Below are 57,050 nucleotides of genomic sequence, written 5' to 3'. Positions count from 1 at the left end.
TACTGGCGGGTATGACCGCACATAGTGCGGGACGGCGACCCGGGAGGAAAGGGTTTCCCCGGGTAACTCACGGGGTGCGCGGAGAAAAAGCCGAGGGGCCCGGTTCCCACCGGAACCGGGCCCCTCGGCAGGTACGAGGGAGGGCGGCCGTCACTGCTCGACCGTCAGCCCCTTGCGGAGCCTCACCAGGGTGCGGGCCAGCAGCCGGGAGACGTGCATCTGCGAGATGCCGAGCTCCTCACCGATCTCCGACTGGGTCATGCCCGCGACGAACCGCAGGGAGAGGATCGTGCGGTCCCGGGACGGGAGTTCGGCGATCAGCGGCTTCAACGACTCGATGTACTCGATGCCTTCGAGCCCGTGGTCCTCGTAGCCGATGCGGTCGGCGAGCGCGCCCTCGGAATCGTCCTCCTCCGGCTGGGCGTCCAGTGAGGAGGCGGTGTACGCGTTCGACGCCGCCATGCCCTCGACGACCTCGTCCTTGGTCAGACCCAGGCGCTCGGCGAGTTCGGCCACCGTCGGGGAGCGGTCGAGCTTCTGGGCGAGTTCGTCGCCCGCCTTCGCCAGGTCGAGCCGGAGTTCCTGGAGTCTGCGCGGCACCCGCACGGACCAGGAGGTGTCCCGGAAGAAGCGCTTGATCTCACCCACGATGGTAGGCATCGCGAAAGTGGGGAACTCGACTCCACGGCTGAGCTCGAAGCGGTCGATCGCCTTGATCAGGCCGATGGTGCCGACCTGGATGATGTCCTCCATGGGCTCGCTGCGGGAGCGGAAGCGGGAGGCGGCGAACTTGACCAGCGCGAGGTTGAGTTCGACGAGCGTGTTGCGGACGTACGAGTACTCGGGGGTGCCTTCCTCCAGCGACTCCAGGCGCTGGAAGAGGGTCTTGGACAGGGCCCGTGCGTCCACCGGCCCCACCTCGTCGTACGGAGGTATCTCCGGCAGGCCGGCGAGTAGGTCGTCCTGCTCGATGGGATCCAGATGTTCCGGGGGGGAAGCCGACGTCGCTTCGTGGGTATGCGATGCGTCGAGCCGGGGTGACATGATGTCCTCCATCGTTCTCGGCATATGGCTGCCGATGCCAATGCGTGCACTGCGGTGTGCGGCGCCTCCAAAGCCGGCCGTGTTGGTTTTCGTGTCTCTACTAGCCCTACCCGGTTTCCTGAGGTCCTCGCAAGTGCGTTCTGTTGGCAAATGTCCGTTTGCGGGTAGATGTTCGGGTGTCGAAGGGCGCGCGGAAGGCGTAATGTTCGAGGGCGTCATTCAGCACCCAGGACGTCGGGAGTGAGACACGGCATGGACCGCGGGACAGTCGGCAGCGCACAGTCTGGCCGACTTCTGGTGGAGGTGCGGGAAGAGGGCTCCAGTGCCGTCGTGACCCCCGTAGGTGAGTTGGATCACCACACCGCCGATTTGTTGCGTGAGCCCCTCGAGGAGTGCCTCGGGAAGGGCTTCAGCAGGCTGGTCGTCGACTGTGCGCGGCTGGATTTCTGTGACTCGACAGGGCTCAATGTGCTCCTCGGCGCCCGCCTGAAGGCGGAGGCCGCCGGGGGCGGCGTCCATCTCGCGGCGATGCAGCCGGTGGTGGCCAGGGTGTTCGAGATCACCGGGGCGGAGGCGGTCTTCACCGTCCACGACAGCCTCGAATCCGCACTGAGCGACGAGGCCGGCTGACGGTGATGGCGGCCCCCTGCGCCGCATCCGCCGTCCCTTGTGGAACGCCACTCTCCGGACGTCACGCGATTCGTACCGAATACAGGGGTGTTTCGCCGGTCCGCTCGGGCAGGAGACACCCGGGACATGTCGCTGTCATGGCGGCGTGGGTAGTCGAGCGGACCTCTGTAGTGACTGTCTTCTTCCAACCTGAACTGGTGAATCGGTGAGGTGAAGCGCTGATGAGCACCACCCGGCCCTTCTCGCCGGGCGACCGCGGCCCCGAGCCCAGCGGCGCTTCCGGGGTGTCCGACGGGGAGGCGTCCGTGCCGTCCGTGCCGTCCGAACCGGTGACGGGCCGGCAGGTCCGCAGCCTCAGCCTCGTCGGGGAGAGCGGAGTCGTGCCGCTCGCGCGTGACTTCACCCGGCAGGCGTTGTACGCGTGGGGCTGGCTGCCGGCCGCCACCGCCGATCAGCGGGCCGCGGCGGAGGACGTGCTGCTGGTCGTCTCCGAGCTGGTCACCAACGCCTGCCTGCACGCCGAGGGGCCGGAGCAGCTCCGGGTCACCTGCGACAACAAGGTGATCCGGCTGGAGGTCTCCGACCGGGGCGCCGGTCAGCCCGCGCCCCGCACCCCGCACCGCGCGAGCCGCCCCGGCGGCCACGGCATGTTCATCGTGCAGCGGCTCTGCCTGGACTGGGGGGTCGTACGGGCCCCCGGAGTCACCGGCAAGACGGTCTGGGCGGAGCTCGGCGCCCCCGCCTAGGGGTTACCCCGGGTCATCCCCTGGCCATCGCCTCCACTCGACCCTCCTTCCCTGTGCGCCGGATCGCCACAACTCCGGCGCGCATCGTGTCTTCCCTCCTCCGGGCCCCGGGCGTACCTTGACGGCCGATCTGATGTGCCGTCAGGAATCGAGAGGGAGCGGAAACCGTGTCGTACCGGAAACGAAGCGCCGCACTCGCGTCCGTCGCGGCCCTGGCCGGCTCGGCGGTGCTGATGGCCGCCCCCGCCGCCCGGGCCGAGGTCGTCGACGTCAACTACCAGTGCAAGACACCGATCGGTGACAAGAACGCCGTCTCGCCCATCGACATCAAGAGCGCCGGGAGCGGCGGCGGTTACACGATCACCATGTCGTGGCAGAAGGGTGTCTCCTCCAGCCCCGTCGAGCTGGGCAAGGGGGCGATGAACCCCAGCGCCACCATCGAACTCGGCGGCGCCGACAGCGGCACCATGACGGTGACGGGCCCGGCGAACCAGGAGGCCGTTCCCGCCAACACCCCCATCAAGATCAGCGACCTGACCGGCACCTATACGCCGAAGAAGTCCGGCGAGGTCACCTTCACCCCGGGGGTGCTCACCATCAAGGCGCTCGGCACGACGACCACGTGCACCCCGTCGAACGGCCCCGGCCCCGCGCTGAAGCTCGACGTGAAGGCGGCCGGCGGCGGCGACACCGGCTCGCCCTCCAGCGGCTCCGGCGCCGAACTCCCGCAGACCGGCCCCGAGGACTCGGCCGTCGCCCTCGGCACCCTCGGCGGCACCGTGCTCCTCGCGGGCGCTGCGGGCGCGCTGTGGCTGACGCGGCGCGAGCGGACGGTACGGCGCTGAATCCCCCGTACCACCGCGGGAGCCGTCCATGCCGCCGGCCGGTGCGGTCGGCACGGGTGCGGACGTCGAGTCGACGGGAGAGGTGACGTGAACGGCAAGGTGCGGATCGCGGCGCTGCTCGTTCTGCTGCTGCTCGCGCTGTCGGCGGCGCCCGCCCCGGCCGCCGATCCGCCCACCGTGCGACTCTCCGCCCCTCAGGCGGGCACCGGAGGTTCGGTCACCGTCACCGGTGAGGGCTGGCGGCCCAGGGCCCTGCTGATGATCCTGATCTGCGGGCAGTCGGTGCCCTCGACGGGCGTGACCGGGGGCACCGACTCCTGTGCCAACGCGGACGGCCGGGCCGTGACGACCGACGCCGAAGGCCGGTTCAGCCGGAGACTGCCGGTGGCCGAGCCCCCGGTGCCGTGCCCGTGCGTGGTGCACGTCGCCACGGTGCAGGGCGCGCCCGCCGAAGCCGACGCCGCCTTCCAAGTGGCCGGGCACGCGGTCGAACCGCTGCCCGCGGACGCGTCCGGCGGACGTCTCGCCGTCCTCACCGACACCCGCCTCGACGGCTCGAGCTCCCTGCTGACCTGGTTCGGCGCCCCGCCCTCCCGCACGCTCGTGTTCACGGTCGGCAATGTCGGCACCTCGGCCGTGCGGGATCCGGTCTTCCGGGTCGGCACCTCGCACGGGGTGTTCGCCCCGGAGTGGCAGGAACAGCAGTGGCGCGGCACGATCCGCCCCGGCGGCAAGGCGCGCGTCGAACTGCCCGTCGAACTGGCCGCCGGAGCGCACGGCGGCTACACCGTCTCGCTGACGTACGGCGGCAAGGTCATGGCCGAACAGCCCTGGGACGTGGGCCGCCCCTGGGGTGTGACCCTGTTCTGGGTCCTGGTCTGCCTGGTCGTACCGGCCGCGCTGTTCCGCGCGGGCCTGGCCGCCGTCGACCGGGTACGGCCCCGCCCGGACCGCCGCCGCCGCGGACTGCGCCTGCCAGGGCTGAAACCCCGTCCGCAGGCCAGGCACGCGATGTCCTCGACCCCGCAGTGGTTCACCCCGGACGCCGCTCCCAGGACAGCCGGTCGGCTCTCCGCACCGCACGACGAGGGCCCCACGAGTCCCCGTACCTGAAGGGCGCAAAGCAGCGGGGCCGCCGTGACCCGCGCCGGGTCACGGCGGCCCCGAGGCCGCGGGCAACGTCAGTGCACGCCGCCCATGAGCTCCTTGACCCGCTTGCGGTACATCCACACCGCCACACCGGCGACCACCGCGAGGGTCGCCTCCAGGGCGACGACGCCCGTCTTGTTCAGGTCGACCCCGCCGATGGACAGCAGCCCCGTGGTGGCGTCACCGGCGGTGACCGCGAGGAACCAGACGCCCATCATCTGCGAGGCGTACTTCGCGGGGGCCATCTTCGTCGTCACCGACAGACCCACCGGGGACACCATCAGCTCACCCACGGTCTGCACGAAGTAGATCGCCACCAGCCACATCGCGGCCGCCTTGTGACCGCCCTCGGCGATCGACAGCGGGGCGAGGAACAGGAAGAAGGACACGCCGACCAGGACCAGGCCCGAGGCGAACTTCACGACCGTGCTGGGCTCCTTGCCGCGCCGGTTCAGCGCCAGCCAGAACCAGGCGAAGACCGGCGCCAGGGCCATGATCAGGACCGGGTTGACCGACTGGTACCAGGAGACCGGGAACTCCCAGCCGAGGACGCTGTTGTCGGCCGAGGAGTCGGCGAAGATCGACAGGGTCGAGCCGCCCTGGTCGTAGATCATCCAGAAGACGGCCGCGGCGACGAAGAACCAGATGTACGCGGACATCGACTTCTGCTCGGTGCGGTCCAGGTCCTTGTCGCGCTTTATGCGGACCAGGACCATCGTCGGGATGATCACGCCGAGCAGGGTCAGCGGGACCAGGATCCAGTTCAGCGTGTAGCTGCCGGAGAAGCCGACGACGGCGTAGAAGACCACGGCGATACCGGCCCAGACGGCGGCCTTGCGCAGGGTGGTGGACTTCTCCGCGGCGGACAGCGGCGTCGGGACGACGCTGGAGCGCTCCGCCAGGTGGCGGCTGCCGATCAGGAACTGGGCGAGGCCGAGCCCCATGCCGAGCGCGGCGAGCGCGAAGCCCAGGTGCCAGTCCACGCTCTCGCCGATGGTGCCGATGATCAGCGGCGCGGCGAAGGCACCCAGGTTGATGCCCATGTAGAAGACGGTGAAGCCACCGTCGCGGCGCGGGTCGTCCGGGCCGTCGTAGAGGTGGCCGACCATCGTGGAGATGTTGGCCTTCAGCAGACCCGAGCCGATGGCGACCAGGCCGAGACCGGCGAAGAAGGTGCCCGAGGAGGGCAGGGCCAGCGTGAGGTGGCCCAGCATGATCACCGCACCGGCGACCGCGACGGTCTTGCGCGGGCCCCAGACCCGGTCGCCGAACCAGCCGCCGGGCATGGCGAGCAGGTACACGAGCGACACGTACACGGAGTAGATCGCGGTGGCGGTGGCCGCGTCGAGGTGGAGACCACCCGGCGCCACGAGGTACAGCGGGAGCAGAGCCCTCATGCCGTAGTAGGAGAACCGCTCCCACATCTCGGTCATGAAGAGAGTGGCCAGTCCGCGGGGGTGGCCGAAGAAGGTCTTCTCGGAACCGGGGGTGCCCGGAGTGACCGAGTCCTTCGTCAGGCTGGACGCCATGGTCGTTCCTTGCTGGTCGGGACGCGCGGGCGGAGCGTTGCGCGCCCGGTGGGGGGCGGCCGGCACCGGCGCGGCCGGGCCGTCCACCCCACGCCCAGGGGAGTTCGCTCCGGGTCACGGAGCGGGGGACACCGACCACCGGGATCCACGCCCCGTCCTCGGGGCCCGGCCACAGGTCATTCCTTCCGGGCCGGCGGAAACCGGCCCGCACACGGAAGAGACCTCCAGCGTCACTTGCTCGCCGAAGGCCCCGCGATGCTACAGGCGTTCAATCACCATACGTCAGGACAGTGCCGGAAATGGAAGGACTTGAGACGCGGATCACAGGTGTCGGGGGAACCGCGTGCACCCTTTCGAAGGTCATCATCAGGATGGCACCTCAGACCTACTGGTCCATACCAAGGTAAGAGCCGGGTAGGCGGGAGGTGAGAATCACTCCTGACCGTCACGCCCCGGCTCTTGTCATGGGCGGACTACCATCTGCTCATGACCCGTGTACTGCTCGCCGAGGACGATGCGTCCATCTCGGAGCCGCTGGCCCGCGCACTGCGCCGGGAAGGGTACGAGGTCGAGGTGCGTGAGGACGGACCCACGGCGCTCGACGCCGGGCTGCAGGGCGGTGTCGACCTGGTCGTGCTGGACCTCGGGCTGCCCGGCATGGACGGCCTGGAGGTGGCGCGCCGGCTGCGGGCCGAGGGCCACAGCGTCCCGATTCTCATCCTCACCGCGCGCGCCGACGAGGTGGACACCGTCGTCGGGCTCGACGCGGGCGCCGACGACTACGTCACCAAGCCCTTCCGCCTCGCCGAGCTGCTCGCCCGGGTCCGGGCGCTGCTGCGCCGCGGCGCGGCGGAGCCGCAGCAGCCGCCGGCCACCCACGGCGTGCGGATCGACGTCGAGTCGCACCGCGCCTGGATGGGCGAGGAGGAGCTCCAGCTCACCGCCAAGGAGTTCGACCTGCTGCGGGTGCTGGTCCGGGACGCGGGCCGGGTGGTCACGCGGGACCAGCTGATGCGCGAGGTCTGGGACACCACGTGGTGGTCGTCCACCAAGACGCTCGACATGCACATCTCCTGGCTGCGCAAGAAGCTCGGCGACGACGCGGCGAACCCCCGCTACATCGCGACCGTGCGGGGTGTGGGCTTCCGCTTCGAGAAGAGCTGAGCCCTTTCGGGAAGGGCTGAGCCCTTTCGGGAAGAGCTGAGCCCCGAGTGGAGACCGTGAGTAGACAGTGAGTAGGTAGTACGGGTCCATGCGCCGCCGTCTGATCCAGTCCACGCTCGCCGTGGTGCTCGTGGTGATCGCCGTGTTCGGGGTCTCCCTCGTCATCGTGGAGACCCGCACCATCAGCAGCACCGCCCAGGAGCGGGTGGACTCCGAGGCGGTGCGGCTCGCGTCCATCGTGGACAGCAGGCTCCTCGCCACCGGCGCGGTCACCGCGGACATGCTGCGCGACCAGGTGCCCAAGGACCGGTACGCCGTCATCCGGGTGCCCGGCGAGCGGCCCATCACGATCGGCACCAAGCCCACCGGCGACCTCATCAGCGCCTCCCGCGTCGGCGAGGAGGGCGAGACGGTCACCGTCGCAGAGCCCCGCTCGGCCGTCACCCGCGAGGTCGGGCGGACGCTGCTGATCATCGGCGCGGTGGCGCTGCTGGCGGTCATCGCCGCGGTGCTGCTCGCGCTGCGCCAGGCAAACCGCCTCGCGTCCCCGCTGACCGACCTCGCCGAGACCGCGGAGCGTCTCGGCTCCGGCGACCCGCGGCCCCGGCACAAGCGCTACGGCGTCCAGGAGCTGGACCGGGTGGCGGACGTGCTGGACGCGAGCGCCGAGCGGATCGCCCGCATGCTGACGGCGGAACGCCGGCTCGCCGCGGACGCCTCCCACCAGCTGCGCACGCCCCTGACGGCCCTGTCGATGCGGCTGGAGGAGATCACCCTCACCGACGACCCGGAGACGGTGAAGGAGGAGGCGATGATCGCGCTCACCCAGGTGGAACGCCTGACGGACGTGGTCGAGCGGCTGCTGACGAACTCCCGCGACCCCCGCACCGGCTCCGCCGTCACCTTCGACCTCGACGAGGTCATCCAGCAGCAGCTGGCGGAGTGGCGTCCGGCGTACCGCAGCGCGGGCCGGGCGATCGTGAGCTCGGGCAAGCAGCACCTGCACGCTGTCGGCACGCCGGGGGCGGTGGCCCAGGTGCTGGCGGCCCTGATCGAGAACTCGCTGATGCACGGGGGCGGCACGGTGGCCCTGCGCACCCGCGTCACCGGCAACCAGGCCGTCATCGAGGTGACGGACGAGGGCTCCGGCGTCCCCGCGGACCTGGGCGCCCGTATCTTCGAGCGGGCGATCAGCGGCCGTAACTCCACGGGCATCGGGCTGGCGGTGGCCAGGGACCTGGCGGAGGCCGACGGCGGCCGGCTGGAGATGCTGCAGGCGTCCCCGCCGGTGTTCGGCCTGTTCCTGTCGCGGACCCCGACCAAGCCGACGGGGAACGCGACCCCCACGGTCCGCTAGGGCGTCACGGGCGCCGGCCCGCGGCCTGCGGGGCGCGGCCCTGCCGGGGGCCGGGCGGCGGGGTCGGCGCCGCCGGATCCAGGAACGATTCCGCGCCCGCCGCCTCCCGGGCCGGCAGCGCGCGGAACACCCAGGTGCGGTAGGACCAGAAGCGGAAGAGCGTCGCGATGCCGATGCCGACGAACTTGAAGATGTTGCTCTGCAGCGGGCTGTCCCAGTGGAAGCCGTAGGTGGCCACGAACAGGATGCCGTTCTCGATGACCAGGCCCACCCCGCTGAACAGCAGGAACAGGGTCATTTCCCGGGTGCGGCCGGTCTTGTCGCGGTCACGGTAGGTGAAGTGGCGGAAGCCCACGTAGTTGAAGGCGATGGCCACCACCGTCGCGATGACACTGGCCCGCACGACCGGCAGGTCCGTCAGGTGCCGCACGAGGTTGAAGACACCGAGGTTGACGAGCAGCCCCGCGCCGCCCACGGCGCCGAACTTCACGGCCTCGTGCACATAGCGTCGTACCAGCTCGGAGGAACCACGTCCCATGGAGTGAAAGCCCCCGTCGGTCGGTTTCGTCAACCAAGCCATGCTAACCACCCCTCCGCGCGAGCGCCCGCGGACCGGCATGCAGGAGCGGAATCAGGCCGCCCCGCGGTGGCCGATACCCTAGGGGTGTGACGTTCCCGGTAGTCGGCATGGTCGGCGGGGGCCAGCTCGCGCGTATGACACACGAAGCAGGCATCCCGCTCGGCATCAGGTTCAAGCTCCTCAGTGACACCCCTCAGGATTCCGCGGCCCAGGTGGTGAGCGAAGTCGTCCTCGGCGACTACCGCGACCTGGACACGCTGCGTGACTTCGCGCGCGGGTGCGATGTGATCACCTTCGATCACGAACATGTACCCACCGAGCACCTCAGGGCTCTGGAGGCGGACGGCATTCCCGTGCGCCCGGGCCCCGACGCGCTGGTGCACGCCCAGGACAAGGGGGTGATGCGCGCGAAGCTGGACGCGATCGGCGTGCCGTGTCCGCGGCACCGCATCGTCGCCGACCCCCAGGACGTGGCGGCCTTCGCGGCGGAGGGCGCAGGCTTCCCGGTCGTCCTCAAGACCGTCCGCGGCGGCTACGACGGCAAGGGCGTGTGGGTGGTCGACAGCGTGGCGGAGGCCGGGGCCCCCTTCAAGGCCGGCGTCCCCGTGCTCGCCGAGGAGAAGGTGGACTTCGTCCGCGAGCTCGCCGCCAACGTCGTACGGTCGCCGCACGGCCAGGCCGTCGCCTACCCGGTGGTGGAGTCGCGGCAGGTTGGCGGCGTCTGCGACACCGTCATCGCGCCCGCCCCCGACCTCGACGCGACCCTCGCGCTCCAGGCCGAGGAGATGGCCCTGAGCATCGCCAAGGAGCTCGGCGTCGTCGGCCACCTCGCGGTCGAGCTGTTCCAGACCCGCGACGGCCGCATCCTCGTCAACGAACTCGCGATGCGCCCGCACAACTCCGGCCACTGGTCGATGGACGGCGCGATCACGTCCCAGTTCGCCAACCACGTCCGCGCGGTCCTCGACCTGCCCCTCGGCGACCCGCGCCCGCGGGCCCCCTGGACGGTGATGGTCAACGTCCTCGGCGGCGACTACCCGGACATGTACTCCGCGTATCTGCACTGCATGGCCCGCGACCCCCAGCTGAAGATCCACATGTACGGCAAGGACGTGAAGCCCGGCCGCAAGGTCGGACACGTCAACACTTACGGCGACGACCTGGACGACGTGCTGGAGCGCGCCCGTCACGCTGCCGGCTATCTGAGAGGCACGATCACCGAATGAGCCCGGTTGTAGGCATCGTCATGGGGTCGGACAGCGACTGGCCGGTCATGGAGGCCGCCGCGCAGGCGCTCGCCGAGTTCGAGATCGCGTACGAGGTCGACGTCGTTTCCGCCCACCGCATGCCGCGCGAGATGGTCGCGTACGGCGAGCAGGCCGCCGACCGCGGCCTGAAGGTGATCATCGCCGGGGCGGGCGGCGCCGCCCATCTGCCCGGCATGCTCGCCTCGGTGACCCCGCTGCCGGTGATCGGCGTGCCGGTGCCGCTGAAGTACCTGGACGGCATGGACAGCCTGCTGTCCATCGTGCAGATGCCGGCCGGGGTTCCCGTCGCCACCGTCTCGGTCGCCGGTGCCCGCAACGCCGGGCTGCTCGCCGCCCGGATCCTCGCCGCCCACGACGAGGAACTGCTCGGCCGGATGCGGGAGTTCCAGCAGGAGCTGAACGACCAGGCCACCGAGAAGGGCAGGCGCCTGCGCACCAAGGTCGAGGGGTCCAACGGCTTCGGCTTCGGGAAGTGACGGCGATGGGCTCCCTGGCGGCGGCCCGGGAACTGCTGCGCGAGTTCCCGGTGGTGGACGGGCACAACGACCTGCCCTGGGCGCTGCGCGAGCAGGTCCGCTACGACCTCGACGCCCGGGACATCGCCGCCGACCAGAGCGGCCGTCTCCACACCGACCTCGGCCGCCTGCGCGCGGGCGGGGTCGGGGCGCAGTACTGGTCGGTGTACGTCCGCTCGGACCTGCCGGACCCGGTCACCGCGACGCTGGAGCAGATCGACTGCGTACGGCGGCTGATCGACCGGTACCCGTCCGACCTGCGGGCCGCGCTGACCGCCGCCGATCTGGACGCGGCGCGGCGGGAGGGCCGGATCGCCTCGCTGATGGGCGCGGAGGGCGGGCACTCCATCGCCAACTCCCTCGGCACCCTGCGCGGCCTGTACGCGCTCGGCGTGCGCTATCTGACGCTCACCCACAACGACAACGTGGACTGGGCGGACTCCGCGACCGACGAGCCGGGCGTCGGCGGCCTGTCCGCCTTCGGCCGCGAGGTCGTACGGGAGATGAACCGCGCGGGCATGCTGGTCGACCTCTCCCACGTGGCCGCCACGACGATGCGGGACGCGCTGGACGCCACCGCGGCGCCGGTGATCTTCTCGCACTCCTCGGCGCGGGCGGTGTGCGACCACCCCCGCAACATCCCGGACGACGTCCTGGAGCGGCTGCCCGCCAACGGCGGGGTGGCCATGGTCACGTTCGTGCCGAAGTTCGTGCTGCAGGCGGCGGTCGACTGGACGGCCGCGGCGGACGAGAACCTGCGCGAGCACGGCTTCCACCACCTCTCCGGCACCGCCGAGGCGATGCGGGTGCACCGCGCCTTCGAGGAGCGTCATCCGCGGCCCGTCGCCACGGTCGCGACGGTGGCGGACCACCTCGACCACATGCGCGAGGTCGCGGGCATCGACCACCTCGGCATCGGCGGCGACTACGACGGCACGGCCTTCACCCCGGACGGCCTGGGCGATGTCTCCGGCTACCCGAACCTGATCGCCGAGCTCATGGACCGCGGCTGGTCCACCGCCGACCTGGCCAAGCTGACCTGGCAGAACTCCGTACGGGTGCTGGGCGCGGCCGAGGACGTGGCGCGTGAGCTGCAGGCCACGCGCGCGCCCTCTCACGCCACCATCGAGGCGCTGGACTCCTGATCGCCGAGGGCGGGGTAGTCGGTGTAGCCGGTCGCCCCGCCGACGTACATCAGATAGCGGTCCCGGATCTCGTTCAGCGGCGCCCCGAGCCGCAGCCGGGTCACCAGGTCCGGGTTGGCGAGGAAGGGACGCCCGAGCGCGACGAGGTCGGCTCCGGCGTCCAGCAGCCGATGGGCGGCGGCGTCCACGGCCTCCGTGGTGAGTTCCGTCAGCACCGGGTTGGCGATGAGGGTGCCCGGCCAGGAGGCGCGGATCCGCCGGAAGAGGGGTGCGCCGGGGTCGGCGTGCACCAGGTGCAGATACGCGAGGCCGAGGGGGCGCAGCGCCGCGACGAGCGCCGGGTAGAGCCGCTCGGTGTCGCCCTCCTCGATGCCGTTGACGGTGAGACCGGGGGAGAGGCGCACGCCCACCCGCTCCGGGCCGATGGCGGCCGCCACCGCCTCGACGACCTCCACCGTGAACCGGGTGCGGTCCTCGCCGTAGGCGTCCGTGCGGCGGTTGGTGTTGGCGGCGAGGAACTGGTGCAGCAGATAGCCGTTGGCGGAGTGCACCTCGACGCCCTCGAAGCCGGCGTCGACCGCCCGGCGCGCGGCGGCCGCGAAGTCGGCGACCGTGGCGCGGATGTCGTCCGCGGTCATCTCCCTCGGGACGACGGCCGGCCGGTGCCCGTCCGGGGTGAAGACCGTGTCCGGGAGCGGGACGGGGGAGGGCGCGAGCGGGGTGTGGCCGCTGTTCACGGGGTGGCCGATCCGGCCGCCGTGCTGGATCTGGAGGAACATCCGCCCGCCGGCCTCCCGCACGGCGTCGGTGACCCGCCGCCAGCCCGCCACGTGCTCGGGGGTGTGGATCGCGGCGATGTCCGGGTACGTCCGTCCGACCGCGTTCGGTGTCGCGGCCTCGGCGACGATCAGGCCGGCGCCGGCGCGCTGGGCGTAGTACTCGGCCATCAGGTCGGTCGGGGTGCCGTCGGCGGCGGCCCGGTTGCGGGTCATCGGCGCCATCACCAGACGGTTGGCGAGGGGGAGCCGGCCAAGGGCTGTGGGTTCCAGGAGGTTCGTCATGCCCGTACCGTAGAACCTGACATCCGTGTCAGATTCAAGGCGAGGTGAGCATGCGGATCGGTGAACTGGCCCGGCGCACCGGGGTGAGCGAACGGTCGTTGCGCTACTACGAGACCCAGGGGCTGCTGCGGGCCGACCGCACGCCCGGCGGGCACCGCGACTATCCGGAGGCGGCCGTCGACCGGGTCATCCGGATCCAGGAGCTGTTCGCGGCCGGACTGCACAGCAGCCGGATCGCCCAGCTGCTGCCCTGCATGCGGGACACCGACGGCGGCCCCTCGGCCGTGGCCACGCCCAAACTGGTCCACGACCTCACCGAGGAACGGGACCGGATCGACCGGATGATCGCCGACCTGCTGCGCTCCCGGGAGACGCTGGACGAGGTGATCGAGGCGGCGCAGGGGGGTTGAACGGGGGGAGCCGGGGCACCTGGCGCTGCCGGGTCCGGGCCGGGGACGCCTGCGGTGGCCGGTGGCGGGTGGCGGGTCCGGCCCGGGGTGGTCGCCGGGGTCGCTGGACCGGGGGACCCCCGAACGCCCCGTCCACCAGGAAGGGGCCGGTGGCCCGTGCGACGGTGGCCGTACAGCGATCGCCTCGCACGTACGGAGCCCGCCATGGCCGATCTCCAGGACGACCTGCACACCGCCGCCGAGGCAGGCGCGCTCGACGATCTGCCCCTGGCCGACCCCTTCCCTGACGGGCCCGACGGGCCGCCCCTCCCGCTCGCCGACGATCCGGACGCCGGGCCCCTGGAGCGCGCCCACGTCCTGCTCGCCGCGCACCCCGTCGCCGACGGCTACAGCGGCCTGCCCTGGGCGCTGCGCCATCTGCCCTGGTACGACCTGGAGGTCGGCGAGAGCGCCGTCGACACCGATGTGCCGCGGCTGCGGCAGGGCCATGTCGCGGCGCTGTTCTGCTCGCTGCACCTCCCGGAGGGGCTTGCCGCGGACCGGGCGGTCGCCGCGACCCTGGAGCAGCTCGACCTGGTGCGCACGGTGATCGCCGGCCACCCCGAAGGGCTGCGGCTCGCCCGCACCGCCGGCCAGGTCATCGACGCCCGCAACTGCGGGCGCGCCGCGGTGCTGCTCGGCCCCGCCACGGCCGCCGCGCTCGACGACTCCCTGGCCATCCTGCGCGTACTGCACAGCCTGGGGCTGCGCGTGCTCACGCTGACCGGGACCTCCTGGGCCAGCGAGGCCGGGCTGACGCGCTTCGGCGAGGAGGTGATCCGCGAGATGAACCGGCTCGGCGTCCTCGCCGACCTCTCCGGCGCCTCCGAGGAGACCATCCAGCGGGTGCTGGCCTCCTCCAAGGCACCGGTGCTGTGCACCCGCTCCGCCGCCCGCTCCCTGCGTCCGCACCCGGCCAACCTCCCCGACGACCTGCTCACGGAGCTGGGTGCCGCGAAGGGGCTGTGCATGGTGCCGCTGACCGCCGAGCAGACCGGCCCCTCGGTCCGGGACGTCGCCGACCACCTCGACCACGTCCGCGCGGTCGCGGGCCCGCAGTGCGTGGGCCTGTCCGGCACCTACGACGCCGGCACCGCCCACCCGCAGGACCTCGCCGACACCTCCTGCTACCCGCACCTCGTCGCCGAGCTGCTCCGCAGGGGCTGGACGGAAACCGACCTGGCCCTGCTGACCTGGGGCAATGTCCAGCGCGTCCTGCGCACCGCCGAATCCGCCGCCCGCGCGGCCCAGCAGCGCCGCGAGCCGTCGACGGCCCAGATCGCGGACCTGGACGCCTAGCTACTCCCCCGCCGGGATCCGGCACAGGCAGAACGGATGCCCGGCCGGGTCGGCGTACACCCGGAAGTCCTTCTTCTCGAAGTCCTCCCGGTCCAGCACCCGCGCGCCCAGCGCCAGCACCTTCTCCTCGGCCGCGTCGACCTCCTCCCAGGTGCTGCCCGCGTCGAAGTCGACATGGAACTGCTGGGAGTTCTCGTCGGCCCGCGGCCACTGCGGCGGGGTGTGGCCGAGCGCCCGCTGGAAGGCGAGCCGGGGCCCGCCCGGGACCTGGAGGACGACCCAGTCGTCGTCCTCCGCCTGAGGCGTGCCGCCGCCGATCCCGGCATAGAAGTCCGCGAGCGTGTGCGGGTCGGGACAGTCGATGACGACGGAACGGAAACGTGCCACGGGTGTCACGGGATGCCCTCCTTCATCGGCGGACGCGCAGACGTCATCCGGCGCAGAGGCAGAACGGGTGCCCCGCCGGATCCGCGTAAACCCGGAAGGTCCGGCTGCGGTCCTCCGCGTCCAGCGGCTTGGCGCCGAGCTCGAGGACGCCCTTCTCGGCGGTGTCCAGGTCCGCCACCTTGAGGTCGAGATGGAACTGCTGGGAGTTCAGGTCGGCGCGCGGCCACTGCGGCGCCACGAAGCCGGGGGCGGCCTGGAAGGCGAGCTGCTGCCCGCCGGGCAGCTTGAGGTCCACCCACTCGCCCTGGTCCTCGATGGTGCCGCCGAGGACACCGGCGTAGAACTCGGCCAGGGCGTGCGGGTCGGGACAGTCCAGGACGACGACGTCCAGGGTGGCGAGAGCCATGACTTCCTCCGCGATCTCGTGGTTCTGGCGTGGTTACTGGCAAAGGCGCGTATGCGGTAACGCCGTTACTGCATGCTGCCCCATTGGAGGTAACGTCGCAACCATGAATACGCGTTCGCCCGCACCCGGCGGTCTGGAGCTGGTCCAGTCCCTGGTCAACACGCTGGATCTGGAGTCGGGCGCCGACGCGCTGGACACGCCGGAGGGCCGGGCGCGCCTGGGGCTGAGCGAGGACGAGGTACCGGCCGCCCGCGAGCTGCGCGAGTCGCTGCGGGCGGTCCTCCTGGCCCACGCCGGCCACCCCCCGCACCGCGAGGTGACCCCCCTGACGGACCTGCTCTCCCGGGCCCCGCTCCGGCTCACGGTGGACGCCGGCGACGGCTCGGCCACCCTCACGCCCCCGGACGCCCGCTCCCTGGTCTCCCGCGTCGCCGCGGCCGTCGCGGAGTCCCTGGTGGCGGGCACGTGGGCCCGCCTGAAGGCCTGCGAGGCCACCGACTGCCACTGGGCGTACTACGACCGCAGCCCCGCGGGACGCGGCCGCTGGTGCTCGATGCAGGTGTGCGGGGCCCGGGCGAAGATGCGCCGGTACCGCGCCAAGTAGCGTGACAGCAGGGCCGGTTGAGCACTCCAGGGGCCCCGCGCCCCGAGGTGCGGCAGAATGCGGGCAGACGCCGTTTCGGCCGACTGAGCCTCGGCCGAAGCGGCGTCGCCTCGCTCCGGCGGCTGCTTTCCCCCGGCCGCGAGGTGACGGCCGCCCAGGAGCGGGCGGAGGGCGCCCGGCCCGCGCAGCCCGGCACACCGCCTAGGCGGTCGGGCGGCCCATCGCCCGGTAGGTCCACCCGGCCGCCCGCCACACCGTCGGGTCGAGGGCGTTGCGGCCGTCCAGGATGACCCGGGCCGCCGCGACCTCGCCCAGCGCCGCCGGGTCCAGCTCGCGGAACTCGCGCCACTCCGTCAGATGCAGGACGACGTCCGCGCCGCGCACCGCCTCCACCGCGGAGTCGGCGTAGCCGAGGGTCGGGAAGATGCTGCGGGCGTTGGTCATGCCCTTGGGGTCGTAGACCGTGACCTGGCCGCCCTGGAGGTGGATCTGCCCCGCCACGTTCAGCGCGGGCGAGTCCCGTACGTCGTCCGAGTCCGGCTTGAAGGTCGCGCCGAGCACCGCGACCCGCTTGCCGAGGAAGGACCCGCCGCCCAGCACCTGACGGGTCAGGTCCACCATCTGGCCGCGCTGCCGCATGTTGATCGAGTCGATCTCGCGCAGGAACGTCAGCGCCTGGTCGGCGCCCAGCTCACCGGCGCGCGCCATGAACGCCCGGATGTCCTTCGGCAGACAGCCGCCGCCGAAGCCGATCCCGGCCCGCAGGAACTTCTTCCCGATCCGGTCGTCGTGCCCGATGGCCTCGGCCAGCTTGGCGACATCGCCGCCCGACGCCTCGCACATCTCCGCCATCGCGTTGATGAAGGAGATCTTCGTGGCGAGGAAGGAGTTCGCCGAGGTCTTCACCAGCTCGGCCGTCGGGAAGTCGGTGACGACGAAGGGGGAGCCGTCGGCGACCGGCGTGGCGTACACCTCGCGCAGCAGCTTCTCGGCGCGCTCGCTGCGCACGCCGACCACGATCCGGTCCGGGTGCAGGGTGTCGTTGACGGCGAAGCCCTCGCGCAGGAACTCCGGGTTCCAGGCCAGCTCCGCGTCGGGACCGGCCGGCGCGTGCTCGGCGAGGTAGGCGGCGAGCCGGTCCGCGGAACCGACCGGCACGGTCGACTTGCCGACGACCAGCGCCGTGCCCTTGAGGTGCGGGGCGAGCGAGGCGAAGGCGGCGTCGACGTAACTCATGTCGCACGCGTACTCGCCGTGCCGCTGCGGAGTGTTCACACAGACGAAGTGCACATCGCCGAACGCGCCGACCTCGGCCCAGTCCATGGTGAAGCGCAGCCGCCCGCTGGAGCCCTCGATGCCGGCCACGTGCTTGCGCAGCAGCTCCTGTAGGCCCGGCTCGAACATCGGCACCTCGCCGCGCTTGAGCTTCTCGATCTTCTCGGGCACGACATCGAGACCCAGGACCTCGAAACCGAGCTCGGCCATGGCTGCGGCGTGGGTGGCGCCCAGGTAGCCGGTGCCGATCACGGTGATCTTGAGGGCCATGGGGACTCCCTTTGACTGTACGGCGGCGGTGCGCGCCCGAGCATAGTCGGGGCATGGGAGCTCTCCCCACCGGGCACTTTTCCCGCTGTCGCCAAGCTCACGTATCACCCGCGTGGGCGGACCCCTAAAATTTGAGTTACTTAACGGTAATTAGCGCCAGCATCACAGCGTCTTTGGAGCGTGGAGACTTTGGCCGGATCGGCTGACTTCGACCTGTACCGCCCGTCCGAGGAGCACGACATGCTCCGCGACGCCATCCGTTCCCTGGCCGAGGCGAAGATCGCGCCGTACGCCACCGCGGTGGACGAGGAATCCCGCTTCCCGCAGGAGGCCCACGACGCGCTCGTCGCGAACGACCTGCACGCCGTGCACGTGCCCGAGGAGTACGGCGGCGCCGGCGCCGACGCGCTCGCCACGGTCATCGTGATCGAGGAGGTGGCCCGCGTCTGCGCGTCCTCCTCCCTGATCCCGGCCGTGAACAAGCTGGGCTCGCTCCCGGTGATCCTCTCCGGCTCCGAGGACCTGAAGAAGAAGTACATGGCGCCGCTCGCCAAGGGCGAGGGCATGTTCTCGTACTGCCTGTCCGAGCCGGACGCCGGTTCCGACGCGGCGGGCATGAAGACCAAGGCGGTCCGCGACGGCGACAGCTGGGTCCTCAACGGCGTCAAGCGCTGGATCACCAACGCCGGCGTCTCCGAGTACTACACGGTGATGGCCGTCACCGACCCGACGAAGCGCTCCAAGGGCATCTCCGCCTTCGTGGTGGAGAAGGGCGACGAGGGCGTCTCCTTCGGCGCCCCGGAGAAGAAGCTCGGCATCAAGGGCTCCCCGACCCGCGAGGTCTACCTCGACAACGTCCGCATCCCCGCCGACCGCATGATCGGCGAGGAGGGCACCGGCTTCGCGACCGCGATGAAGACCCTGGACCACACCCGCATCACCATCGCCGCGCAGGCCCTCGGCATCGCCCAGGGCGCCCTGGACTACGCCAAGGGGTACGTCCAGGAGCGCAAGCAGTTCGGCAAGCCGATCGCCGACTTCCAGGGCATCCAGTTCATGCTCGCCGACATGGCCATGAAGATCTCGGCCGCGCGCGCCCTGACCTACCAGGCCGCCGCCGCCTCCGAGCGCGGCGACGCCGACCTCACCTACCTGGGCGCGGCCGCCAAGTGCTTCGCCTCGGACGTGGCGATGGAGGTCAGCACCGACGCCGTTCAGCTCCTCGGCGGCTACGGCTACACCCGGGACTACCCGGTCGAGCGCATGATGCGCGACGCCAAGATCACCCAGATCTACGAAGGCACCAACCAGGTCCAGCGCATCGTCATGGCGCGCAACCTGCCGTAGCCCCGAGACGCTCGGCCCCCGGTGCGCGCAAGCCGCCGGGGGCCTCGCTGTGTCCTGGGCCCGGGGAGGCGGGCATCCGCCGGTTCCTGGACATCGGCACCGGCCTGCCCACCGCCGACGACACCCACGAGGTGGCCCGGTCGTCGACCCGTCCTGCCGGGTCGTCCACGTGGACAACGACCCGCTCGTCCCGACCCACGCGCACGCCCTGCTCACCAGCGCGCCGGAGGGCGCCACGAACTACATCGAGGCCGCCGCCATCGTCCGCCGTCTCCTCGCCGCCGTCCCCGCCGGCAGCCACCTGAGTATGGGAACGGCCAGGGCTCGGCCCCGATGACCCTCACGCACTTCGCGGGCGTGGGCCGCAAGGCCAGAGGAAAGAGAGCGGAAAAAGAGCGGTCCCGCCGGGCTCGTCGGCGCGGCGGGACCGGTGTGCCCGGGTCTCAGTTCCCGGAGACGGTGACCTTCTCGTCGTTGTTCAGCTGCTCCACCAGGGTCTTCACCTTCGCCTTGTCCCAGACGAGGTTGCCGCCCGAGGAGCCGGAGATCGGCATGTTCATCGACTTGCCCTCGCCGCCGGTGACGCCCTTCATCGCCCAGAACATCGAGGCCAGGTCGAACAGGCCCATGTCCTTGTCGACGATCAGGGTGTCCAGGCCGGCACTCATCGTCGGGTACAGCTTGAAGGGGTTCAGCACCGTGCCCGGGGTCGCCGCCTGGTTGGCGAGGGCCGCGAGGAACTTCTGCTGGTTCTTGGTGCGGTCCAGGTCGGAGCCGGCCAGCGCGTACCGGGTGCGGACGAAGGCGAGCGCCTCCTCGCCGTTCAGGGTCTGCTTGCCCTCCTCCAGGTCGGCCCCGGACTTGGAGTCCTTGATGCCGCCCTTGGGGATCTCCATCTCCACGCCGCCGACCGCGTCCACGATGTTGGCGAAGCCCGCGAAGCCGATCTCGACGTAGTGGTCGATGTGCAGGCCGGTGTTGAACTCCACCGTCCGCACCAGCAGCTCGGGGCCGTCCTCCGCGTAGGCGGCGTTCAGCTTCACGTGCCGCCCCTTGCCGGGGTAGGTCTTGCCGGACTCCGAGCCCACGAAGGTGGGGATCTCCACGTCCGAGTCGCGCGGCAGCGAGATCAGCGTCGGGCCGTTGCCGCCGGTGTGCAGGATCATCATCGAGTCCGTGCGCTTGCCCTCGGCGGACCCGGTGTGCAGCTTCTTCTTCTCCTCGGCGGACATGCCCGCGCGGCTGTCGGAGCCGACGATCAGGTAGTTCGTGCCCTCGCCCGCCTCCGGCCGGTCGATGACCTTGGACAGGTCGACCCCGCGGTTGAGCTTGGAGTCGGCCCAGAAGTAGGTGCCGACGGTGGTGACCACGAGCACCGTGACGACGGTGATCGCGGTCCACTTGATCCGGCGCCGCCAGTCCGGCGCGGGCCGGGGCTCGCGCATGCCGCCACCGCCCCCGCCGCCGGGGGGCGAGCCGTAGACCTGTCCGGTGTTGTAGCCGCTGTCGTAGCCGTCATGGCCCTGGCCGTCGACGTACGACGGCTGGGGCGGCACGCCGTACGGCGGAGCCGCCTGACCGCCGGACGGTGCCGCCGAGCCGCGGCGGACCTGCCGCATGACGCGCGCGCCATCCGGCCGTGCACTCGCACTGCCGTGTCCGTAGCCGCGGCTGCCGCGGTTCTCGTCGGACCATCCCTCGGGCCAGTTGTTCATGCGCCCCAGTGTGCAGGGAACGGCTGTGTGTCTTACAAGGGTCGGTGGAAAATAGGGGCCTGGCTGTTGCGAACCCAACACAAAGTCCGCGTTCTGCCGCTCGGCATAGGGTGGAGGCCATGACAGACCAGGTCTCCACCGCGGAATCGGACACTCCGGATATCCCGGGCAAGCCGACGTCCGCGTCGCGCACCACGCTCAGCCACATCATGACCCACAGCGACACCAACCTGCTCGGCACCGTGCACGGCGGGGTGATCATGAAGCTGGTCGACGACGCCGCGGGCGCCGTGGCCGGCCGGCACAGCGGGGGGCCCGCGGTCACGGCGTCCATGGACGAGATGGCTTTCCTGGAGCCGGTCCGGGTGGGCGACCTGGTGCATGTGAAGGCCCAGGTCAACTGGACGGGCAAGACGTCCATGGAAGTGGGCGTACGGGTCCTGGCGGAACGCTGGAACGAATCGGCCCCGGCCACCCAGGTCGGCTCGGCGTACCTGGTCTTCGCGGCGGTGGACGCCGACGGCAAGCCGCGCCGGGTTCCCCCGGTGCTCCCGGAGTCGGAGCGGGACAAGCGCCGCTACCAGGAGGCCCAGATCCGCCGGACCCACCGCCTGGCCCGCCGCCGGGCGATCATGGACCTCCGCGAGAAGCGCGCGGCCGAGGGCATCGAGGACTGACGTCGCCGCCCCGCGGCGGCGGGAAGGTCACTTGCAGACCACCTCGTCGCCGCGGACCACCCCGGACTCGCCCTGCGCCGGGTTCACCGCGCGCACCTTGCGCACCCGCTCGAAGTCCGTCCCGGCGATCACCTTCAGCGTCGGTCCGAGCCCCTTCACCGCCCGCAGCCGGCTCCCGGGCAGGGCCGCCGCCAGCGACTTCGCCGAGCGGTCCCAGCCGGGGTCGTAGGCCACCACCGTCCGCTTCACCGTCCGCTGCGCCGCGTTCAGCGGCGCCCGGCTGGTCCGGAACCCCGTCGCCGCCAGCGCCGCGTCCACCCGCTTGCCCAGCCCCTCCGTCGCCGTCCCGTTCTCCACCTGCACCCGGATCTGCTGCGGCGCCACATCCACCGTCACCGCCTCGTTCCGGTGCCGGTGCACGGTGAGCGGCTTGTCCTCGCGCAGGGCCGCGAACAGCCGGGACGACTTCGCGGGGTCCCACTTCAGCGTCGATCCGACGCCTTCCACGACGTGTCCCATCTGCCCGATCGGCACGGTGGTGAACTCCGACGACGAGGGCGAGAAGTTCCGCATCGCCCGGCCGAGCGCCAGCAGCTCATCGGTCCCGAAGCCCTTGTCGGCGCGCACCGACCCGAGCACGGCCCGGGTCACGTCCCGGAACTTGATCGGGTTCAGCAGAAGCCCCGACGACGTCGCCCGCTCCACCAGCGCCGCCAGGAACCGCTGCTGCCGCTGCATCCGCCCGAGGTCCGACGCCCCGTCGACATGGCGGGCGCGGACGTACTGCAGCGCTTCCCCGCCGTTGAGCGCGTGGGTGCCGGCCGGCAGGTCCAGCCCGGTGTAGGAGTCCTTCAGCGGTTCGGCCGTGCACACCTTCACCCCGCCGAGCACGTCCACCGTCTTCATGAAGCTGGTGAAGTCGACCTCCAGGTAGTGGTCGATCTTCACCCGGGTCATCGCCTCGACCGTCCGGACGGTCAGCTGCGGCCCGCCCTCCGCGTACGCGGCGTTCAGCTTCATCGGATGCCCGCGGTGCCGCTCCCCGGTCGTCCCGTCGACATGCGCCGGCGTCATCGCGTACGAATCCCGCGGCAGGCTCACCACACTCGCCCGCTCCCGGTCCGCCGAGATGTGCACGATCATGATCGTGTCGGTGCAGTGGCAGGGCGCCCCGCCGAGCCGGAACTCGCGCCGCTCCGCCGCCGAGATCCGGTCCCGCCCGTCCGTGCCGACCAGCAGCACGTTCATCCCGTGCCCGGCCCGCGGCCGGTTCTTCATGTCCTTGAAGGCGTCCACCCGCGCGATGTCCGCGTCCAGGCCGGTCAGCACCGCGTGCCCGATCCCGGCGGACGCCAGTACCACCACGGACAGCGTGGTCACCGCCCGCATGGCCCAGCGCGGCTTCCCGCGCGGGGCGGACGGCCGCGACGGGCGGCGCCGGGGAGGACGGGGAGATCGGGATGCGGGGGATGCGGGCACGGCGACACCTCCGCGAAGGCCGTACTGAGGGGACGTGGGATCCGTGAGCACCGTAGGCCCATACGATCTGTGGCCCGGTGCACCGCCCCGGGCGGGGCGCACCGGTGTCCCCCGTTCGCGGTAACGTGAGGCCCCTATGAACGCCATTCCCGACGTGCAGCTCCCCGCCGTGTCCGTCATCATGCCCGTCCTCAACGAGGAGCGGCATCTGCGCGGAGCCGTCCAAGCGATCCTCGCCCAGGAGTACGCCGGCGAGATGGAGGTCGTGATCGCCCTCGGTCCGTCCACGGACCGCACGGACGAGATCGCCGCCCAGCTCGTCCGGGAGGACCCCCGCGTCCACACCGTCCCGAACCCGACCGGCCGCACGCCCGCCGCCCTCAACGCCGCGATCAAGGCCTCCCGCCACCCGATCGTCGTCCGCGTCGACGGCCACGGCATGCTCTCGCCGGGCTACATCGAGACCGCCGTGCGGCTCCTGGCGGAGACCGGCGCGCAGAACGTCGGCGGCATCATGCACGCCGAGGGCGAGAACGACTGGGAGCACGCCGTCGCCGCCGCGATGACCTCGAAGATAGGGGTCGGCAACGCGGTCTTCCACACGGGCGGCCAGGCCGGCGAGGCCGAGACCGTCTACCTCGGCGTCTTCCGCCGCGAGGCCCTGGAGCAGCAGGGCGGCTACAACGAGGAGTTCATCCGCGCCCAGGACTGGGAGCTGAACTTCCGCATCCGCGAGGCCGGCGGGCTGATCTGGTTCTCGCCCGAGCTGAAGGTCTCCTACCGCCCGCGGCCGAGCGTGAAGGCGCTCGCCAAGCAGTACAAGGACTACGGCCGCTGGCGGCACGTCGTCGCCCGCTACCACGAGGGCTCCATCAACCTGCGCTACCTCGCCCCGCCGGCCGCGGTGTGCGCCATCGTGGCCGGGCTGGTGGTGGGCGCCGCGCTGCACCCGCTCGGGTTCGTGATCCCCGGCGGCTATCTCGCGGCGATCGTCCTGGGGTCGATCCCGGCGGGCAAGGGGCTGCCGCTGAAGGCGCGGCTGCAGATCCCGGTGGCCCTCGCCACCATGCACATGTCCTGGGGCTGGGGCTTCCTCACCAGCCCGCGCTCCCTGGCCCGCAAGGTCATCGCCTCCCGGCGCCCCGCCGTGCTCAGCCCCACCGGCTGACCACGGCAGTCACCTGAACCCGGCCTAGAACGAGAAGGCCGGGTTCACGTGCATGCAGGCCCCTTCGTCGGCGGCGTTGAGGGCCTTGTCGGCATCGGGCATCCGGTCGTCCTTCTTCGGCGCCTTGTACGCCGTGCCCTCGCGCCAGTCCGCGCCGACGACGAGCGTCACCCCGGTGACCGCCGTGGACCGCTTCACCGCGCTCAGCGGGATGCCCAGGGACTTGGCGACCCGCTGGGCGTCGCCCTCCAGCTCGGCGCTCGGGTAGCGGACGATCGTCCGGTCCTCGCCGAGGATCGTCGAGCGGTCGGCGACCGCCTGCGTGAAGCCCTCCTCCTGGAGCAGCCCGGTCACCGTGCTCGCGCGCCCCTGGGCGGCGCCCAGCGCGTCGGTGCTGGTGCCGTTCTGGACCTGCACGGAGATCTCGCCGTCGGGCGCCGCCGGGTCGTCCGAGAGCTTCTCCTCGGCCGCCTTCTTCCTGCCCTTGCCGTCCAGGGAGATGTCCTCGCGCACCAGCCGGAACAACTGCTCGGCGTCCTCGGTGGGCTCCACGTGCACGCCCACGTACCGGTTCGGCATGGTGGTCATGGTGATGCGCTTCGGGTCCACCTTCCGCAGCTCGTTGCTGAGGTCGAAGAGCTTCTTCACGTCGTCGAGGCCGGGGTCGACGGTGAGGGCGTCGGTGGCCTCCTCGGCCAGCCTGCGCAGCTTCAGCGGGCTGCTGAGGGTGGCGTTCTCGCGCAGCTGCCGGACCATCGAGCTCATGTACATGTGCTGGGCCTTGGCCCGGGCGAGGTCGCTGCCGTCCTCGAACCCGTACCGGGTGCGCAGCCACTGCAGGGCCTGCTCGCCCTTGACCGGGTGGGTGCCCTCCGCCAGCTTCAGACCGGAACCGTGGCCCTCGCTGTCCCGCGAGTGGATGTTGGCGTCCACGCACACCGGGACGCCGCCGATGGCGTCCGCCATCGACACCACGCCCGCGAAGTCGACCATGATGAAGTGGTCGATGTGGATGCCGGTGAGCTCCTGCCAGGTGGCCACCGTGCAGCCCGGGCCGCCGTTGCGCAGGCTCAGGTTCGTCGTCACCCGGCCGTTGCTCGCCGGGTACTCCTCGTCGTCGTCCGGGTCGGTGCACTTGGGTATCTGCACGAGGGTGTCGCGCGGCATGCTGATGACCGACATGTTGGTGCGGTCGGCCGACAGGTGCAGCAGCATCTGCACGTCCGCGCGGGCCGGCGTGCCGAAGGTCTCCCGCGCGCCGCCGAGCTTCTGGTTCTCCTTGCTGTCGCGCGCGTCCGAGCCGATGAGCAGGATGTTCAGCGGGGTCTGCCCGGCGGCGTTCGGCGTCGGCTTGGCGACCTTGTTGTCCCCGAGGTTCAGGTCGTCGTGCCTGATGTTGCCGTTCAGGTGCCGGTAGTACAGGTACCCGGCCCCGGCCGTACCGACGATGACCGCCGCCAGCACGGTCGCGGACCACTTCATCGCCCGCCGCCCCCGCGCCTGACGCGCTCTTCGGCGGCCGCCCCGGCCCTCCCCGCCGTCGGCCACCTGGGCGCCGCCCCCCGCGGCACCCGGAGCGGCCTCGCGCACACTGCTCTGCGTCACTTCCCCGTCCTCCCACCCATACCCATCGAACCGCCCCACCCCTGCGCCATGGAACGGGCCCGCCGTACGTCCTGTCAGACGCTCGGCAGGCCCGTCAGGTCGCCTCAGTGGCTCAACCGGAGCACTGGACCTTGTCGGCCGTCGACTTCTCCACGTCCGGCGTCTTCGCCGAGGAGGAGTCGAGCGGCACGCCCGCTCCCTTGAAGTCCTTGCCCAGGATCAAGGTCATCGTCGGCAGACCCTGGGCGTTGAGCTCGCTCTCGCCCGGCTTCAGCGCGGAACCGGACAGACCCATGATGTCCGCCAGCCTGCGAGCCTGATCTGCCTGGTCGGGAGCGTACTCGAGAGTCGTCTTCGCCTGTTCGGCGTCCGCGTTGCCCGCGTTCTCGGACTTGGTGACACCCGCCTCGTTCTGCAGCCAGGTGAGCTGGAACCCCGCGCTGCCGGAGGCCGCGCCGCCGTTGAGGATGCGCACCCGCACCTCGGAGGCGTCGGCCCTGGGGCCCTTCAGGCGGGCGGCCACGGCGGCGGCTTCCTTCTTCTTCTGCGCCTTGACCTCGGTGAACGACACGTCGTTCCGGATCATGTCGAAGACCTGTGGCGCCGTCGCCTCGTTGACGACGACCGTCGCCTTCACCACCTCGGCCGGGTTGTCCTTGACCGGGACGGTGGTGAAGGTGATGTTCTTCGTCGGCACCTTCTTCAGCTCCAGGGCGATGTCCTTGAGCGTGTTCACACCGCCTATGGCCTTGTCCACCGTCAACGCGTCGGTGGCGGCCTCGGCCAGCTTCAGCAGCTTCCCGGGATTGGTCAGCGTGTCGCTGGAGGACATCTTCCGCATCAGGGAGCCCAGGAACTGCTGCTGCACCTTGATCCGGTCCAGGTCGCTGCTGTTGCTGTACGCCTTGCGGGTGCGGACGAAGGCGAGCGCCTGCTCGCCCTCCAGCGTCGACTCACCCTCGGGCAGGTCGAGTTTGGACTTGTCGTCCTTGATGGGACGGTTGAGGCACACGGTGACCCCGCCCACGGCGGTGCTCAGGGTCTTCACGGCGTTGAAGTCGACCATCATGAAGTGGTCGGGCGCGATGCCGCTGAACTCCTTGACGGTGTCCATGACGCAGCCGGGATCGCGCTCGCTCTCCCCGAGGCTGCGGTTGAAGCGCACGTCCTGCAGGCCGGGGATGACCTTCTCGGTGCCGTCCTCCAGCTTCGTCCGGCACTCCGGGATGTCGATGACCAGGTCCCGGGGGATGCTCATCGCGGTGGCGTTCGACCGGTCCTTGGCCACGTGCAGCAGGATCGTGGTGTCCGCGTGCCCGACGCTGTTCTTGTCGCCGTACCCTTCGTTGCCCTCACCGGTGCGCTTGTCCGTACCGATGATCAGGATGTTGAAGGCCTCGTCCTTGCGGAAGCTGCTCGCGCCCGCGTCACCGACGTCGATGGTGTCGACGTTGCCCTCGAGGTGCTTGAGGTAGAGGTAGCCGCCGGTGGCGGCCGCCACCAGCACGAACGCCATCGAGCCGCCGGTCCACAGCAGCGCCCTCTTCGCCTTCGACCCGCCGGGCCTGCGCCCGCGCCGCCCCGGCGGCTCCTCGGGCTCGGTCCCCCGCCTGCGCGGCGGCGGCACCCCGCGGCCCGGCGCCCGCGTCGGCCGCACGGTGGTGCCGTCCGGCCGGGGCGCGGAGCGTCCGCGCGGACCGGGGACAGGGGAGCGCGGCGACTGCGGTGCGGAAGTGCTCAGTCGCAGTTCGTATTCGCCGGTGTTCGGATTGAGCACCCATTGGTCTGCGGGGTCGATGTTCTCCGACCGCCCACGGCCTGCGTCCACGGTTGTCCGAATCCTCCGTCGGGAAGGCGCCGCGCGGAACGTCGCCGCGGGGCCCGATGCACCGGATCGCTCACACTATCCGCACACTTCGGCGCCGAGCGACGTCGGTGAGAAATTCCACGTGCGTACAACCGAATGGGGTGTCCCTACAAGCGGTCAATTCGTTCCAATTCCACGAACTGACCGCTCAGGAGGGGTCACTTGGCGCACTCGACCTGATCCGCGGTGGACTTGTCCACGCCCGCGGGGGCCTTCCCCGGCGACGATCCGGTGATCGGGACGCCGGCACCCTTGAAGTCCTTGCCCAGGGTCAGCGTCATCGTGGGCAGCCCCTGGGCGTTGCTGACGCTCTCGCCGGGCTTCATCGCGGAGCCGGCGAGACCCATCAGGTCCGCCAACCGCCGCGCCTGGTCCGCCTGTTCGGGCGCGTACTCCAGCGTCGTCCGCGCCTGTACGGCTTCGGCGTTGCCCGCGTTCTCGGACCTGGTGACGCCCTCCTCGGTCTGCAGCCAGGTCAGCACCTCCTGGGCGCTGCCGGTCTCCGCGCCGCCGTTGAAGACCCGCACGCGCACCTCGGAGGGGTCCGCCTTGGTGCCCTTCAGGCGGGCGGCGACGGCGGCCTTCTCCTTCTTCTTCTCCGCCTTGACGTCGGTGAACGACACATCGTTCTTGATCATGTCGAAGACCTCGGGCGCCGTCTCCTCGTTGACGACGACGGTCGACTTCACCGTCTCGTTCGGGTTGTCGACCACCGGGACCGTGGTGAACGTCAGGTTCTTGGTGTTGAGCTTGCCCAGCTCCAGGCCCAGGTCCTTCAGCTTGCCGATGCTGTCCAGCTGGGAGTCGACCGTGAGCGCCTCGGTGCCCGCCTCCGCCAGCTTCACCATCTTCGTCGGGCTGGTGAGCGTGTCGTTGGACTTCAGCTTGCGCATCAGCGAGCTCAGGAACTGCTGCTGCAGCCCGATCCGGCTCAGGTCGCCGCCGAAGCCCACGGAGTGCCGGGTGCGCACGAAGGCCAGCGCCTGCTCGCCCTCGATGGTGTGGGTGCCCTTGGACAGCTTCAGATGCGAGTCCGGGTCGTCGATGTCCTTGGCCAGGCACACCTCGACGCCACCGACCGCGCTGGTGAGCGTCTTGACCGCGTTGAAGTCGGCCACCATGAAGTTGTCCGGGGTGATCCCGGTCAGCTCGGTGACGGTCCGCATGGTGCAGCTGGGCGTACGGCCGCCCTGCCCGAGGCTGGTGTTGAAGCGCACGCCGCTCGACCCGGCGATGACCTTCGTGGTCCCGTCCTCCTGCGTGGTCGGGCAGTCCGGGATGTCGACGACCAGATCCCGGGGAATGCTGAGCGCGGTGGCGTTCGACCGGTCCTTGGAGACGTGCAGCAGGATCGTGGTGTCGGCGTGGCCGGTGCTGCCCTTGTCGCCGTAGCCCTCGTTGCCCGCACCGGTGCGCTTGTCGGTGCCGATCAGCAGGATGTTGATGGCCTCGTCCTTCTTGAAGCCACCGGTGCCGGCGCCGTCGTCGGAGACGGAGTCGATGTTGTCGTTGAGGTGATCCAGGTAGAGGTACCCGGCCCCGGCGGAGGCGATCAGCAGGAACGCCATGCTGCCGCCGGTCCACAGCAGGAACTTCTTCGCCCTGGACGGCTTCTGCGCGGGGCGCCGTCCGCGCCGGCCGGGCAGGGGCTCCTCGGGCACCCCGCGCCGGCGCCGGGGCGGCGGGACCGCACGTCCGGGACGCGGAGCGCGCACGGGCGTCGCGGTCCGTCCGGCGGATCTGCGGGGAGAGGCGACGGCCGACTGCGCTGCGGATGGGCGCAGTCGCAATTCGTATTCGCCGGTGTTCGGATTGAGCACCCACTGGTCGGCGGGATCGATGTTCTCCGCCCGCCCACGGCCTTGCGCGTCCACGGTTGTCCGAATCCTCCGTCGGGGCCACGCGGCGCCTTCCCCCTCCAAGGCGCTCGGGTCACGGTCAAACAGTGCGCGACCCCATGACGTACCAGGGTGGAACGGCGTGGCCGGGTGCACCGGATCGCTCACACTATCCGCCCGGTTCGACGTGGAGCGACGACGGTGACGCATTCCACGCCCCTACAACCGGTCAATACGGAGCATTTCCCTGAACCGGTGTTCGCCTCCTTGGCGCGCCTTTTACCCGCAACCGTCCTGGGCGGCGGTGTTTCCCCGGAACGTGGGGGCGGGGGAGGAGGCGCGAGAGGGAGCGTGCCGGTCGCGGGCGTTCGCTTCACTCGCTCCGGGACGACCCTTTTGACTTACTTCGACGGGCGTGTCGGTCCGCAGGCGCTCGAACAGCCTTTCCGCTTCGGGTTCCACGAGCTGGTCGCGATTGGGGTTGTAGACATACGACTCCCGGGGAACGGTCAGAAATTGCACACGTTCGGTGGGGATGTCGCGCGCACCCCGGACGAGTTGGTACAAACCCCGCAAGCTTGCCAGGGCGGGATCGGTGGTCAGCGAGGACGTGGCGGCATCCAGAACGGGATACAGCCGCGCCGGATTCAGCAGTACGTCATTGCTCTGCACCTTGTTGACGAGGGCGCCGAGAAAGCGTTGCTGACGTTCCATGCGGTCGGTGTCGCTGCCGTTGCCCAGGGACTTGCGGGCCCGTACGTACCCGAGGGCCTGCTCCCCGTCGAGCACCACCCGCCCGGCGGGAAGCCGCAGCTTGGCGGGCTTGTCGTTGATCGGCTCCCGCAGGCAGACCTCGACGCCGCCCACCGCGTCGACCATGTCCTTGAACCCCCGGAAGTCGACGACCATGTGGTGGTCGATCCGCACGCCGGTGAGCTTCTCGACCGTGCGGATGCTGCACGCCGAGCCGCCCATCTCGTAGGCGTAGTTGAACATCGCGAACACGGGCTCGGTGCGCTCGCCGTCCGGCCGCAGACAGGACGGCACCTCGACCATGAGATCCCGGGGCAGTGACACCGCGGTGGCGCTGCGCCGGCCGGCGGACAGGTGCAGCAGGATGGTGGTGTCGGACCGCTCGGTGCCCGAGTCCCGCCCGTAGCGACGGTTCTCGCCTCCGGAGCGGGTGTCGGACCCGATCACCAGGATGTTCCGCGCGTTCTTGACGAGGGAACTGGGCCGCTCGCTCTCGTACCGGGCGAGCTCGGCGGCGGCGGCCTCGTCCGGGGTGATGTTCCCGTCCAGCTTCGCGTAGACGGCCCATCCGGCTCCCAGGCCCGCCAGCGCCACCACACCCACCCCGAGCGAGGCCCGCCGGACCCATCGACGCCGGCGCCGGCGTATGAGCCCCGTCCCACTGGCCCGGGCCCCCCACCCCGAGGCCCCGCCTCCACTTTCGGTCACGTCTACGTCCACCCCTCATGGCGTGCGGCCCGAAATCTCCTTGGTCTCCCTTACGACCATGACGGGAACCGGGGGAGGGGGGTGAGCGGTGATGGGCCGAACGGGGGAGGGGATCCCCAGCCCGGGAGGACTCACCGCGCGGAGATCACCGGGCCACGGCAGTGACCCGTTCGCTCTCGATCCGCTGGGCCAGGGCCTCCTCGCCCAGCGCCGCCAGGTTCCGGCACAGCACCACCGACCCGCCGGTGGCCAGCGCGCCGTACAGCCCGGCGTTCAGCCCCTCCCACGAGTCGTACCCCAGCCCCGACAGGATCCGGGACCCCGGCCCGGTCAGCCCCAGCCCCGTCGCCTCGTCCCGCGCCCGCTCCACGACCTCCGCCCCGCTGAACTCCCGCCCGGCGACGATCAGTGCCGGCTCGTCGGGATCCACCGCGGCGAACGGCACGAACCGGTCCCCCTGCCCCGGCACCTCCACCGCGTAATCCGCGAACCCGGGCGGCACCTGCGGGAAACGCCCGCCCAGCGGCCGCAGCGCCAGGGCGACCCGCTCCCCGCCGCAGCTCCGCGCCGCGTCCAGCGTGTCCGGACCGCTCACCACGACCTCGGCCGCGGCCACGTCCGCGCCGCCCATGTCCGCGACGGTTCCGACGGACGAACAGGCCAGCAGCCACACCGACGTCTGCCAGTGCGCGGGCAGCAGCAGCGCCACCCGGTCACCGGGTCCGGCGCCCAGATCCCCCTGGAGGAGATTCGCGGTCTTGGCCACCCAATTGGCGAAGGTGGCCACGGACAATTCGACGCGCTCCCCGGTGGCATCGTCGTAGAAGGTCACCAGGGGACGCGCGGGGTCCGCGGCGAGCGCGGAACGCAGCAGGTCGGCAGGGGTGCGATCAGTGGCATTCACCCGCGTCAGCGTACGCGCGCGGCACCCCCCGCACCCCCCGCGCCCACCACCGATTCGGCCGAACTCCGATCGACACCCCGTCAAATCCCCAATGGACAGATATGTATGACTATGTCCAACATCAGGGGCATGCGTGGATTCCTTGCTTCCTCAATCGGTGTCACTTGTGCGGCCGCTCTCGTTCTTCCGCTGGCCCCATCCGTCGCCGCGGCGCCCATGAGACCCGCGCCGACGGCGGAAGCGGCCACCGCACCCGGCGAGAGACCGGCCCCCGGCCACACCGACTCCCTCCCCCTGACAGCGCTCCCCGCCACCAGAGCGACCCCCACCTCACCCGCCGCCCGGGAACAGGGCCTGCCCCCCAGGGACGTGCGCCGCTTCTCCCTCGTCGGCGTCGTCTGGGACGACCCCGACGCCGAACTGCACGGCCGCGTCGAGGTCCGCACCCGGGCCACGGCCACCGGCACCTGGTCCGGCTGGCAGGACCTGGAGACCCACAACGCCGAGCACGCCGCCGACCCGGGCACCGCCGAACGCACCTCGGGCCGGGTACGCGGCTCCACGGCCCCCCTGTGGGTCGGCGACTCGGACGGCGTGGAGGTACGCGTCCGGGCGGACCAGGCCCAGGACCCGTTCGCGAACCCGTTGCCGTCAGGACTGCGCCTGGAACTGGTCAACCCCGGCCAGGAGGAGCCCTCCCGCCCGGCCGGCCGGGCCGCCGCCCCCCAGGACACCCCCGCCACCACCATGACCGCGGAGACGGCGGCGGCCTCCGCCGCCAACGCCGAACTGGCCCCGCTGGGCGCCCTGGAGATCCCCGAGCTCACCCCGGACCGGACGCGCGAGGAACTGTTCGCCCTGCGCGGCGCCGAACTGACGGAGGAACAGAGGGCGAGGCCGTACATCGGCCCCCGCCCCCGCATCGTCACCCGCCGCGGCTGGGGCGCGAACGAGAGCTGGCGGGAGAAGAAGTTCGTCTACACGAAGAAGGTGAAGGCGGCCTTCGTGCACCACACGGCGTCCGGCAACGGGTACAAGTGCTCGCAGGCGCCCTCCGTCATCCGCGGTATCTACCGCTACCACGTGAAGAGCATGGGCTGGCGGGACATCGGCTACAACTTCGTCGTCGACAAGTGCGGAAACCTCTACGAGGGCCGGGCCGGTGGCGTGGCCAAGCCGGTCCTCGGCGCCCACACCCTCGGTTTCAACACGCACAGCATGGGGATCGCCCTCCTCGGCAGCCACGCCAGCAGCAAGCCCTCCGGCGCCGCCGTGAAGGCCGTGGCCCGGCTCACCGCCTGGAAACTCGGGCTCTACGGCGCCAATCCGCGCGGAAAGACATACCTGAAGTCCGGAGGTGGCAATCTCTACGCAAAAGGTAGGAACGTACGACTGAATGTGATCTCCGGCCACCGTGACGGCTTCGCCACGGAGTGCCCGGGCTGGCAGATGTACCGCAAGCTCGGCACGGCCCGCGCGACGGCGGCCGAACTCCAGGGCCGCTGACCGGGCGCCGCCGCCGGACGACCACATGCACCGCCATCGGGGGGAAGGCGGATCCATGACCAACGCCGCACTGCCGTCGAGGGCACCGCACACAGTCCGCACACCACGGGCTGCATACACTGACCGGCCGAAAGACAGTTCGGCCGGTCCCGGCAGGAAGCGGAGACAACAGGTGACAGAAGCGATCCTCCTGGTCGGCGGCAAGGGCACACGGCTGCGTCCGCTCACCGTGCACACGCCCAAGCCCATGGTCCGGGCGGCCGGGGTCCCCTTCCTCACCCACCAGCTCGCGAGAGCGAGAGCGGCGGGCGTCGACCACATCGTCCTGGCCACGTCCTACCTGGCCGAGGTCTTCGAGCCGTACTTCGGTGACGGCGCCTCGCTGGGCCTGCACATCGAGTACGTCACCGAGGAGGAGCCGCTCGGCACGGGCGGCGCCATCCGCAACGTCGCCTCCCGTCTGCACTCCGCCCCCGACGACCCGGTCCTGGTCTTCAACGGCGACATCCTGACGGGCCTGGACATCCGGGCTCTGGTCAACACCCACCGGCGCACGGAGGCGGACGTCTCCCTCCACCTGACGCAGGTGACGGACCCGCGGGCGTACGGCCTGGTGCCCACGGACGAGACGGGCCGGGTGACGGCGTTCCTGGAGAAGCCGCAGACCCCGGAGGAGATCGTCACCGACCAGATCAACGCGGGCGCCTACGTCTTCCGCCGCTCGGTCATCGACACGATCCCCACGGGCCGCCCGGTCTCCGTGGAACGCGAGACCTTCCCCGACCTCCTGTCGGCGGGAGCGCACCTGCAGGGCATGGTCGACTCGACGTACTGGCTGGACCTGGGCACGCCGGCGGCCTTCGTACGGGGCTCCGCGGACCTGGTGCTGGGCCGGGCCCCGTCGCCCGCGGTCCCCGGCCGCTGCGGCGACCGGCTCGTCCTGCCCACGGCCCGGGTCGCCCCGGACGCCAAACTGGCGGGCGGCACGGTGGTGGGCGAGGGGGCGTTCGTGGCGGAGGGCGCCCGGGTCTTCGGCAGCACGATCCTGCCCGGCGCGGTCATCGAACCCGGCGCCGTCATCACGGACTCCCTGATCGGCACCCGGGCCCGGGTGGGCGAACGCTCCATCCTCACCGGCACGGTCATCGGCGACGGTGCCGTCATCGGCCCCGACAACGAACTCACCGACGGCGCCCGGGTCTGGTGCGACGCCCAGATCCCCCCGAGATCCCTCCGCTTCTCCCCGGACCAGTAACCGCCGGGACCGACGGGCAGGGGCGGCGGGGGCCGGAACTCCCCGCCCCGCACCCCGTCACAGCCGTCCGACGTCCCATCGGGGCATCCGCGGCGCCCGCCGCCCCGGCACCCGCCCGCTGAGCAGGATCAGCCGCGCCGCCCGGTGCCGCTGCCCCGCATACGGCTCCAGCAGCGACAGCATCACCGCGTCATCCGCATCCCGGTCCCCCGCGAGCGCGAACCCCACGATCCCCGGCAGATGCAGATCCCCCACGGTCACCGCGTCCGCCGCCCCATGGCTGCGCTGCACCACTTCCGCAGAGGTCCAGGGACCCACCCCCGGCACCACTTCGAGCCGCGCCCGCGCCTCCTCCGGCGCCATCCCCACCGTCTGCTCCAGCCGCGCGGCGACCCGGACCGACCGCAGAATCGTCGACGCCCGCTTGTCGTCGACCCCCGCCCGGTGCCACTCCCAGGACGGAATCAGCGCCCACGTCCGCGCGTCCGGCATCACACACATCTGCCCCGGCACGGGCCCCGGCGCCGGCTCCCCGAACTTCCGCACCAGCAACCGCCACGCCCGGTACGCCTCGTCGGTCGTGACCTTCTGCTCGAGAATCGACGGAATCAACGACTCCAGCACCAGCCCGGTCCGCGTCAGCCGCAGCCCCGGCCGCCGGTGCCGGGCCGTCGCCACCACCCGGTGCCGGGGCACGAACGCCTCGGGATCGTCCGCGGCACCCAGCAGTTCCGGCACCCGCTCCAGCAGCCACTCGGCCCCTGGCCCCCACGCCTCCGCCCGGACGGCCGCACCCCGCGCGGTGACCCGCAGGCTCCCGGGCCCCAGGGGCGTACGGCTGACCCGCCACACGGCCCCGTCCGGCATCGCCCGGAACGTGGGATCCCCGGGCCCCCGCCGCAACGGCCCGAGCACCAGCCCGAGATCGAGCGGCCCCTGGGGCACGTACGTCCGCTCCCGCCCCGCCGCAGCGGCCTGCCGCGGCAGCCTCGCGGGCACACCGGCAGGCCCCCCGGGCACGGTCGTGCGCGGGGGCCGAGGAGCGAATCGTCCAGCCACGAATGAGGTCCTAGGGAAGAGGAGAAAGTCCTACGAGAGTAGGCCCGAGCCGCCGTACGTCAGCGCACCTCGATGAAAGTCCCCGCGTCCCGCCCGGCCCGCGGCCGGGGATCCTCCGCGGGATGCCCCACGGCGACGGCCCCCATGGGATCCCACTCCGGCGGCAGCCCCAGCACGTCCCGTACGACCTCGCGGCAGAACATCGTCGAGGAGACCCACGCCGACCCCAGCCGCTCCCCGGCCAGCGCCACGAGGAAGTTCTGCACCCCGGCCCCGGCGGCCACCACGAACATCTCCCGCTCGGCGGCGTCCCGCCGGGGATCGCCGTAGGTGTGCGATCCGTCCATGACCAGGCACGGCACCACCAGATAGGGGGCGTTGCGCAGGACGTCCCCCCGCCGCACCCGCTTGGCGATGGACTCCTCGCTCTTGCCGTCCCGCCGCAGGTCCGCGATCCAGGCCTCCCGCATCGCGTCGAGCAGCCGCACCCTCGACTCCGCCGACTCCAGCAGCACGAACCGCCACGGCGTGGTGTGATGCGGCGCCGGGGCCGTCACGGCCGCGGCGACCGCCCGCCGTACCGCCCCGGGGTCGACGGGTTCGTCGGTGAAGGCCCGCACCGTACGGCGCTGGGTGACCGCGAGCCGTACCGCCTCGGAGGTCCCCAGCCGGAACATGTCGTCGCGCCCGCCGCGCACCATGGCCCGCGCGCCCTCGCCGTCGTCCCCCGTCAGCACGTGCGGCAGCCCGCGCACCACGGCGACGGGCAGCCCGGCGGCCTTGCCCTTCACCAGGTCACCGGCGGCCGCCAGCTCGTCCGCGGTCGCCACGACGGTCGCGGCGAGCGGATTGCCGTGCGCGTCCGTGCCCCCGCGCAGGTCGTCGAGGACCCGCACCCCGGCGGCGCCGATCGCCACGTCCGTGAGGCCCGAGCGCCAGGGGCGTCCGAAGGTGTCGGTGACGACCACCCCGACCTCGACGCCGAGGGCGTCCCGCAGCCCGTCCCGGATCGCCCGCGCGGACGCGTCCGGGTCCTCCGGCAGCAACAGCACCGTCCCGGCCGGGGTGTTGGAGGCGTCGACCCCGGCCGCGGCCATGACCAGGCCCTGCCGGTTCTCCACGATCCGCAGCGGGCCGCGGCGCGCCACGACCCGTACGGTCTCGGCGTCGATCGCGGCCTCCCGGTCGGCCGCGCGCACGACCCGGCCCTCCGCCTTGGACACGATCTTGGAGGTGACGAGCAGCACGTCACCGTCGGCCAGCGCGGGCTCCGCGGCCGCGATCAGCTTGGCGAGGTCGTCGCCCGCCGCGATCTCGGGGAGTCCGGGCACGGCCCAGACCCGGTAGGAGACCTCGCTCACACCCCCCGCACCTCCTCGGCCAGCGCCAGCGCCTCCCGCGCCATCCGCTCGGTCGCGTCGAGGCCGGTCATCATCAGCGGTACGGCCCGGCAGCGGATGCCGGCCGACTCGATCCGCTCCACGGAAGCGGCGTCCACGGTGTCGACGAGCCAGCCGTCGAGCAGCCCCGAGCCGTAGTGCTCGGCGACCGCGGCGGCCGTCGACTCCACGCCGACCGCCGCGAGGACCTTGTCGGCCATCCCGCGCACGGGCGCGTCCCCGACGATGGGGGACAGGCCCACCACCGGCACCCCGGCGTCGGCGATGGCCTCCCGGATGCCGGGCACGGCGAGGATGGTGCCGATCGAGACGACCGGGTTCGACGGCGGGAACAGCACCACGTCCGCCTCGGCGACGGCCTCGAGGACGCCCGGGGCGGGCTTCGCCTGCTCGGCGCCGACCGGCACGACGGCCTGGGCGGGGACGGAGGCCCGCAGCCGTACCCAGTACTCCTGGAAGTGGACCACCTTGCGCTCGCCGTCCAGCTCGACGGCGACGTGGGTCTCCACGCGGTCGTCGCTCATCGGGATGAGCCGGACCCCGGGCTGCCACCGGTCGCACAGCGCCTCGGTGACCGCGCTCAGCGGATATCCGGCGCCGATCATCTGGGTCCGCACGATGTGCGTGGCGAAGTCCCGGTCGCCGAGGCCGAACCACTCCGGCCCCACGCCGTACGCCGCGAGCTCCTCCTTGAGGTGGAAGGTCTCGTCGGCCCGCCCCCAGCCCTGCTCCTCGTTGATGCCGCCGCCGAGGGTGTACATCACCGTGTCGAGGTCCGGGCAGACCTTCAGCCCGAAGAGGTGGATGTCGTCGCCGGTGTTGCCGATCACGGTGATGTCCGCGTCCTGCGCGGCCTGCTTCAGACCGCGCAGGAACCGGGCACCGCCGATGCCGCCTGCCAGAACCACAATGCGCATGGGAGCAAGCATGGCAGGCGGGTCCGACAACGCGTCAGGCGGTCACGAGACCCGGGCGGCCTCCGCCGCGCACCGGGTGTGCATCGGCATCTCGGTCAGGCCCGGGTAGTAGACGTGCAGGCTCACCGCCGGCTCCAGCGCGTCGTTGATCACCTCGTGCACGTACCCCGGCGCGAACACCCGCTGCACCCCGGCCGCCAGCGCGCGCGTGCCGCGCTCCGTGCGCTCGGTCAGCGTGCCGTCGAGGACGGTCAGGACGCCGGAGGAGGGGCCGTGGTCGTGCAGCCCGCTGCCCTGCCCGGGCACCCAGGACAGCAGCCAGACCTCGTAGCCGGGGCCGGTGCGCAGCCGGTGGTACCAGCGGGAGGTGGCGTCGTAGCGGACGAGGTGCTCCCACTGGGAGCGGTCCGCGGCGATGGACCGGGCCAGGCCGGCGAACTCGGCGACGGTGGCCGGGTGCTCGCGCGGAGCCTGGAGGAGGTGCGGGACTTCGAGGATGTCGCCGGCGATCTGGAGGTCGCTGTCGCTGTTCATCGGTGGGGTGGTTCCTCAGTGAAAGAAGGTCCAAGGGAACAAGGAACCGAGTCGCTGGGGACGGGACCCGGCCTGCAGCTGGAGCGGGAACGGCTCAACAGCTGGGACAGCAACAACAGCCACAGCGAGCGTGGACAGCACCGAGGGACCCGGCGGTGCGGGTCGAGGTGAGTGCCAAGTTCGCGAGCATGCCCACAAGGACAGCGGTTCACACCATCACTGTCAACTCGACCCCCGGTATGTGGGACGTGGTTCACCTCATCCGGTTCATCTCGCTGACGAAAGGTTTGTTCACGCGGCACCCGGGACACATGGCGCTCTACCGGGCGCACAAGCCTCGTTGCCGTCCCGTGATCCGACTGTGATCCGGTTCGCTTCGACGCGCGCGTCGGAACGAGATCGAACTCCTGGGCGTCCTTGTCCGTACTAGCCCTGTACGGGCCGGAGGCCCTCGTGGGTCCCCCTGCGTGTCAAGGTTTATGCCGATTTGAACACTTTCCGCTAGGCCTTGGTTCCGCAGAGTGAATAAGGGGCCCAATAGCAGATCTCGGCTTGACTCGCCCGGAGCAGCACACTTGTAATTTCACTCGTGTCGTTCAGCCGGAATCGGTAACGGCTACATCACGGGGACGCGAAAAGACAGACGAGGGGCGCACATGACCGAGACGGTGCAGCAACTGCTGGTCGACGACGCGGACGAGGAACTCGGCTGGCAGGAGCGCGCACTGTGCGCCCAGACCGACCCCGAGTCCTTCTTTCCCGAGAAGGGCGGCTCCACCCGCGAGGCCAAGAAGGTCTGCCTGGCCTGTGAGGTCCGCTCCGAGTGCCTCGAATACGCCCTCGCCAACGACGAGCGCTTCGGCATCTGGGGCGGCCTGTCCGAGCGGGAACGCCGCCGTCTGAAGAAGGCCGCCGTCTGACCGGACGGCACCGCCGCACGCGATCAGCGGCCCGTCGCACGTGGGTTGTCCACAGGCGGCGGGCCGTCCGCATGCCCAGCCGATAGTGTGGGCGCTCGTCCGAGACGCCCCGCTGTCCCCCAGGGGCACAGGCGTCCACCGCAGTCCACCGAACCGGGGCCCGTACCTCGATGTCCGTGCACAGCCACTCGGCAGCCCATCACGACCCGGCTGCCTCGCCAGAGTTCCCGCGTCACGTGGTGACCGCGGTCCTCGTCTCCCACGACGGTGCCCGCTGGCTGCCCGACGCGCTCGCCGGGCTGCTCGGCCAGGAGCGCCCCGTGCAGTCCGTCGTGGCCGCCGACACCGGCAGCGCCGACGACTCCGCCCAGCTGGTCACCGAGGCCCTCGGCCCCGACCGCGTCCTGCACCTCGCCCGGCGCACCGGCTTCGGCCAGGCCGTCGAGGAGGCCGCCCGCACCGCGCCGGTCCTCACCCCGGACGAGCTGCCGTACCTGAAGCGGCCGAGCGGCTGGGACCCGGTCACGCGCACTTGGCGCGACGACGCGTACGACCTGCCGGAGCTCCCGCACGGCGAGCCCGTCCAGTGGCTGTGGCTGCTGCACGACGACTGCGCCCCCGAACCCGACGCCCTGGCCCAGCTGCTGCGGGTGGTGGACAACGAACTGGAGCTCGGCCGCGACGACGTCGCCGTCGTCGGCCCCAAGCTGCGCGGCTGGTACGACAAACGGCAGCTGCTGGAGGTCGGTGTCTCCATCGCCCACTCCGGCCGCCGCTGGACCGGCCTGGACCGCCGCGAGCAGGACCAGGGCCAGCACGACCACGTCCGGTCCGTGCTCTCCGTGTCCACCGCCGGCATGCTGATCCGCCGCGACGTCTTCGAACAGCTCGGCGGCTTCGACCGGCGACTGCCCCTGATGCGGGACGACGTCGACCTGTGCTGGCGCGCCCAGTCGGCCGGCCACCGCGTCCTCATCGCCCCCGAGGCCGTCGTACGCCATGCCGAGGCGGCCTCCCGCGAGCGCCGCACCGTCGACTGCGCGGGCCGCACCACGGCCTCCCCGCACAAGGTCGACAAGGCCGGCGCCGTCTACACCCTGCTCGTCAACAGCCGCTCCGCCCTGCTTCCCTGGGTGCTGTTCCGGCTGGTGCTGGGCACCCTGCTCAGGACCGTCGCCTATCTCGTCGGCAAGGTGCCCGGACAGGCCGTGGACGAGATCCGCGGTCTGCTGGGCGTGCTGCTGCGGCCCGAGCGGATCATCGCCGGACGCCGCGGCCGGGGCCGCCCGGTCGTCGACAAGGACGAGCTGCGGCCGCTGTTCCCGCCGCCCGGCGCGACCGTGCGGGCCACCGTGGAGCAGGCCGCGGGCAGTCTCTTCGGCAGCTCCGACGCCGAGGCCACCTCCGGCGCCGGACGGCACGGCGGCGGCATCGAGTCCGGACCCGGCGGCGACGACGCGGAGTTCCTGGAGATCGAGCAGTTCGCCCGCCTCAAGCGCATCGCCCGCAAGCCGGGCCCGGTGCTCTTCCTGGTGCTGCTGCTCGTCTCGCTCGCCGCCTGCCGCGAACTGCTCGGCGCCGGCGCTCTCGCGGGCGGCGCCCTGCTGCCCGCCCCGGCCGACTCCGCGGAGCTGTGGTCGCACTACCTGGACTCCTGGCACCCGGTCGGGACCGGCGGCACCGCGTCCGCGCCCCCGTACCTGGCGCTCGTGGCGATGCTCGCCTCCGTGCTGTTCGGCTCGACCGGACTCGCGGTGACCCTCCTGCTCGTCTGCTCGGTCCCACTGGCCGGACTCACCGCCTACTTCGCCTCCCGCCCGCTCGTCGAGTCGCGCCTGCTGCGCGCGTGGGCGGCCGTCGCCTACGCCTTCCTGCCCGCCGCGACCGGCGCCCTCGCCGGCGGCCGCATCGGCACCGCCGTCCTGGCCGTCCTGCTGCCGCTCGCCGCACGCGCGGGCATCGCCGCCAGTGGCCTCGCGAACAGCTCCGGCGCCCGCGGCAGCTGGCGCGCCACCTGGGCGTACGCCCTGCTGCTGACCGTCACCACGGCCTTCACGCCGATCGTGTGGCCGATCGCGCTGCTGCTGGGCGTGGCCCTGCTGGCCGTGCGCCGCACCGACATCCCCGCCTACGGCCTGCGCTTCCTGGCCCAGCTCGGCACCCCGCTGCTGGTCCTCGCGCCCTGGTCGCTGACGCTGCTCCCGTTCGGCTTCTTCGACGAGGCCGGCCTGGAGTACGGCTCCTCGGCCGCCGGTGCCCTGGACCTGCTCGGCGCCAGCCCCGGCGGCCCCGGCACGGTCAGCGGGCTGATGCTGATCGGCATCGTGCTGGCCGCGCTGGCGGCCCTGCTGCGCTCGGAGCGCCAGGCCGGCATCCGGACGGCCTGGGCGGTCGCCCTGACGGGCCTCGTCCTCGCGGTCCTGTCCAACGGCTCCACCTGGGCCGGCCCCGCCACCCTCGTCTACGGCATCGCGTTGCTGGGCGCCGCCCTGCTCGGCGCCGACGGGGCACGCGCACGCGTGGCCGAGCAGAGCTTCGGCTGGCGCCAGCCCGTCGCCGCGCTGATCGCCCTCGCGGCCGCCGCGGGCCCGCTGCTGGTCGCCGCCGGCTGGGTGATCGACGGCGCCGACGGACCGCTGGAGCGGCGCGACCCGGTGCAGGTGCCCGCGTTCGTCGCCGAGGAGAGCGGCAACCGCGACCAGACCCGCACCCTCGTCCTCGACAGCGACTCCGCCGCCCACGTGGGCTACACGCTGGTCCGCGGCTCCGGCGCCCGCCTCGGCGACGGCGAACTCGCCGCGGCCGACGGCGAGAACGACGACCTCGGCAAGGTCGTCGCCAACCTCGTCGCGGGGTCCGGCGCCGACCAGTCCGACCAGCTCGGCAAGTTCGCCGTGGCGTACGTCCTCGTCCACAAGGGCGCGCCCCGCGAGGTCACGCGCGTGCTGGACGCGACGCCCGGCCTGAGCCGGCTCAGCCAGCAGCACGGCAGCGCGCTGTGGCGGGTCGACCGGGAGGTCGCCCGCGCGACGATCGTCGGCGGGTCCGGCGAGCCGCAGCCCGTGGCCGCGGGACCCGTCGAGATCCACACCACCGTCCCGGAGGGCGCCGACGGCCGCGTCCTGCGGCTGGCCGACACCGCCGACGAGGGCTGGACGGCCACCCTGGACGGCAAGCCGCTGACTCGCACCACGGTCGACGGCTGGGCGCAGGGCTTCGCACTCCCCGCCTCCGGCGGCAGGCTGGACGTCACCTTCGAGGACCCGATCGGCCACACCGCGTGGCTGTGGGTCCAGGGCTCCCTCGCCGTCGTCCTCGTGGTCCTCGCCCTGCCCGGCCGCCGCCGCGACGTCGACGACGACCTCCCCGAGGAGCCGGTGATCCCCGCGCAGGCCGTGTCCGGCGAGGGCCGCCGCGCCCGCCGCCTGCGCGCCCAGGCGGAGGCCGAGGAGCAGGGCCGCCCGGGCGACTTCCCGTCCCCGCCGCAGGAGGCGCCCCCCGTCCCGGTCCCGCAGCAGCAGCCCTACGGCGATCACGACACCCCGCACTACGCGGGCGCCCCCGAGTACGGCGGCTACGGCGAGCAGTACCAGAACGGCCAGGGGTACCCGGCGGGCGGCTACGACCAGGGCTACCAGGCGGACCCGTACCAGGCCGGCCAGTACGACCCGTACGCCTACGGCGGACAGCCCCAGCAGGGCACGTATGACCAGGGCCAGTACGACCAGACCTACCAGCAGGGTTACGACACCGGCTACGACCCGCAGCAGCCGCACCACGGAGCCGAGCGTCCCGACGGGAGCCAGCAGTGAACCGCACCACCCTCTCCCTGCTCGCCGGTGTGACCGCGCTCGCCGCCGTCACCGGATACGCCTCCCTCAGCGCCCCCGAGGCGTCCGGCAAGGACAGCGCCGAGGCGGCGGCCGTGCTGCCCGTGGAGCGCACCAGCCTGCTCTGCCCGTCCCCGAGCACCTCCGACCTCGCGGAGACGGCGTACACCTCCTTCACGCCCGTCACCAAGGGCACCGCCGGCGGCGGCACGGCCGAACTGGCCGCCGCGGCGGGGCAGTCGGCGGAGGGCGCGGACAAGAGCGGCAAGAAGGCGGACGACAAGCCGGTCCTCACGGCGAAGGAGCCGGGCAAGCCGGTCACCGGGGACGCCTCCGGGGCCGACTCGCCCGCGCTGATCGGCACCGCCGAGGGGAAGGCCGCCCCCGGCTGGACCGTCCAGCAGACCACGGAGGTCACCGCCGGCACGGGACGCGGCCTTCAGGGCGTCAACTGCACCGCCCCGGACACGGAGTTCTGGTTCCCGGGGGCCAGCACCGCGACGGACCGCACGGACTACGTGCACCTGACCAACCCGGACGACTCCGCGGCCGTCGTCGACATCGAGCTGTACGGCAAGGACGGGCCCCTGGAGACCACGATCCCGGACGGCATCACGGTCCCGCCGCACTCCACCGAGCCGGTCCTGCTGTCCACGCTCGTCGACGAGAAGCAGACCAACCTCACCGCGCACGTCAACGTCCGCAGCGGGCGCGTGGGCGCCGCGGTGCAGGCCCTGGACGACAAGCTCGGCGGCGACTGGCTGGCCGCCTCCACCGACCCCGCGGGCAGCCTGGTCCTGCCCGGCATCCCCGAGGACGCCACCGCGGTGCGCCTGGTCGCCTTCACCCCCGGCGGCTCGGACGCCGACCTGAAGGTCCAGCTCGCCTCCCCGTCCGGCCTGATCACCCCGGCCGGGAACGAGACCCTGCACGTGAAGTCGCGCATGACCTCCGCGGTCGACCTCGGCGACCTCACGCGCGGCGAGGCGGGCTCGCTGGTCCTGACCCCCACCAGCCGCTCGGTCCCGGTGGTGGCCGCGCTCCGGGTGGTCCGGGGCAAGGGCGCCGACCAGGAGACGGCGTTCATCCCGGCCACCAGGCCGGTCGGCATCCGCGCGACGGCCGCGGAGAACACCGCGAAGGGCACCACCCTCTCCCTGACCGCCCCGACCGCCACGGCGAAGGTCAAGGTCACGGCATCGGCGGGCAGCGAGGGCGGCACGGAGGCCTCCCGGACGTACACGATCAGGAAGGGCACGACCCAGAACGTCGACCTGCCGGCGCCGGAGGGCCTGAAGGGCACGTACGCGCTCACGGTCGAGACGGTCTCGGGCGGGCCGGTCCACGGCTCCCGGACGCTGTCCTCGGCCCAGGGAAGCGTCCCGGCCTTCACGGTCCAGACCCTGCCGGACGACCGCGGGACGGTGAAGGTCCCGCAGGCGGAGCAGGACCTGTCGGTGCTGCAGGAGTAGCCGGGGCTCAGTCCTCCCCGTACCGCGGATCCACGGTCTCGGGAGTGAGCCCCAGCAGGTCGGCCACCTGCTCGACGACGATCTCGTGCACCAGCGCGGCCCGCTCGTCGCGCCCCTTGGTGCGGATCTCCACGGGCCGCCGGTAGATGACCACCCGCGCCGGCCGTCCCTCACGCGCCGCGATCGACCCGCCCAGCGGCACGGCCTCGTCGTTCCAGCCCTGACCCGCGCCGCCCAGCGGCGGCACCTCGAGGACCAGGAAGTCGATGTCGGCCAGCTGCGGCCACCGTCGCTCGAGGCGGTCCACGGAGTCCTGCACCAGGTCGGCGAACGCCTCGGCACGGCTCGCCGCCAGCGGCACCTGCGGCGGCGCGATCGGCCCTCGCATGCCTCGGCCGTGGCGATCACGACGGCGGGGCCCGGGGCCGGCGGCACGGGGTGGTACGGGGTTGTCCATCACTGGTGAAGCGTAGTCCTCGCCGCGACCGGGCGCCCTGCTCCACACGGCATCGGAGCCGCCGTCCACCCGCCCCGCGCGCCCTGTCGCCGGATGACCGTTCCGGCCAAGGTCGGGCTCGATTCCGTATCTCTCGAAGACCGGCACTTCCCAGGCAATTGGCAGGGTTTGTACCGGGTGTTGACCGGATCCCCTCCGGTCCGAACGGCCGGAAACCGGCGTTGTCGCAGGTCAGCGAGGTGGGGCAGAAGGGATGTGTGGGGCGTTTCACAGCACGACACGGTGGAGTGACGTGGGGGAGAGTCGTCGCGGCCCGCTCAAGAGTGCGGTACCGTCCAACGTCGTGAGCCCTGTACGTCGCTGTTCGCGCACCGCTTGCGGCCGTCCCGCCGTCGCGACGCTGACGTACGTCTACGCCGACTCGACCGCGGTCCTCGGCCCGCTCGCCACCTACGCCGAACCCCACTGCTACGACCTGTGCGCCGAGCACTCCGAGCGCCTGACCGCCCCGCGCGGGTGGGAGGTCGTACGGCTCCTCGACGCCTCCGCCCCGGCCCGCCCCAGCGGCGACGACCTGGAAGCGCTCGCGAACGCCGTGCGCGAGGCGGCCCGCCCGCAGCAGCGCACCGCGGGGGCCGGCGGCGGGTCCCGCTCGGCGGACCCCATGGAGGTCGCCCGCCGCGGCCACCTCAGGGTGCTGCGCTCCCCGGACAACTGACGCCACGTCACCCGGTCACGGCTGAGGTCCGCTCAGGGATCGCACAGCGCGCTGTCCGCCCGTACGGGTACTTTGTGCAGTCCGACGGGACTTTCAGGAAGGTTGGCCGTGGCTGCTGATCTGTCACAGCTGGTGAAGGCGTACGACGTGCGCGGAGTCGTACCCGACCAGTGGGACGAGCCGCTCGCCGAGCTGTTCGGGGCGGCCTTCGCCCGGGTGACCGGCGCGAGCGCGATCGTGACCGGGCACGACATGCGCCCCTCGTCGCCCGGTCTCGCGGCGGCCTTCGCGCGCGGGGCGGCCGCGCAGGGCGTCGACGTCACCGAGATCGGCCTGTGCTCGACGGACCAGCTGTACTACGCCTCCGGCGCGCTGGACCTCCCGGGCGCCATGTTCACGGCCTCGCACAACCCGGCCCAGTACAACGGCATCAAGATGTGCCGGGCGGGCGCGGCCCCCGTCGGCCAGGACACCGGCCTGACCGAGATCCGCGAACTGGTCGAGGAGTGGAGCGAGTCGGGCGCCCCCAAGCCGGCGGAGACGACGGGAACGGTCACCCGCCGGGAGACGTTGGAGGATTACGCGGCCCACCTCCGCTCGCTCGTCGACCTGACCTCCATCCGCCCCCTGAAGGTCGTCGTCGACGCGGGCAACGGCATGGGCGGCCACACCGTGCCGACCGTCTTCGCGGGACTGCCGCTGGACCTGGTGCCGATGTACTTCGAGCTCGACGGCACCTTCCCCAACCACGAGGCGAACCCCCTCGACCCGGCGAACCTCGTCGACCTCCAGCGGCGCGTCCGCGAGGAGTCCGCCGACCTGGGCATCGCCTTCGACGGCGACGCCGACCGCTGCTTCGTCGTCGACGCCCAGGGCGCCCCGGTCTCACCCTCCGCCATCACCGCCCTGGTCGCCTCGCGCGAACTGGCCCGCCACGGCGGCAAGGGCACGATCATCCACAACCTGATCACGTCCTGGTCGGTCCCCGAGGTGGTGCGGGAGAACGGCGGCACACCGGTCCGCACGCGCGTGGGCCACTCCTTCATCAAGGCCGAGATGGCCAAGTCCGGCGCGATCTTCGGCGGCGAGCACTCCGCGCACTACTACTTCGCCGACTTCTGGAACGCGGACACGGGCATGCTGGCCGCGCTCCACGTACTGGCGGCACTGGGCGAGCAGGACGGCCCGCTCTCGGCACTGGTCGCCCAGTACGACCGCTACGCGGGTTCGGGCGAGATCAACTCCACGGTCGCCGACCAGACCGACCGCCTCCGGGCGATCCGCGAGGCGTACGGCACGCGCGAGGACGTGACCCTGGACGACCTCGACGGCCTGACCGTCTCCGCCGCCGACTGGTGGTTCAACGTCCGCCCGTCCAACACGGAACCGCTGCTGCGCCTGAACGCGGAGGCCCGGGACGCGGAGACGATGGCGAAGGTGCGGGACGAGGTGCTGGGGATCATCCGCGGCTGACGCACGGCTCCCTGCCGGGGGGAGGGACGGCGGCGGCGAGGACGATCCGCGCACCGGCGGGGCCTTCCCTCGCAACGTCCGCCCCCTCCACCCCCCAAGCCACCCGGCCCGGCGGTAACCTGACCAGGCACATCCGCGACACCCACCCGCCCCGAAGGGACCCCCATGCCGCTCGAAGCCGGTCTCCTGGAGATCCTCGCCTGCCCGGCCTGCCACGCCCCCCTCAAGGAGCAGGACGCGGAGCTGATCTGCACAGGTCAGGACTGCGGCCTGGCGTACCCCGTCCGCGACGGCATCCCGGTCCTCCTCGTCGACGAGGCCCGCCGCCCCGCGTAACCCCGCCACGGAGGCTGCCGACCGTGCTCGACGAATCACTGCTCGACACCCCAGAGTCCCTCTCGGAGGCCGACCGCCGCGGCCTGCTGCGCGGCGCCGCCGAAGCCGGCGCCCGCGTCCGCACGGCCGCCCGGCACGCCGCCGAGGCAGGCGTGGCGGGCCTCGAACCCGACGGCCGCCCCCGCGCGGTCCTCGTCGCGGGCCCCGGCGCCGCCGCCGTCTGCGTCGCCGACCTGCTCGGCACGCTCGCCGGCTCGGTCAGCCCCGTCATCCGGCTGGCCCCCACGGGCGTGGCCCCGGCCGCCGGAGCCCTGCGCTGGGAGCTCCCCGGCTGGACCGGCTCCGTCGACCTGCTCCTGATCACCACCCCGGACGGCACCGAGCCGGGCCTGTCCCTGCTGGCGGAGCAGGCCTACCGCCGCGGCTGCACCGTCGTGGCCGTGGCCCCGGCCGACACCCCCCTCGCCGAGGCCCTCGAGGCCTCCCACGGCCTGTTCGTGCCGATGGCGACCGCCCCCTACGAACTGGACACGCCCCTGGCCGCAGCCTCGGCCCCCGGCGTGCTCTGGGCGCTGCTCACCCCGCTGCTCGTGCTGCTGGACCGCATCGGCCTGCTGGAAGCCCCGGCCGAGACCCTGGAGAAGGTCGCCGACCGCCTCGACCAGATCGCCGAGCGCTGCGGGCCCGCCCTCGCGACGTACAGCAACCCCGCCAAGACCCTGGCCACGGAGCTCGCCGACGCCCTCCCGGTGATCTGGACCGAGGGCACCTCGGCCGGACCGGCGGGCCGCCGCTTCGCCGCCGCCCTCGCCGAACTCGCGGGGCGCCCCGGCCTCGTCTCCGAACTCCCCGAGGCGCTCGCCGCGCACAGCGCCCTGCTCGCGGGCCGGATGGCCGCCGGCGCCGACCCGGACGACTTCTTCCGCGACCGGCTGGAGGAAGCGCCCGCCCTGCACGCGCGCGTGGTGCTGCTGCGGGACCGTCCCGGCGGCGGCCTCAGCGCCGCTTCCGGCGCCCGGGAACTGGCCCTCAGCCACGACACGCCGATCAGCGAACTGGAACCGGAGGACGGCGGCGAACTGGAGACCCTCGCGGAGCTGATCGCTGTCACCGATTTCACCGCCGTTTACCTGGCGCTCGCTTCGGGCGCCTGATCTGGCCAGGACGCCCCGACCGTCGTACGCGGGGAAAGCCCGCGTCGCACGCAGAGAGAACCCCATGGACCGCCTCGACAACACCATCCGCCCCTACGCCTGGGGTTCCACCACCGCGATCCCGCAGCTCCTCGGGACCGAACCGACCGGCGAACCGCAGGCGGAGATGTGGATGGGCGCCCACCCGGGCGCTCCCTCGCGCACCGGCCGGGGCACCCTCGTGGACGTCATCGACGCGGACCCGGAGCGGGAGCTCGGGCACGCGTGCGTGGCCAAGTTCGGGCCCCGGCTGCCCTTCCTGCTCAAGCTCCTCGCGGCCGGCGCCCCGCTCTCCCTCCAGGTCCACCCCGACCTGGCCCAGGCGAAGGAGGGGTACGCCGACGAAGAGCGCCGGGGCATCCCCCTCGACGCCGGCCACCGCAACTACAAGGACGCCAACCACAAGCCCGAACTGATCTGCGCCCTCACCGAGTTCGACGGCCTGTGCGGCTTCCGCGACCCGGTCCAGGCCGCCGATCTGCTCGACGGCCTCGGCGTCGACTCGCTCAAGCCGTACGTCGATCTGCTGCACGCCCACCCCGAGGACGCGGCCCTGCGCGAGGTGCTCACGGCGATCCTCACCGCCGACCCGGACGAGATGACCCGCACGGTCGCCGACGCCACGGCCGCCTGCGCCCGCCTCGGCGGTGCCTACACGCCGTACGCCGAACTCGCCCACCACTACCCCGGCGACCCCGGCGTCATCGCCGCGATGCTCCTCAACCACGTCCGGCTCCAGCCGGGTGAGGCCCTGTTCCTCGGCGCCGGCATCCCGCACGCCTACCTCAACGGGCTCGGCGTGGAGATCATGGCCAACTCCGACAACGTCCTGCGCTGCGGGCTGACCCCCAAGCACGTCGACGTCCCCGAACTCCTGCGCATCGTCCGCTTCGAGGCCGCCGACCCGGGCGTCCTGCGGCCGGAGGCGTCCCCGGACGGTGAGGAGGTCTACGAGACCCCGATCGAGGAGTTCCGGCTCTCCCGGTACGTCCTGCCCGAGGGCACCGCCGTCCACGACCTCACCCGCGCCACCGCGCAGATCCTGCTGTGCACGGCCGGTTCCGTCCGGGCGGGGGAGCACGACCTGACCCCCGGTCAGTCGGTCTTCGTCCCCGCAGGCGAGAGGGCCGAAGTGACCGGTGCGGGCACGGTCTTCCGCGCCACTGTGATCGTATGACCGACGTTGTGGAGGCATGACGCGCCGCACCCGGGCAAGGCTGCAACAATGGCGCACCGGCAAAGGGCGGGCAAAGCCACAAGGGGCTGTGCCCGGGACGGCGTACGAAGGGACAACGCGAACACATGAGCGCGTCAGGCGGCACCAAAGCGATCGTGGCGGCACTCGCCGCCAACCTCGCAATCGCGGTAGCGAAGTTCGTGGCGTTCCTGTTCAGTGGTTCGTCCTCGATGCTCGCCGAGTCGGTGCACTCGCTGGCCGACTCCGGCAACCAGGGCCTGCTGCTCGTCGGCGGCAAGAAGGCCAAGCGCGAGGCGACCCCGCAACACCCCTTCGGCTACGGCCGCGAGCGCTACATCTACGCCTTCCTCGTCTCGATCATCCTCTTCTCCGTCGGTGGCATGTTCGCCCTCTACGAGGGCTACGAGAAGATCAAGGACCCGCACGAGATCACGCACTGGTACTGGCCGGTGGGCGTCCTGGTCTTCGCGATCATCGCCGAGACCTTCTCCTTCCGCACCGCCATCAAGGAGTCCAACACGCTGCGGGGCAAGAAGTCCTGGAGCGAGTTCGTCCGCCACTCCAAGGCGCCCGAGCTGCCGGTCGTCCTGCTGGAGGACCTCGGCGCGCTGGTCGGCCTGATCCTGGCGCTCGCCGGCGTGAGCCTGGCCCTCGCCACCGGTGACGGCGTCTGGGACGGCATCGGCACCCTCTGCATCGGCGTGCTGCTCATCCTGATCGCGATCGTCCTGGCCATCGAGACCAAGTCGCTGCTCCTCGGTGAGGCCGCGGGGCTCGAGGAGGTCGGCAAGATCGAGGCCGCGATCGTCGACGGCGACACCGTCACCGGCATCATCCACATGCGCACGCTGCACCTCGGCCCCGAGGAGCTGCTCGTCGCCGCCAAGGTCGCCGTCCGGCACGACGGCACGGCCACCGAGATCGCCGCCGCCATCGACGCCGCCGAGTCCCGCATCCGCGCGGCCGTCCCGATCGCCCGCGTGATCTACCTGGAGCCGGACATCTACAGCGAGTCCGAGGCGGCCCGCGGCGCCGACCCCGAGGCGTCGCCCGGCGGCCCGGCCCCCGAGGGCGCCGGTCACTGACGACCCGTCACGACGAAGGGGTCCGCCGAACCACTCGGCGGACCCTTTCGTCGTACGGCAGGAACGTCACGATGCTCGGGACGAACGTCACAGATGCTCGGGCCACAGCACCGCCTGCTGCGCCGGCCGCCGCCGCAGCGACCGGGTCCCGATCGCGAGCACGAGCCCGAGCAGGGCGACCACCAGCCCCAGGAACGCGGCGGCCCCCAGCAGCAACGGCCCCACGAAGCCGTCGATCACCCGCCCTTCGACGGCGCCGACGGGAACCGTCCCGCCCTGGTCCTCCTGAAAGGCCCGCGCGTCCCGCGAGTTCAACCGGTGATCGCCGAGCAGGAACAACCGCCCCTCCGGCACGGTCACGTCGTACGGCTGATGCAGGCCGTCCGCGATGCCGTCCCGTACATACGGCTCACGCAGCCGCTCCCCGTTGACGGTGATCGCCTCCTGCTCCTCGCAGCACACCACCCGGTCACCGCCCACCCCGATGACGCGCTGCACCACCTGCACCCCGGGCCCGTACCGGTCCGGCGCCGAGAACAGCACCACATCGCCCCGCTCGACCTCGTCCCCGTCGACGCGCTCGGCGGCGATCCGGTCGCCGACGGCGTACGTCGGCGTCATGCTCTCGCCGTTCACCTTGGACAGCACATACCCGCTCCGCAGCCACAGCAGGGACCCGGCCACCAGCGCCAGCCCCGCCAACCCCATCCCCCACGCCACCACCGTGAGCCTGCGCACCGTGCTCGCATCCATCGCCACTCCCTCCCCACGCGGAACTCCCGCGGCGGCAGAGCGTATCGACCTCCCGCGACGACACCGGAGGAGCTCACGACCCACACGTCACGCCGGAACGCCTGATCCGCCCTGCCTTTCCTGCCCTTCGTCGATGTCCTGTTCTCGCTCTTGCGACCCCGGCCGTCCCTTGCCGACCCCGCCCCGTCGGGCCCACAGCCGCGCGCGACAGCCTGATCCGTACGGAGGCGGGCTGGGGTGGTCGGGTCGACCGGTGTAGCTTGGGAGGGAGCCAGACGTCGCTGCTGATGGCGGTCGGGCGGTCGCGACACGGACCGGCCGAGGGAGAGAGGGCCTCCGACGGACTGCGCTGCGCGCACGCGGGCATGCCTGTGTCCTCTTCGGGCACCCCTGTGTCCGCCGCCGCGCAGACCAGCCCTACCCACCTCGACCCACACCCCGAGGAGCAGCTCGCAATGACGACTGTCGAGAACCGACAGGACTTCAAGGTCGCCGACCTCTCCCTGGCCGAGTTCGGCCGCAAGGAGATCACCCTCGCCGAGCACGAGATGCCCGGCCTGATGGCGATCCGCAAGGAGTACGCCGAGACCCAGCCGCTCGCCGGCGCCCGCGTCACCGGCTCCCTGCACATGACCGTGCAGACCGCCGTCCTCATCGAGACCCTGGTCGCCCTCGGCGCCGAGGTCCGCTGGGCCTCCTGCAACATCTTCTCCACCCAGGACCACGCGGCCGCCGCCATCGCCGTCGGCCCGAACGGCACGCCCGAGAACCCGCAGGGCGTCCCGGTCTTCGCCTGGAAGGGCGAGACCCTGGAGGAGTACTGGTGGTGCACGGAGCAGGCGCTGACCTGGCCCAACAGCCCCACCGGCGGCCCGAACATGATCCTCGACGACGGTGGTGACGCCACCCTCCTCGTCCACAAGGGTGTCGAGTACGAGAAGGACGGCAAGGTTCCTGCCGTCGACACCGCCGAGTCCGACGAGCACCGCGTCATCCTCGAGCTCCTGCACCGCACCATCACGGACGGCTCGCAGAAGTGGACCCAGCTGGCCTCCGAGATCCGCGGTGTCACCGAGGAGACCACGACCGGCGTCCACCGCCTGTACGAGATGCAGCGCGACGGCCACCTCCTGTTCCCGGCGATCAACGTCAACGACGCCGTCACCAAGTCGAAGTTCGACAACAAGTACGGCTGCCGCCACTCCCTGATCGACGGCATCAACCGCGCCACCGACGTCCTCATCGGCGGTAAGACCGCGGTGGTCTGCGGCTACGGCGACGTGGGCAAGGGCTGCGCGGAGTCCCTACGCGGCCAGGGCGCCCGGGTGATCGTCACCGAGATCGACCCGATCTGTGCGCTCCAGGCGGCGATGGACGGCTACCAGGTGACGACCCTCGACGAGGTCATCGACAAGGCCGACATCTTCATCACCACGACCGGCAACAAGGACATCATCATGGCCTCGGACATGGTCAAGATGAAGCACCAGGCGATCGTCGGCAACATCGGCCACTTCGACAACGAGATCGACATGGCCGGCCTGGCCAAGATCCCCGGCATCGTCAAGGACGAGGTCAAGCCGCAGGTCCACACCTGGACCTTCCCCGACGGCAAGGTGCTCATCGTCCTCTCCGAGGGCCGCCTGCTGAACCTGGGCAACGCCACCGGCCACCCGTCGTTCGTGATGTCCAACTCCTTCGCGGACCAGACCCTGGCCCAGATCGAGCTGTTCACCAAGCAGTCGGAGTACCCGATCGGCGTCTACACGCTGCCGAAGCACCTCGACGAGAAGGTCGCCCGCCTCCACCTGGACGCGCTCGGCGTGAAGCTGACCACGCTCCGCCCCGAGCAGGCCGCGTACATCGGCGTCGAGGTCGAGGGCCCCTACAAGCCGGACCACTACCGCTACTGATCCGGACCGTACTGATCGGGACTCCGGTAGATCAGGACTCCTCTGATCCGGACTTTCCGGTGAGCGCGTGTGCACTGACGCGCTCACCGGTGGCAGGTCCTCAGGGCAGGCCCCCCGCACCCCCGTGCCGGGGGGCCTGCCCGTCTGGCCCTCAGTGGCCGCAGCAGCCCGTCAAGACTCAGGACCCCCATGCCCCGCGGCCGGTATTCGCTCCACGATCCGCACGATCGCACCCCCCTCGCAGAAGAACACTTCCACTGCGCGCCGGGCCCCTCGGGCTGGCGCTATGTCTCCCAGCTGACCACCCCGTCGGGCGATCACAGCGGATCCGTCGACCTCGCCCTCGACGAGCTCGGCCGCCCCATCCGCCTCGAACTCCATGCCGGCGGCTGGCAGGTGCGCGGCGCCGCCCTCGACGGCGTCACCTGGGTCCGTACGGACCCCGCCGGGACCGACGCCACGGAAGGCAATGTGCGCGCCCACGCCTTCACCGGCACGTCCCCCGCGTTTTTGATCGCCACCGCCCGTCTGCTGAACCTCACCCCCTCCGGTTCCGCCACCCGCGTACGCCTCGTCGCCTTCACGGACCCAGTGCTCGCCCCACGCACCGTCGACCAGTCCTGGGCCCTGGTGAAAAGAGAAGCACACGCCACTGACAACGCCCCGCTGACCGTGGACGAATACCAGGTCACAACGCTGGACACGGGTGAGCAGCACGCTGTGCACATCGCCGGGGACGTGGTCCTCGCGGCGCCCGGGATCGAGCTGGAGGAGCTTGAGTCGCCGCCGTCCTCGTTCGCCTGACCGTTCGCCTGCCGACCGTGGGTCTAAGCGATCCGGTGGCGATCACGCAGGCGGCACGAAACCGGTGCCGGGACGTTCGGCGGAGCGTTCCTCGTGAGGCACCGGCGGACTCGGCGGCCCGGCACTCGGGGCGGGCGGCGCTTCGAAGGCGGGCTGGGCGGCGGGCGGCCCGTACGGCGGACCGTACGCACCCGGCTCCGGCACGGGATGGGGCCAGCCACCCGTCGGCGCCGGAGCCGTCGCCGCGGGTCCGCCGGCGAAGGCCCGCCGGGCCTCCCGGGCCTGCCGTTCCTGCACCACGGCCGCCAGATACGCCGCCGACGGCACACCCGGCGGCACCGGGGTCCCCGTACGAACCGCCAGATCGGCCGCGAGCCGCTCCGCCATCGCCGCGCCCACCTGGGGATCCAGCTGCTGCATCCGCGTCAGGTACTGCCGGACGGCAAGCCACAGCCCATCGGGCACCGCGGACAGATCCAGCCCCGAGAACCGCCCGGCCAGCCACGGCGGTGGGGGCGGTACGAAGCCGCTCCGAGCCTGCGGCACGCGCTCCCGTACGACGAGAGTCCCCGCGAACACATCCCCGAGCCGTCGGCCCCGCGCCGAGACCAGCGACGCGATGCAGGCGACGACACCGAAGGTCAGCAGAATCTCGATGACGCCGATCGCGCCCCGCACCAGCGCATGCCGGAACCGGATCGGCCCGCCGTCGTCCCGCACCACCCGCAGCCCGCACGCCAGCTTTCCGAGCGAGCGGCCGTGGCTGAGCGTCTCGACCGCGATTGGCGCGCCCACCAGCACCAGAATGAACGACGCGATCGACACCGCGACCTGCGCCGCCTGGTCCAGGGAAGCGGTGGCCGCCAGCAGGCCGAGCGATACGGCGATGTAGCCGGCGATGGCCACGATGAGATCGAGCAGCACGGCGAGCGCCCTGCTGGGCAGCCTCGCGGGGCGCAACTCCAGCGCCACCGCCTCGCCCGTCACCAGCTCACTCACGCCCGCCGCCCTTCCCCTGACCTGCCCCTGGAACGGCCAGTCTGCCAAGCTGAGGGCAGATCGCGCTCCAGTGCGACAAGCTGACATGTACGACGAGCCGCCGACGAACAGCCGAGGAGCAGGCACTCAGATGGACCTCGACGTCTTCGTCACCGCGCACCGGGCCGAGTGGGACCGCCTCGACGCCCTGCTCCAGCGCCAGCGTCGCCTGACCGGCGCGGAGGCGGACGAACTCGTCGCTCTGTATCAACGCACCGCCACCCACCTCTCCCTGATCCAGTCCAGCGCCCCGGACCCACAGCTGACCGGACGGCTCAGCCAGCTGGTGGCACGCGCGCGTAGCGCCGTGACAGGAACCCGACGCGCCTCCTGGCGCGACGCGACCCGCTTCCTCAGCCATGGCTTTCCCGCCGCCGTCTACAAAGCGCGCCACTGGTGGGTGCCCACAGCGCTCCTGTCGACTCTCGTCGCGGCTCTCCTGGGCTGGTGGATCGGTACGACACCCGAAGTGCAGGCCTCCATCGCGGCCCCGAGCGAACTGCGCGAGCTCACCCGCCCCGGCGGCCAGTACGAGACGTACTACTCCAGCCACCCCGCGGCATCCTTCGCGGCCCAGGTCTGGACGAACAACGCCCAGGCCGCGGCGCTCTGCCTTGTCCTGGGCGTCTTCCTGGGCCTGCCCGTCCTCTGGATCCTCTTCCAGAACATGCTGAACCTGGGCGTCGGATTCGGCCTGATGTCCTCCGCCGGCCGCCTCGACACGTTCCTCGGCCTGATCCTGCCCCACGGCCTGCTCGAACTGACGGCGGTCTTCGTCGCCGCCGGCACCGGCCTGCGCCTCGGCTGGACCGTCATCGACCCTGGCCCGCGCACACGCCGCACAGCACTCGCCGAGGAAGGCCGAGCCGCCGTGGGCATGGCGATAGGCCTCGCCCTGGTCCTCTTCATCTCCGGCGCCATCGAAGGCTTCGTCACCCCCTCCGGCCTGCCCACATGGGCGCGCATCACCATCGGAGTCGTCGCCGAGCTGGCCTTCCTCGCGTACGTCTACGTCGTGGGCGGCCGTGCCGCGCGGGCCGGTGAGACGGGCGACGTCGAGGAAGCCGAACGCGGCGCCACGGTGCCGACGGCCGCCTGATGTGCAGACGCAGCCGAGGAGCTGCTAGTCTCCTCTTCGCCCCGAGAGAGCCGTTGACACGGATCGATCGGGGAGGTAGATTCGAACAGTTGCCTGGACTGGACGCGATCCGGTCGGCGACAGCGAGTATCTAGCTGCTTCTTGAAGTATCGATCAAATCGATTACTGAGAAGCCCCTCCCGATGAATCGGAAAATGGGTAGCCGGTCAGACCGGTCCGGAACTTCTGATAAAGTCGGAACCGCCGGAAAGGGAAACGCGAAAGCGAAAACCTGGAAAGCACCGAGGAAATCGGAGCCGAAAGGGT

The 57,050-nt window shown here is 71.7% G+C and carries 50 protein-coding genes and 1 pseudogene; 30 read left to right on the top strand and 21 right to left on the bottom strand.

Annotated features, from left to right (window positions below; translation table 11 throughout):
- Nucleotides 1-150: 150 nt before the first annotated feature.
- The gene (locus M8H82_RS31105) at nucleotides 151-1,056 is read right to left on the bottom strand and encodes an RNA polymerase sigma factor SigF (RefSeq protein ID WP_250078424.1); all 906 of its coding nucleotides are present in this window, start codon (nucleotides 1,054-1,056) and stop codon (nucleotides 151-153) included.
- Nucleotides 1,057-1,296: 240 nt separating this feature from the next.
- On the opposite strand from M8H82_RS31105, the gene M8H82_RS31100 reads away from it, so the two are divergent.
- From M8H82_RS31100 to M8H82_RS31085, 4 genes are all read left to right on the top strand, one after another.
- The gene (locus M8H82_RS31100; RefSeq protein ID WP_250078423.1) at nucleotides 1,297-1,674 is read left to right on the top strand and encodes an STAS domain-containing protein; all 378 of its coding nucleotides are present in this window, start codon (nucleotides 1,297-1,299) and stop codon (nucleotides 1,672-1,674) included.
- A gap of 221 nt (nucleotides 1,675-1,895) precedes the next feature.
- Complete coding sequence (locus tag M8H82_RS31095; protein WP_250078422.1) at nucleotides 1,896-2,420, top strand: ATP-binding protein; 525 nt, start codon at nucleotides 1,896-1,898, stop codon at nucleotides 2,418-2,420.
- Between the two features lie 167 nt (nucleotides 2,421-2,587).
- On the top strand, nucleotides 2,588-3,265 hold the full coding sequence (locus M8H82_RS31090) for an LPXTG cell wall anchor domain-containing protein (protein WP_250078421.1): 678 nt from the start codon (nucleotides 2,588-2,590) through the stop codon (nucleotides 3,263-3,265).
- An 87-nt stretch (nucleotides 3,266-3,352) separates the two neighbouring features.
- Nucleotides 3,353-4,378 carry a hypothetical protein gene (locus M8H82_RS31085; protein ID WP_250078420.1) on the top strand — a complete coding sequence of 342 codons (1,026 nt, stop codon included), beginning with the start codon at nucleotides 3,353-3,355 and terminating at the stop codon, nucleotides 4,376-4,378.
- A 68-nt stretch (nucleotides 4,379-4,446) separates the two neighbouring features.
- Here M8H82_RS31085 and M8H82_RS31080 read toward each other — a convergent pair whose 3' ends face one another.
- Nucleotides 4,447-5,943 carry an oligopeptide:H+ symporter gene (locus M8H82_RS31080; RefSeq protein WP_250078419.1) on the bottom strand — a complete coding sequence of 499 codons (1,497 nt, stop codon included), beginning with the start codon at nucleotides 5,941-5,943 and terminating at the stop codon, nucleotides 4,447-4,449.
- 486 nt (nucleotides 5,944-6,429) lie between these two features.
- Between M8H82_RS31080 and M8H82_RS31075 the strand changes: the two genes are divergently transcribed.
- Both M8H82_RS31075 and M8H82_RS31070 read left to right on the top strand, forming a co-directional pair.
- Nucleotides 6,430-7,107, top strand: a complete 678-nt coding sequence (locus tag M8H82_RS31075; protein ID WP_250078418.1) for a response regulator transcription factor — start codon at nucleotides 6,430-6,432, stop codon at nucleotides 7,105-7,107.
- 88 nt (nucleotides 7,108-7,195) lie between these two features.
- Nucleotides 7,196-8,464 (top strand): ATP-binding protein, encoded by a 1,269-nt coding sequence (locus tag M8H82_RS31070; protein WP_250078417.1) that lies wholly within the window; start codon nucleotides 7,196-7,198, stop codon nucleotides 8,462-8,464.
- Nucleotides 8,465-8,468: 4 nt separating this feature from the next.
- Here M8H82_RS31070 and M8H82_RS31065 read toward each other — a convergent pair whose 3' ends face one another.
- Nucleotides 8,469-9,002: a GtrA family protein gene (locus M8H82_RS31065; RefSeq protein ID WP_250078444.1), complete on the bottom strand. Its 534-nt coding sequence runs from the start codon at nucleotides 9,000-9,002 to the stop codon at nucleotides 8,469-8,471.
- A gap of 128 nt (nucleotides 9,003-9,130) precedes the next feature.
- Here M8H82_RS31065 and M8H82_RS31060 point away from each other — a divergent pair, with 128 nt between their 5' ends.
- From M8H82_RS31060 to M8H82_RS31050, 3 genes are read left to right on the top strand one after another with little or no spacing between them, the layout of a single operon-like run.
- Entirely contained in the window at nucleotides 9,131-10,270 is a 1,140-nt protein-coding gene (locus M8H82_RS31060; RefSeq protein WP_250078416.1) for a 5-(carboxyamino)imidazole ribonucleotide synthase, read from the top strand.
- Complete coding sequence (gene purE, locus M8H82_RS31055) at nucleotides 10,267-10,788, top strand: 5-(carboxyamino)imidazole ribonucleotide mutase (RefSeq protein ID WP_250078415.1); 522 nt, start codon at nucleotides 10,267-10,269, stop codon at nucleotides 10,786-10,788. Before M8H82_RS31060 ends, purE begins: the two co-directional genes overlap by 4 nt.
- Nucleotides 10,789-10,793: 5 nt before the next feature.
- Complete coding sequence (locus M8H82_RS31050) at nucleotides 10,794-11,972, top strand: dipeptidase (RefSeq protein WP_250078443.1); 1,179 nt, start codon at nucleotides 10,794-10,796, stop codon at nucleotides 11,970-11,972.
- Here the strand turns inward: M8H82_RS31050 and M8H82_RS31045 are convergent.
- Entirely contained in the window at nucleotides 11,942-13,033 is a 1,092-nt protein-coding gene (locus M8H82_RS31045; protein ID WP_250078414.1) for an alkene reductase, read from the bottom strand. The genes M8H82_RS31050 and M8H82_RS31045 overlap by 31 nt on opposite strands.
- A 50-nt stretch (nucleotides 13,034-13,083) precedes the next feature.
- Here M8H82_RS31045 and M8H82_RS31040 point away from each other — a divergent pair, with 50 nt between their 5' ends.
- Together M8H82_RS31040 and M8H82_RS31035 are read left to right on the top strand one after the other, a co-directional pair.
- Complete coding sequence (locus M8H82_RS31040; RefSeq protein WP_250078413.1) at nucleotides 13,084-13,443, top strand: MerR family transcriptional regulator; 360 nt, start codon at nucleotides 13,084-13,086, stop codon at nucleotides 13,441-13,443.
- A gap of 204 nt (nucleotides 13,444-13,647) precedes the next feature.
- On the top strand, nucleotides 13,648-14,781 hold the full coding sequence (locus M8H82_RS31035; RefSeq protein ID WP_250078412.1) for a dipeptidase: 1,134 nt from the start codon (nucleotides 13,648-13,650) through the stop codon (nucleotides 14,779-14,781).
- Here the strand turns inward: M8H82_RS31035 and M8H82_RS31030 are convergent, their stop codons facing one another.
- Both M8H82_RS31030 and M8H82_RS31025 read right to left on the bottom strand, forming a co-directional pair.
- The gene (locus M8H82_RS31030) at nucleotides 14,782-15,177 is read right to left on the bottom strand and encodes a VOC family protein (RefSeq protein ID WP_250078411.1); all 396 of its coding nucleotides are present in this window, start codon (nucleotides 15,175-15,177) and stop codon (nucleotides 14,782-14,784) included.
- 34 nt (nucleotides 15,178-15,211) lie between these two features.
- The gene (locus M8H82_RS31025; RefSeq protein WP_250078410.1) at nucleotides 15,212-15,574 is read right to left on the bottom strand and encodes a VOC family protein; all 363 of its coding nucleotides are present in this window, start codon (nucleotides 15,572-15,574) and stop codon (nucleotides 15,212-15,214) included.
- 103 nt (nucleotides 15,575-15,677) lie between these two features.
- Between M8H82_RS31025 and M8H82_RS31020 the strand changes: the two genes are divergently transcribed.
- Nucleotides 15,678-16,178 (top strand): CGNR zinc finger domain-containing protein, encoded by a 501-nt coding sequence (locus M8H82_RS31020; RefSeq protein WP_250078409.1) that lies wholly within the window; start codon nucleotides 15,678-15,680, stop codon nucleotides 16,176-16,178.
- A 201-nt stretch (nucleotides 16,179-16,379) separates the two neighbouring features.
- On the opposite strand, the gene M8H82_RS31015 is transcribed toward M8H82_RS31020, so the two are convergent.
- On the bottom strand, nucleotides 16,380-17,723 hold the full coding sequence (locus tag M8H82_RS31015) for a UDP-glucose/GDP-mannose dehydrogenase family protein (RefSeq protein ID WP_250078408.1): 1,344 nt from the start codon (nucleotides 17,721-17,723) through the stop codon (nucleotides 16,380-16,382).
- Nucleotides 17,724-17,912: 189 nt separating this feature from the next.
- Between M8H82_RS31015 and M8H82_RS31010 the strand changes: the two genes are divergently transcribed.
- Both M8H82_RS31010 and M8H82_RS31005 read left to right on the top strand, forming a co-directional pair.
- On the top strand, nucleotides 17,913-19,070 hold the full coding sequence (locus M8H82_RS31010) for an acyl-CoA dehydrogenase family protein (RefSeq protein ID WP_250078407.1): 1,158 nt from the start codon (nucleotides 17,913-17,915) through the stop codon (nucleotides 19,068-19,070).
- Between the two features lie 62 nt (nucleotides 19,071-19,132).
- Nucleotides 19,133-19,374 (top strand): annotated as a pseudogene (locus M8H82_RS31005) (SAM-dependent methyltransferase); the annotation flags it as partial.
- 139 nt (nucleotides 19,375-19,513) lie between these two features.
- On the opposite strand, the gene M8H82_RS31000 reads toward M8H82_RS31005, so the two are convergent.
- Nucleotides 19,514-20,785 (bottom strand): LCP family protein, encoded by a 1,272-nt coding sequence (locus M8H82_RS31000; protein ID WP_250078406.1) that lies wholly within the window; start codon nucleotides 20,783-20,785, stop codon nucleotides 19,514-19,516.
- A gap of 119 nt (nucleotides 20,786-20,904) precedes the next feature.
- On the opposite strand from M8H82_RS31000, the gene M8H82_RS30995 reads away from it, so the two are divergent.
- Nucleotides 20,905-21,462 carry an acyl-CoA thioesterase gene (locus M8H82_RS30995; protein WP_250078405.1) on the top strand — a complete coding sequence of 186 codons (558 nt, stop codon included), beginning with the start codon at nucleotides 20,905-20,907 and terminating at the stop codon, nucleotides 21,460-21,462.
- A 27-nt stretch (nucleotides 21,463-21,489) separates the two neighbouring features.
- On the opposite strand, the gene M8H82_RS30990 is transcribed toward M8H82_RS30995, so the two are convergent.
- Nucleotides 21,490-22,851 (bottom strand): LCP family protein, encoded by a 1,362-nt coding sequence (locus M8H82_RS30990; RefSeq protein ID WP_250078404.1) that lies wholly within the window; start codon nucleotides 22,849-22,851, stop codon nucleotides 21,490-21,492.
- 226 nt (nucleotides 22,852-23,077) lie between these two features.
- Between M8H82_RS30990 and M8H82_RS30985 the strand changes: the two genes are divergently transcribed.
- Complete coding sequence (locus tag M8H82_RS30985; RefSeq protein WP_250078403.1) at nucleotides 23,078-24,109, top strand: glycosyltransferase family 2 protein; 1,032 nt, start codon at nucleotides 23,078-23,080, stop codon at nucleotides 24,107-24,109.
- Nucleotides 24,110-24,133: 24 nt separating this feature from the next.
- Here M8H82_RS30985 and M8H82_RS30980 read toward each other — a convergent pair whose 3' ends face one another.
- The 5 genes from M8H82_RS30980 to M8H82_RS30960 all read right to left on the bottom strand — a co-directional run bounded on the left by M8H82_RS30980 (nucleotide 24,134) and on the right by M8H82_RS30960 (nucleotide 31,784).
- The gene (locus M8H82_RS30980; protein WP_374211722.1) at nucleotides 24,134-25,714 is read right to left on the bottom strand and encodes an LCP family protein; all 1,581 of its coding nucleotides are present in this window, start codon (nucleotides 25,712-25,714) and stop codon (nucleotides 24,134-24,136) included.
- 112 nt (nucleotides 25,715-25,826) lie between these two features.
- Nucleotides 25,827-27,542, bottom strand: coding sequence for an LCP family protein (locus M8H82_RS30975; protein ID WP_250078402.1), 1,716 nt, complete (start codon nucleotides 27,540-27,542; stop codon nucleotides 25,827-25,829).
- A 197-nt stretch (nucleotides 27,543-27,739) separates the two neighbouring features.
- Entirely contained in the window at nucleotides 27,740-29,455 is a 1,716-nt protein-coding gene (locus tag M8H82_RS30970) for an LCP family protein (protein WP_250078401.1), read from the bottom strand.
- Between the two features lie 243 nt (nucleotides 29,456-29,698).
- Complete coding sequence (locus M8H82_RS30965; RefSeq protein WP_250078441.1) at nucleotides 29,699-30,820, bottom strand: LCP family protein; 1,122 nt, start codon at nucleotides 30,818-30,820, stop codon at nucleotides 29,699-29,701.
- A 205-nt stretch (nucleotides 30,821-31,025) separates the two neighbouring features.
- Nucleotides 31,026-31,784, bottom strand: a complete 759-nt coding sequence (locus M8H82_RS30960) for a TIGR03089 family protein (protein WP_250078400.1) — start codon at nucleotides 31,782-31,784, stop codon at nucleotides 31,026-31,028.
- A gap of 111 nt (nucleotides 31,785-31,895) precedes the next feature.
- Between M8H82_RS30960 and M8H82_RS30955 the strand changes: the two genes are divergently transcribed.
- On the top strand, nucleotides 31,896-33,290 hold the full coding sequence (locus M8H82_RS30955) for a peptidoglycan recognition protein (RefSeq protein ID WP_374211724.1): 1,395 nt from the start codon (nucleotides 31,896-31,898) through the stop codon (nucleotides 33,288-33,290).
- 172 nt (nucleotides 33,291-33,462) lie between these two features.
- Nucleotides 33,463-34,545: an NDP-sugar synthase gene (locus tag M8H82_RS30950; protein ID WP_250078398.1), complete on the top strand. Its 1,083-nt coding sequence runs from the start codon at nucleotides 33,463-33,465 to the stop codon at nucleotides 34,543-34,545.
- Nucleotides 34,546-34,602: 57 nt separating this feature from the next.
- Here M8H82_RS30950 and M8H82_RS30945 read toward each other — a convergent pair whose 3' ends face one another.
- From M8H82_RS30945 to M8H82_RS30930, 4 genes are read right to left on the bottom strand one after another with little or no spacing between them, the layout of a single operon-like run.
- Nucleotides 34,603-35,604 carry a DNA-3-methyladenine glycosylase 2 family protein gene (locus M8H82_RS30945; protein ID WP_250078397.1) on the bottom strand — a complete coding sequence of 334 codons (1,002 nt, stop codon included), beginning with the start codon at nucleotides 35,602-35,604 and terminating at the stop codon, nucleotides 34,603-34,605.
- Between the two features lie 59 nt (nucleotides 35,605-35,663).
- Nucleotides 35,664-36,965: a coenzyme F420-0:L-glutamate ligase gene (locus M8H82_RS30940; RefSeq protein WP_250078396.1), complete on the bottom strand. Its 1,302-nt coding sequence runs from the start codon at nucleotides 36,963-36,965 to the stop codon at nucleotides 35,664-35,666.
- Nucleotides 36,962-37,921 (bottom strand): 2-phospho-L-lactate transferase, encoded by a 960-nt coding sequence (gene cofD, locus M8H82_RS30935; RefSeq protein ID WP_250078395.1) that lies wholly within the window; start codon nucleotides 37,919-37,921, stop codon nucleotides 36,962-36,964. The genes M8H82_RS30940 and cofD overlap by 4 nt, the downstream gene beginning before the upstream one ends.
- 42 nt (nucleotides 37,922-37,963) lie before the next feature.
- On the bottom strand, nucleotides 37,964-38,455 hold the full coding sequence (locus tag M8H82_RS30930) for a cysteine dioxygenase family protein (RefSeq protein ID WP_250078394.1): 492 nt from the start codon (nucleotides 38,453-38,455) through the stop codon (nucleotides 37,964-37,966).
- Between the two features lie 656 nt (nucleotides 38,456-39,111).
- Between M8H82_RS30930 and M8H82_RS30925 the strand changes: the two genes are divergently transcribed.
- From M8H82_RS30925 to M8H82_RS30915, 3 genes are all read left to right on the top strand, one after another.
- Nucleotides 39,112-39,375, top strand: a complete 264-nt coding sequence (locus tag M8H82_RS30925; RefSeq protein WP_010034659.1) for a WhiB family transcriptional regulator — start codon at nucleotides 39,112-39,114, stop codon at nucleotides 39,373-39,375.
- Nucleotides 39,376-39,545: 170 nt separating this feature from the next.
- On the top strand, nucleotides 39,546-43,187 hold the full coding sequence (locus M8H82_RS30920) for a glycosyltransferase (protein WP_250078393.1): 3,642 nt from the start codon (nucleotides 39,546-39,548) through the stop codon (nucleotides 43,185-43,187).
- Complete coding sequence (locus M8H82_RS30915; protein ID WP_250078392.1) at nucleotides 43,184-44,677, top strand: DUF5719 family protein; 1,494 nt, start codon at nucleotides 43,184-43,186, stop codon at nucleotides 44,675-44,677. Before M8H82_RS30920 ends, M8H82_RS30915 begins: the two co-directional genes overlap by 4 nt.
- A 7-nt stretch (nucleotides 44,678-44,684) precedes the next feature.
- Here the strand turns inward: M8H82_RS30915 and M8H82_RS30910 are convergent, their stop codons facing one another.
- Complete coding sequence (locus M8H82_RS30910) at nucleotides 44,685-45,134, bottom strand: metallopeptidase family protein (RefSeq protein WP_250078391.1); 450 nt, start codon at nucleotides 45,132-45,134, stop codon at nucleotides 44,685-44,687.
- A gap of 253 nt (nucleotides 45,135-45,387) precedes the next feature.
- Between M8H82_RS30910 and M8H82_RS30905 the strand changes: the two genes are divergently transcribed.
- The 6 genes from M8H82_RS30905 (at nucleotide 45,388) to M8H82_RS30880 (ending at nucleotide 51,137) form a co-directional block, all read left to right on the top strand.
- A complete protein-coding gene (locus tag M8H82_RS30905) occupies nucleotides 45,388-45,852 on the top strand; it encodes a DUF3499 domain-containing protein (RefSeq protein WP_250078390.1) in 465 nt (154 codons plus the stop codon).
- Between the two features lie 108 nt (nucleotides 45,853-45,960).
- Entirely contained in the window at nucleotides 45,961-47,325 is a 1,365-nt protein-coding gene (locus M8H82_RS30900; RefSeq protein WP_250078389.1) for a phosphomannomutase/phosphoglucomutase, read from the top strand.
- A 165-nt stretch (nucleotides 47,326-47,490) separates the two neighbouring features.
- Nucleotides 47,491-47,661, top strand: coding sequence for a Trm112 family protein (locus M8H82_RS30895; protein ID WP_020940431.1), 171 nt, complete (start codon nucleotides 47,491-47,493; stop codon nucleotides 47,659-47,661).
- A gap of 23 nt (nucleotides 47,662-47,684) precedes the next feature.
- Nucleotides 47,685-48,815 (top strand): SIS domain-containing protein, encoded by a 1,131-nt coding sequence (locus M8H82_RS30890; RefSeq protein WP_250078388.1) that lies wholly within the window; start codon nucleotides 47,685-47,687, stop codon nucleotides 48,813-48,815.
- Nucleotides 48,816-48,879: 64 nt separating this feature from the next.
- Entirely contained in the window at nucleotides 48,880-50,031 is a 1,152-nt protein-coding gene (gene manA, locus M8H82_RS30885) for a mannose-6-phosphate isomerase, class I (RefSeq protein WP_250078387.1), read from the top strand.
- A gap of 125 nt (nucleotides 50,032-50,156) precedes the next feature.
- The gene (locus tag M8H82_RS30880) at nucleotides 50,157-51,137 is read left to right on the top strand and encodes a cation diffusion facilitator family transporter (protein WP_250078386.1); all 981 of its coding nucleotides are present in this window, start codon (nucleotides 50,157-50,159) and stop codon (nucleotides 51,135-51,137) included.
- 87 nt (nucleotides 51,138-51,224) lie between these two features.
- On the opposite strand, the gene lepB is transcribed toward M8H82_RS30880, so the two are convergent.
- Nucleotides 51,225-51,890 (bottom strand): signal peptidase I, encoded by a 666-nt coding sequence (gene lepB, locus M8H82_RS30875; RefSeq protein WP_250078385.1) that lies wholly within the window; start codon nucleotides 51,888-51,890, stop codon nucleotides 51,225-51,227.
- Between the two features lie 455 nt (nucleotides 51,891-52,345).
- On the opposite strand from lepB, the gene ahcY reads away from it, so the two are divergent.
- A complete protein-coding gene (ahcY, locus tag M8H82_RS30870) occupies nucleotides 52,346-53,803 on the top strand; it encodes an adenosylhomocysteinase (RefSeq protein ID WP_250078384.1) in 1,458 nt (485 codons plus the stop codon).
- A 189-nt stretch (nucleotides 53,804-53,992) separates the two neighbouring features.
- Complete coding sequence (locus M8H82_RS30865) at nucleotides 53,993-54,607, top strand: hypothetical protein (protein ID WP_250078383.1); 615 nt, start codon at nucleotides 53,993-53,995, stop codon at nucleotides 54,605-54,607.
- A 42-nt stretch (nucleotides 54,608-54,649) separates the two neighbouring features.
- Here the strand turns inward: M8H82_RS30865 and M8H82_RS30860 are convergent, their stop codons facing one another.
- Nucleotides 54,650-55,606, bottom strand: coding sequence for an RDD family protein (locus tag M8H82_RS30860; protein WP_250078382.1), 957 nt, complete (start codon nucleotides 55,604-55,606; stop codon nucleotides 54,650-54,652).
- A gap of 130 nt (nucleotides 55,607-55,736) precedes the next feature.
- Between M8H82_RS30860 and M8H82_RS30855 the strand changes: the two genes are divergently transcribed.
- On the top strand, nucleotides 55,737-56,744 hold the full coding sequence (locus tag M8H82_RS30855; RefSeq protein ID WP_250078381.1) for a stage II sporulation protein M: 1,008 nt from the start codon (nucleotides 55,737-55,739) through the stop codon (nucleotides 56,742-56,744).
- The last annotated feature ends 306 nt before the right edge of the window (nucleotides 56,745-57,050 follow it).

Source organism: Streptomyces sp. YS415, from assembly GCF_023544665.1.
GTDB lineage: Bacteria > Actinomycetota > Actinomycetes > Streptomycetales > Streptomycetaceae > Streptomyces.
Note: the sequence above shows the minus strand (reverse complement) of the source record. Positions and strands in the feature narration are given on the sequence as shown.

Coding starts and splice junctions, on each gene's coding strand:
- M8H82_RS30905 (WP_250078390.1), top strand. CDS start 45,388: ATGTGTGGGGCGTTTCACAGCACGACACGGTGGAGTGACGTGGGGGAG.
- M8H82_RS30895 (WP_020940431.1), top strand. CDS start 47,491: ATGCCGCTCGAAGCCGGTCTCCTGGAGATCCTCGCCTGCCCGGCCTGC.
- M8H82_RS31050 (WP_250078443.1), top strand. CDS start 10,794: ATGGGCTCCCTGGCGGCGGCCCGGGAACTGCTGCGCGAGTTCCCGGTG.
- M8H82_RS30855 (WP_250078381.1), top strand. CDS start 55,737: ATGGACCTCGACGTCTTCGTCACCGCGCACCGGGCCGAGTGGGACCGC.
- M8H82_RS30910 (WP_250078391.1), bottom strand. CDS start 45,134: ATGGACAACCCCGTACCACCCCGTGCCGCCGGCCCCGGGCCCCGCCGT.
- M8H82_RS31095 (WP_250078422.1), top strand. CDS start 1,896: ATGAGCACCACCCGGCCCTTCTCGCCGGGCGACCGCGGCCCCGAGCCC.
- M8H82_RS30985 (WP_250078403.1), top strand. CDS start 23,078: ATGAACGCCATTCCCGACGTGCAGCTCCCCGCCGTGTCCGTCATCATG.
- M8H82_RS31075 (WP_250078418.1), top strand. CDS start 6,430: ATGACCCGTGTACTGCTCGCCGAGGACGATGCGTCCATCTCGGAGCCG.
- M8H82_RS31040 (WP_250078413.1), top strand. CDS start 13,084: ATGCGGATCGGTGAACTGGCCCGGCGCACCGGGGTGAGCGAACGGTCG.
- M8H82_RS31035 (WP_250078412.1), top strand. CDS start 13,648: ATGGCCGATCTCCAGGACGACCTGCACACCGCCGCCGAGGCAGGCGCG.
- M8H82_RS31070 (WP_250078417.1), top strand. CDS start 7,196: ATGCGCCGCCGTCTGATCCAGTCCACGCTCGCCGTGGTGCTCGTGGTG.
- M8H82_RS30865 (WP_250078383.1), top strand. CDS start 53,993: ATGCCCCGCGGCCGGTATTCGCTCCACGATCCGCACGATCGCACCCCC.
- M8H82_RS31015 (WP_250078408.1), bottom strand. CDS start 17,723: ATGGCCCTCAAGATCACCGTGATCGGCACCGGCTACCTGGGCGCCACC.
- M8H82_RS31100 (WP_250078423.1), top strand. CDS start 1,297: ATGGACCGCGGGACAGTCGGCAGCGCACAGTCTGGCCGACTTCTGGTG.
- M8H82_RS30925 (WP_010034659.1), top strand. CDS start 39,112: ATGACCGAGACGGTGCAGCAACTGCTGGTCGACGACGCGGACGAGGAA.
- purE (WP_250078415.1), top strand. CDS start 10,267: ATGAGCCCGGTTGTAGGCATCGTCATGGGGTCGGACAGCGACTGGCCG.
- M8H82_RS31080 (WP_250078419.1), bottom strand. CDS start 5,943: ATGGCGTCCAGCCTGACGAAGGACTCGGTCACTCCGGGCACCCCCGGT.
- manA (WP_250078387.1), top strand. CDS start 48,880: ATGGACCGCCTCGACAACACCATCCGCCCCTACGCCTGGGGTTCCACC.
- M8H82_RS30880 (WP_250078386.1), top strand. CDS start 50,157: ATGAGCGCGTCAGGCGGCACCAAAGCGATCGTGGCGGCACTCGCCGCC.
- M8H82_RS31025 (WP_250078410.1), bottom strand. CDS start 15,574: ATGGCTCTCGCCACCCTGGACGTCGTCGTCCTGGACTGTCCCGACCCG.
- M8H82_RS31045 (WP_250078414.1), bottom strand. CDS start 13,033: ATGACGAACCTCCTGGAACCCACAGCCCTTGGCCGGCTCCCCCTCGCC.
- M8H82_RS30955 (WP_374211724.1), top strand. CDS start 31,896: ATGTCCAACATCAGGGGCATGCGTGGATTCCTTGCTTCCTCAATCGGT.
- ahcY (WP_250078384.1), top strand. CDS start 52,346: ATGACGACTGTCGAGAACCGACAGGACTTCAAGGTCGCCGACCTCTCC.
- M8H82_RS30930 (WP_250078394.1), bottom strand. CDS start 38,455: ATGAACAGCGACAGCGACCTCCAGATCGCCGGCGACATCCTCGAAGTC.
- M8H82_RS31000 (WP_250078406.1), bottom strand. CDS start 20,785: ATGAACAACTGGCCCGAGGGATGGTCCGACGAGAACCGCGGCAGCCGC.
- M8H82_RS30995 (WP_250078405.1), top strand. CDS start 20,905: ATGACAGACCAGGTCTCCACCGCGGAATCGGACACTCCGGATATCCCG.
- lepB (WP_250078385.1), bottom strand. CDS start 51,890: ATGGATGCGAGCACGGTGCGCAGGCTCACGGTGGTGGCGTGGGGGATG.
- M8H82_RS30920 (WP_250078393.1), top strand. CDS start 39,546: ATGTCCGTGCACAGCCACTCGGCAGCCCATCACGACCCGGCTGCCTCG.
- M8H82_RS31020 (WP_250078409.1), top strand. CDS start 15,678: ATGAATACGCGTTCGCCCGCACCCGGCGGTCTGGAGCTGGTCCAGTCC.
- M8H82_RS31105 (WP_250078424.1), bottom strand. CDS start 1,056: ATGGAGGACATCATGTCACCCCGGCTCGACGCATCGCATACCCACGAA.
- M8H82_RS31065 (WP_250078444.1), bottom strand. CDS start 9,002: ATGGGACGTGGTTCCTCCGAGCTGGTACGACGCTATGTGCACGAGGCC.
- cofD (WP_250078395.1), bottom strand. CDS start 37,921: ATGCGCATTGTGGTTCTGGCAGGCGGCATCGGCGGTGCCCGGTTCCTG.
- M8H82_RS30990 (WP_250078404.1), bottom strand. CDS start 22,851: ATGCGGGCGGTGACCACGCTGTCCGTGGTGGTACTGGCGTCCGCCGGG.